Genomic DNA, 55,378 nt, shown 5'->3' on the forward strand with positions numbered 1-55,378 from the left:
CTTGTGGGGTGAGGAGCGGTCGGCCGCAGGCCGATTGATCGGCAACGATTTGTCGATCAAAGCGACGAACGGTGGCCGACAACGAGCCGTGAGCATGGCGAACGGCGAGGCAGGAGGTCGGATGAGGGGTCTGCGCCACCCAAAACCGCCCTCGTGGTTCGAGGCTGCGCCTCCGCTTCGCTGCGGCTTCGCACCTCACCATGAGGGCTACGGGTGCGGCCCGCTTCGGCTGTAGCTCCCCGAGCTGGCGTCTGAGCGAGCCCAAAGCCCGGCGCCCACGTCTCCGCCCTCATCCTGAGGTGCGCAACCTCTCAGCCCTCATCCTGAGGTGCAGAGCGCAGCGGAGCCTCGAAGGACGAGGGCAAGCCCCATTCGCCCCACAATTTTCTCCACCAATCTATCCACACCCCCAACCACCGCCCCCATACTCCCGGCGCCCAACCAACGGAGGCGGCGATGGACGGAACTGCGGCAATCGAGGCGAACCGGGCGGCACTCATCCGCATTGTCGCCATGCTGGTCGAGATGGCCGGGCTGGCCGCACCCTCCACCTCCCCCTTGATGGGGGAGGTCGCGACGCAGTCGCGGGAGGGGGTGACCTTGAGGTCGCAACCCCCACCCGACGCTTCGCGTCGACCTCCCCACAAGGGGGAGGTAGAGCTCAGTGCGACCCTCCCCCGCGTGCTCTGGCGCGCGATCCTGGCCCTGCTGCGCCCGGCCGAATCGGCCGCCCGCCGCCTCATCATCGCCGCCGCAAAGGGCCTGACCGTGCCCCCGCCACGCCCGCGCCAGCCCAAACCCCGGGCGAAGCCGATCGAACCGCTCCTTCGCCGCCTCGGCATCGCCGTGATGATGGCGCCAGCCAATGCCACCCGCGACGGCATATCCTCCCCTGCAAAGCGAATCCCCGCCTTCCCCCTCTTCGATCCTCCGCGCCGGCTCGCCCTTTACGGCGAGCGTCGCCGCACCGTGCCCCCGCACGCCGCCCCGCGCATTGTCGTGCCCGGCGTGACCGAACCCGCACCGCTTCCGCCGCCACCTTCCTCCGACGACCTCATCAGCGCCACGCGCTTGACCCAGCGCCTCGCAGCCCTTGCCGCGGCGCTTGACGATCTCCCCGGCCAGGCCAGGCGCTTCGCCCGCTGGCAAGCGCGCCGCGACGCCCGCCGCCTCTCGCCCATCCGCCGCGTGCCACCCGGCGGCAGGCTTTACCGCTACGATCCTTCGATCACCCATCCCCCCAACATCCGCGAGATCGACGAGATCCTGGCGCATGCCCATTCGCTGGCGCTCCACGCGCTGGAGACCCCCGACACGTCGTGAGGCATCGCAGCGTCATTCATCTCGCGCGCAAACCAGCCGGACGAAAAAAGGGCCGTGCTGGCTCCGCGCCCGCACGACCCTTGTTCATGTCGATGGCTTCGAGGAAAAAACCTACCTCAGATCGTCGTCTTCGTCCGCGTCGGGCGTGCTCGACTTCAACGAGGACAGTTTCGCGAAGACGGCATCCGCGTCGAGCTCGGCTTCCTCGCCGGCCGAAGACGGCGACTCGACCTGAAGGCCCTCGGTCTGGGACGCGGGAAGAAGCGTGTCGCCGGTGGGCTGCGCCGGCAGCCCGCGATCGGCCTTCTGGACTTCCATGTCGAGGTCGATCTGCGAGCACAGGCCGAGCGTCACCGGGTCCTGGGGCAGCAGGGCCGACATGTTCCAGTGGGTGCGGTTGCGGATCTGGTCGATGGTCGACTTGGTGGTGCCCACCAGGCGCGAGATCTGCGCGTCCTTGAGTTCCGGGTGATGGCGCACCAGCCACAGGATTGCGTTGGGGCGCTCCTGGCGCTTGGAAAGCGGCGTGTAGCGGGGACCCTTGCGCTTGGTCTCGGGAACGCGGACCTTCGGCTCGGAGAGCTTCAGCTTGTGGTTGGGGTTGGCCTCGGCGCGCGCGATCTCGTCCCGGGAGAGCTGGCCGGTCATGATCGGGTCCATGCCCTTGATGCCCTGGGCCGATTCGCCGTCGGCGATGGCGCTGACCTCGAGCGGGTGCAGCTTGCAGAACTCCGCGATCTGGTCGAAGGTCAGGGCGGTGTTGTCGACGAGCCAGACGGCGGTCGCCTTCGGCATCAGAAGCGTTTTCGACATTTCAAGCATATCCTCTTGCTCGCCCGCGTCCCTGGCGCAGGCGGTGGGCAGGGCCACCGGATTTTTGGGAATTCGTGGCCTCTATACCGTCATTCGCGCGGCTTCGCAACGCAAAGACAGCGACGCTCTGCTTGACGAGCGCATCAAAGTGCGGCGACGAAATCGTAGATCAGTTTCAGGGCCAGAAGGGACAGGAAGATGAGGATCGCCCTGTCGAAGGCGTCCTTGGAAAAGCGCTTGGCCAGCATGTTGCCGACCGGCATTGCCGCAATCAGCGGCACAAGAGCGGCCACGCTCAGCGCCATCTCGAACCAGGAGGCGATCCCCAGGAAAGCCAGCGTCGGGATCTGCAGCACGGTCATGGCGGCGAACAGGGTCGAGACCGTCGAGATGAAGGTGGCGCGCTCCAGCCGCATGGCGTTCAGGTAGGAGAGCGAGATCGGTGCCGAGACGCCCGAGGCACCCTGCAGCATGCCGGCCGAAAAACCGATCGGGATGCTCAGCTTGAGACCCTTCACGTAGGACAGGATCCAGTTCGGGTTGAGCAGACGGGTGCCGACATAGCCGAACACCGCAGCCGCGACGATCAGGCCCAGAAGATGCGTCGGCAGCGCCCACAGGACGAAGGTGCCGACCGAGGTTCCGATCGCGGCTGCGAGCGCGAACCGGACGAGGAATTCGGTGGGCAGCCGGGCACCGCGAAACTGCCAGGCCTGCCAGAGATTGGTCAAAAGGTTCGGCATCATCATCACGACGACTGCCAGCCGCACGTCGAAGATCATGGCCATGGCGGGGACGGCCAGGATCGGCGCGCCGGCCCCGGTCGCGCCCTTCAATATGCCGCCGCCTGCCAGGCAGGCGACGATGATTGCAAGCTGCCAGAATTCCATGAAGAGCGGTATTCCTGTGATCGGGAAGGGGCGATACGCGGATCGCACCCTATTCCCTTCACATATGAACTATTCTGCCGGCCAGTGCCAAGCCGCGATTTTTGTCGTTCCACACCGCAGGCATCATCCCACGTCGAGCACGATCTTGCCGATATGCTCGCCTTCCTCCATCCGCTCATGGGCACGCCAGGCTTCCTTGAGCGGAAAGATCATGTCCATGACGGGCGCGACCTTGCGCTCGGTCAGGAGAGGCCAGACCTTGGCTTCCAGCTCGGCGGCGAGCGCGGCCTTGAACTCGACCGATCGCGGCCGCAGGGTGGATCCGGTATGGGTCAGCCGCTTGACCATGAGCTTGGCGCAATTGGCCTCGGCGGTCGCCCCGCCCAGCGTCGCGATCTGGACGATGCGTCCGTCCACGGCTGCGGCGTCGTAGTTGCGGGCAACGTAGTCCCCGCCGACCATGTCGAGAATCACGTCGGCGCCCTTGCCGTCGGTGGCCGACTTCACGGCCGCCACGAAATCCTCCTCGCGATAATTGATCGCGCGGTGGGCGCCGAGCTCGACGCAGCGCTCGCACTTCTCGGCCGATCCGGCCGTGGTCAGGACCGTGGCGCCGAACTGGCTGGCCAGCTGGATGGCCGCCGTGCCGATGCCAGACGAGCCGCCATGAACCAGCAGCGTCTCGCCTTCCTGCAGGCCGCCGCGCTGGAAGACATTGTGCCACACGGTGAAGAAGGTCTCGGGGATCGCCGCGGCTTCGGTGAAGGTGAAGCCATGCGGCAACGGCAGCACGTTGGTTTCGTGAACGAGGCAGAACTCCGCGTAGCCGCCGCCGGGTGTGAGCGCCGTCACGCGATCGCCGACGCGCCAGCGCCTGACGCCCGCGCCCAGCGCAGCGACTTCGCCCGCGGCTTCCAGGCCCGGAAGATCAGAGGCGCCGGGCGGCGGCGGGTAGCTGCCCTTGCGCTGGGCCACGTCGGGCCGGTTCACCCCCGCGGCGCGCACGCGGATCAGGATCTCGCCAGGGCCGGGGGCGGGGAGCGGACGCCGTTCCGGCTTGAGGACGAGGGGCCCGCCCGGCTCCGTGATGGCTATCACCGTCATCTTGTCGGGAAGGGGGGGCGAATCGCTCATGCGCTAAAGCTCCTGGAGTTCTCGATCGGAAAGTCTGGGCGGTTTGCCACCCGTGCCCCATTCTATGTAACGTCGGGCGACGATCTGACAAAGCGAGGGACGCAATCATGGGCATTTTCGACGATGAACCCGTCAAGCCTTCGAATGTTCACACGGTCGGGCAGGACATTTCGCTTCTTTCGGTCGACGAGATTCGGCACCGTATCGAGCTGTTGAGGTCCGAAATCGGTCGTTTGGAGGCCGAACTCACCGCCAAAGGGGCGACGAAGGACGCCGCGGAGGCCTTCTTTCGTCGCATGTGAGCGCAAATGAATGCGCGAATGTCGCTCGGGCGCCTCCGATTTGCCTGAATCGGGCTATTGTCCGGCGCCTTTACGAACCCGATTCTAAAGAGCCATTTCATGCTGTCCTCCCTCCGTCCGATCTTCGCGCTCCTGTGCGGAACCGCCTTCCTGCTTGCGGCTTCCGGCCTGCATGGCTTGCTCCTGCCGTTGCGCGGTCAGGCGGAGGAATTTTCGACCACCTCGCTCGGCCTCCTGGGCACGGCGTGGGCGATGGGATTCGTGGTCGGCTGCTTCCTGTGTCCGCGTCTGGTGCGCCGGGCCGGGCACATCCGTTCGTTTGCGGCGCTGGCCGCCACGGCGGCCATCGTCGCGCTGGCGAGCGGGCTGTGGATCGGCGAAATTGGCTGGATCATCCTGCGCGCCTTCACGGGCTTTGCCATGGCCGGCGCCTTCATGATCATCGAGAGCTGGCTGAACGAGCGCGCGACCAACGAGAATCGCGGCACGGTCTTCGGCCTCTACATGATGGTCACCTACGCCGCGATCATGGCCGGGCAGATGTCGGTGGCCTTCGCCGATGTCACCACCGGGACGCTGTTCCTGCTCGCGGGCATACTGTTCTGCGCCTCGCTCATTCCAACCGCGGTGTCTTCGGCGATCTCGCCCCAGCCGCTGGCCGATGTGTCGCTGGATCTGAAGAAGCTCTTCGCCAATTCGCCGGTCGCCTTCCTGGGGTGCTTTCTCGTGGGTGCCGCAAACGGCGCCTGGGGAACGCTCGGCCCGGTTTATGGCTCGCGTATCGGCATCTCCAATTTCGAGATCGCGCTGATGATGAGCGTGGTCGTGCTGGCGGGCGCGGCGGCACAGCTTCCCGTCGGCCGTTTCTCCGACCGCATGGATCGGCGCATCGTGCTTGCGGCCGCCGCGCTCGGCTCGGCGTTTTTCGCCCTCATCATCTTCGCTGCCGCGCCGCGCGACGGCACGACCATCATCGTCCTGACGGGCATGTACGGCGCTCTTGCCTACACGCTCTATTCGATCGCGGTGGCGCACGCCAACGACCATGCCGATCCGACCGAATTCGTGAAGGTCTCGGGCGGCCTGCTTGTTCTATATGGCTTCGGCACGATGGTCGGCCCGGTCGTGGGTGCCTTTCTCATGGACCGGCTGCGGCCGGAGAGCATCTTCCTGGCCACCGCGCTGCCGCATGTCGCGCTTTGTGCCTACGCCGCCTGGCGTATGCAGCGTCGCGCCCCCGTTCCCATCGACGAGCGCGAGGATTTCAAGACCATTCCCGCCGAGCGCGCGCTGACGCCGCAGGGCAGCCTTCTCGATCCGCGCGCGGAGGCCGAACAGGAGAGTTGAGATTCGGTGCGCATTGCGCGAATAATGGCGTCATGAGCCAGCTCGACGCCTTCGCCGCGATCTCTGATCCGCACCGGCGCTACCTCCTCGAAGAGCTTCGCCGGGAGCCGCGCACCGTGGGCGAACTGGCTAGAGGACTTCCGGTGTCGCGGCCGGCCGTCTCGCAGCATCTCAAGGTGTTGCTGGATTGCGGTCTTGTCAGCGTGGAATCGAAAGGGACGAGGCGGATCTACGCGATCTCGAACGCGGGATTCCTGAAGCTCAATCTCTGGGTTGATCAGTTCTGGTCGGACTGACCCTGCGGGTCCTCGGCGGCGTTCGCGGAGGATACGATTCCAACCGTTCAGGGGGAGGGCCAGTGAGAAAGCCTCGGCAGGCTCACGTCCTGGAACGCGAGCCCTGCCGGACAGCCGGGCCGTCAGGCCCGGCCATGGGCTGAAGTGATCTGTCAGTGGCGCGTGGGGCTCGCCTGCAATCGCGATATCTCATCCTTGATCGCCAGCTTGCGCCGCTTGAGCCGGACCAGTTCGAGATCGTCGGTCGATGGATGGTTCAACGCCTCGTTGATCTCCCGTTCAAGATCGCCGTGCTTGCGCTGCAATTCCTCAAGGTGGGATGCAATTGACATCGTCGGGCTCTCCCTTCTTGCCTCGTAAATACCGTTTCCGCCACGGCCGATTCGCCGTCGCAGTGTGACGGTAGAATGACAGTGTGCCATCCTGATGGCATCGTGTCGAACAACGAGTGGTAGCATTTCCTGACAAGGTGAAATGTGGTACGAAGGACGCATAATTGCCGGGACTCCCGAGCCATGCGGCAGGCGGGTTTCGGCGCGTCGAATGCCTTCAGCAGATGGTGAGCATGTCTGATCAGGAACAGGCCGAAGTCCGGCTCGCCTATGCGCGCATAAAGCAGGAACATGCGGATTACGATGCCGCCATCGAGGCGATGAAGGCCGTGGGCTGCGATACCCTGCAGATCCAGCGGATGAAGAAGAAGAAGCTGGTTCTCAAGGACAAGCTCCGCCAGATCGAAGACAGCATGATCCCCGACATCATCGCCTGAGCCGTGCGCGCGCCGCCGGTCTTGCCGTCAGGCGCCATTTGCCTTAATCGCCGGGCACCTCAACCGAAGGCCGATCCATGACCGCGTCGCATCCCCCCGTCGCCATCATCATGGGCAGTCAGTCCGACTGGCCGACCATGCGCCATGCCGCCGAAACGCTCGACGCACTGGCGATAAGTTATGACGCGCGTATCGTGTCGGCCCACCGCACGCCCGACAGGCTGTTCGAATTCGCCAAGGGTGCCGAGGCTGCGGGCTTCAAAATCATCATCGCCGGGGCAGGGGGCGCGGCACATCTGCCGGGCATGGCCGCTTCCATGACGATATTGCCCGTCTTCGGCGTTCCCGTGGAATCCAAGGCTCTTTCGGGCCAGGATTCTCTGCTGTCGATCGTGCAGATGCCGGGTGGCGTGCCGGTCGGGACACTCGCGATCGGCAAGGCCGGCGCCATCAACGCCGCGCTTCTGGCCGCACAGGTGCTGGCACTCGGGGATGCCGGGCTCGCAGACCGCTTGAAGGACTGGCGCGCCAGGCAGACGGCCAGCGTCGCCGAACGCCCCGTGGACCAGCCATGAACTCGCCTCTCGCGTCTGGCGCGACCATCGGCATCGTGGGTGGCGGCCAGCTCGGCCGGATGCTGGCCATGGCTGCGGCGCGGCTGGGTTTCCGGACGATCGTGCTCGAGCCGCAAGCCGACTGCCCTGCTGCCCAGGTCGCCAATGCCCACATCGCCGCTGCCTATGACGATGTCGATGCGCTGGCCGAACTCGCCCGGCGCTGCGATGTCGTGACCTATGAGTTCGAGAACGTGCCGATCGATGCAGCCGCGAGCTTGGCCAACGGGCCTGTTCCGCTCCACCCGCCAGCGCGCGCGCTCGAGGTCTCTCAGGACAGACTCACGGAAAAGACCTTTCTTAATGGCATCGGCATCGCAACCGCGGGGTTTCGACCGGTCGATGGCGAAGCGGAGGCGCGCGCGGCGCTCCAGGCCCTTGGTGGCGCGGGCATTCTGAAGACGCGGCGCCTGGGCTATGACGGCAAGGGCCAGGCGCGTCTTTCACCGGACGAGGATGCCGCCGTGGCCTTCAGACAGCTTGGCGGTGTCCCGGCGATCCTGGAAGCGCTGGTCGATTTCCATTGCGAGATATCGGTTGTCGCCGCGCGCGACGGGAAGGGAAATCTCGCGGCCTTCGAGCCCGCTCGAAACGTCCATCGCGATGGAATCCTTCGCGTGTCCAGCCTGCCTTCCGGCGTCGCGCTCGCCACCGAGGACATGGCGCGTGCCGCCGCCTTCCGCATTCTGGAAGCGCTCGACTATGTCGGGGTGATGGGCGTGGAATTCTTCGTCATGCGCGATGGCGCAGTGCTGGTGAACGAGATCGCACCGCGCGTGCATAATTCCGGTCACTGGACGGAGGCGGCCTGTGCTGTGAACCAGTTCGAGCAGCATGTGCGGGCAATCTGTGGCCTGCCGCTCGGCTCGACGGCGCGCCATTCCGACTGCGTGATGGAGAACCTGATCGGCGACGACGTCGCCCGCTGCGCCGAACTTCTCGGCGAGCCGGGTGTCGTGCTGCATCTGTACGGCAAGGCTGAGGCGCGCCCGGGCCGCAAGATGGGCCATTTCACGCGGCTCGCTGTGCGCTGAGACCAGCCACCGGCCTGGCTCGCCGGGCCTGTGGAAACGCTGCCAGCGCCTGCTTGGCGGTTGACAGCATGGGCCCCTTCGACTATCTCCCCCGCAACCGGCGCGCTTGATGGCGTGTCATTGTGTTTGGCCCGGGTAGGGCGACAGGAACATTCGGGCAGGACCAATGAAGATCAAGAACTCGCTCAAGGCGCTGAAGGCCCGTCACCGCGAATGCCGCATGGTGCGTCGCAAGGGCCGCGTCTACATCATCAACAAGGCTGATCCGCGCTATAAGGCCCGTCAGGGCTGAAGCGCACTTCGCCTTCACGTCTATTTCACTTCCAGTACGGCATGGGCGGGACTAATCTCCCGCCCATGCGCTTTTTGTCGATTCTCTGGCTGTCATTCCTGATCGGCATCTCCGCCGCGGTTCCGGCTGCCCATGCGCAGCAGAGGCACTCGACGCCGGTCGCCATTCCCACAGACCGCGCTGAACGGGTCGAGGAACTTTTCTCCGAACTCAGGCGCGCCCGCAACGAAGCTTCGGCGCAGCGGATAGCCAACCGCATCTGGCGTGAGTGGTTTCGCTCCGGCAGCGCCTCGATCGACTTCCTGATGCAGCGGGCGGATGCCGCGATGAAGGCGCGCAACCACGATGCAGCCCTGGATCTCCTCGACCAGGTCGTGACGCTGGCGCCCGAATATGCCGAGGGCTGGAATCGTCGGGCGACGGTCCACTTCATGATGGAGGACTATGCGAAGTCGATGTCGGACATCGAGAGGACCTTGCGCCTTGAGCCCCGGCATTTCGGTGCGCTTGGCGGAATGGCTCGCATCCTGAAGCAGAGCGGCCGCAAGGAGCTCGCGCTTGAAGCCTATATGCGCGTGCTCGACGTCTACCCGATGCTGCGCAGCGCGCAGTCCGAGGTAGGGGAGTTATCGGAGGAACTTGCGGGGCAGGGCATCTAACTGCCGTCGAGACGCGTAATATCCTGATCGCGCCTCCACACTCCAGCACTCCGAACCCCCATGCATCTGCTACTTGCCGCTATCGGATTCATCGTTGCCCTTGCGGCCGCCCTCTTCGGCGTGAGCCGGGTCGGCGCCCATCTGATCGAAGCCCGCAACCCGCCTGTCGGACAGTTCGCAACGGTCGCCGACACCCGGCTTCACCATGTTCATGTACCCGCCAGCGGAGAGGCCGACCTGCCGCCCGTCGTCTTCATTCACGGCGCCAGCGGAAATCTGCTCGACCAGATGGTGCCCATCCGTCCGCTTCTCGAAGGAAGGTCCGAGATGCTTTTTGTCGACCGCCCCGGTCACGGATGGTCGGACCGCGGAGGACCGGCGAATGCCACGCCGTCCGGCCAGGCCGCGGCCATTGCCGCGCTCATGGAGGCGTATGGCATGGAGGACGCGATCGTGGTGGGCCACTCGTTCGGCGGAGCCATCGCGGCTGCCTTCGCCCTCGATCATCCCGAGAAGACGCGCGGGCTCGTGTTCCTTTCCGCCGCGACGCATCCATGGCCGGGCGCAGGCACGTCCTGGTACTATGAGGTCGCGGCCACGCCGATCCTCGGTCATCTGTTTGCCGAGACCCTGGCCTGGCCCGGGGGCGCGTTGCGCATGCGCCAGGCCTCGGCCTGCGTGTTCTCGCCCAACCCGCTTTCCGAAGGCTATCTCAAGGATGCCGCGATCGAACTGGTGCTGCGCCCGCGCAGCTTCCGCGCCAATGCCATCGACGTTGCGGGCCTCTATGACCATGTCGTGGAGATGGCCCCGCGCTACGGCGAGATCGCCGCGCCCACCGTGGTGATCACCGGCGATCACGATACGGTCGTCTTTGAAGAAATCCACTCAAGGGGGCTGGCCCGCGACATCCCGGGTGCCGAGTTGGTCTGGATCGAGAATATGGGACACAAGCCGGACTGGACCGCGCCCGACCTCGTGCTGGCCGCGATCGAGAAAGTCGCAGGCCGCGACAGGGATCTCCAGGCTGTAGCCGCCCAGATCGAGGCACGGGTTTCCACCGATGCGCATGGGCCCCTGGATGCCTGCCCCGTTGAACGCCCGACGGAAGGGGTTAGCTCCTGAAGCCGCGGCCGGCGGGCATCCAGCTGAATTCCAGACCGCTCAGATGCCGCCCTGGCCCTTCGTATCGACATAGGCGATGCGCAGCATGTTGGTCGCCCCCGGCGTGCGCAAAGGGACGCCCGCCGTCACGATGACCCGTTCTCCATCCTGCGCGAAGCCTTCTTCGACGGCGATGCGGCAGGCGCGATTGACGACGTCGTCGAGGTCCGTCGCGTCATCCGTCACCACGCAATGCGTTCCCCAAAGCAGCGACAGCCGCCGGGCCGTCGCGACGACGGGAGACAGCGCAATGATGGGAACTTGCGGCCGTTCGCGGGCGGCGCGTATGCCGGTCGTGCCGGAACCGGTGTAGCAAATGATGGCGGCCAGCTTGAGCGTCTCGGCGATCTGGCGCGCGGCCAGCGAAATCGCGTCGGCACCGGTCGGCTCGGGCTCGGAACGCTGGGCGTTGATGATCGAGGGATAATTCGGATCGCGCTCGACCTGACGGGCGATGCGATCCATCATCGCGACCGCCTCCACGGGATAGCTGCCGGCTGCCGATTCCGCCGACAGCATGACGGCGTCCGCGCCTTCGAAGACGGCGATCGAGACGTCGGATACCTCGGCGCGCGTCGGCACTGGCGCGCTGATCATGGATTCCAGCATCTGCGTGGCGATGACGACGGGCTTGCCGGCCTTGCGGGCGGCGCGCGTGATCTGCTTCTGGATACCGGGTACGGCTTCCAGCGGCATCTCCACGCCCAGGTCGCCTCTGGCGACCATCAGCGCGTCGGAGAGTTCGATGATCTCATCGAGGCGGTGGACAGCCTGGGGCTTTTCGATCTTGGACATGATGCCCGCGCGCCCGCGGGCGATCTTGCGTACTTCGGCCAGATCGTCCGGCCGCTGAACGAAGGACAGTGCGATCCAGTCGACATCGGCGGCAAGGGCAGCGTCGAGATCCTTGCGATCCTTGTCGGTAAGTGCGCCGACGGGCAAATCGGTGTCTGGAAGGCTGATGCCCTTGCGATCCGAGATCTTCGTTCCGGAGATGACCTTCGCGCGGATCGATTTGCCGTCGCAGGCGATCGCCTCCATTTGCAGGCGTCCGTCATCGATCAGCAACCGGTGACCGGGCTCCACCGATTTGAGGATCTCTGGATGCGGCAGCTGCACGCGGGTCGAGTCGCCCGGCGCCGGGTTGCTGTCGAAAGTGAATTCCTGGCCGGCCACCATCTCCTGCGCACCGTCGGCAAATGCGCCGACACGCAGCTTGGGCCCTTGCAGATCGGCCAGGATACCGATGGCTCGCCCCAGATCCTTCTCGACCGTTCGGATGCGTTCGATCAGCGTGCGCATCAAGTCATGGTTGGTGTGACTCATATTGATGCGAAAAACATCTGCGCCCGCTTCGAACAGGCGCCTGATCACTGCTTCATCTGATGATGCAGGCCCCAGCGTGGCCAGGATTTTTACCTTGCGGCTACGTCTCATCGAGTCCCCGTTCCCGTGATGGAGGCGCCGGGTGGGGGCCCCTCATCGGTCAATTGCACCATCCAGCTGGATTGGTCGCCGGTGTCGTATTCCTGGAAGCCCGCGCGCTGGAAGCCGCGCGCGAAGCAATCGCTCGTCCCGGCGATCTTGAACTCCCGGTCGGACACGCACATCGACACCGGGCCTTCCCAGCGGCCGCCCCGTTCCGCGTCTTCTGCATAGAGATAGTAATATCTTGATGACAGCGGCCCTTCGATGAGCGTCTTGCAGGAAGATGCCTCTACGTGCCACCAGCCTTCGCTCAGCCAGCCCGCCTGTGCCCGATAGCCGATCGCGACGCCGACAAGCGACTGCGTCGCGTTGCAGACGCGAAAATCGGCATGGACAATGCCGGTTGCCGCGAACGAAGCGACGGTGGCGATCCCGAGCGCTCCCAGTAGTGACGCAATGCGCGTACGCGGCGCCAAGGATGACATGGCGGGGCCTTTCGCCTGAAGACAAATCAGCATTCTCTTCCCCCCTTTTCAAAGAAGCGCGCACGCATGTCAACGCGAGCAGCAGCCGGATAAAGCGGCTGTCCGACCGGTCGGTTCGATTGACGCAAAGATTGACCAAATGGCGGCATTGCGCTGGCTATCGCTTCGTGGAAGACAGGAATCTCCGCCCTGCAATACAAATCGAGAGCTTTCCGGAATGACCCGTACGGCGCTGTTTTCACCGTTCCATATGATCGACGGGGACAGGACGCGCGGAATGATTCTCATTGCCGACCATGCGCGACGCGACCTGCCGGACGAATACGCTTCGCTGGGCCTTCCGGCCGCCGAATTCGATCGGCACATCGCCTACGACATCGGTGTGGAGCCGGTCACGACCGGGCTTGCCCAGATGCTCGGCGTGCCGGCCATTATGGCAACCTATTCGCGCCTCCTGATCGATCCCAACAGGGGTGAGGACGATCCCACACTCATTCGCCAGCTCTATGACGGCACGATCGTGCCGGGCAATTACCCCATGCCGCCGGCCGAGCGCGAGAAGCGGCTCGCAGCCTTTCATAGGCCCTATCACGACGCGGTTTCCTCGCTGGTGAAGTCTGTGGCGACGGCCAGCGGAAAGTCGCCCTTCATCGTATCCGTTCATTCCTTCACGCCCTCGATGCAGGGCATCGCGCGCCCATGGCACGCAGGGATCCTCTGGGACAGCGACGCCCGTGCCGCGCACTTGCTGATCGAGAGACTGTCCGCCGAAGTTGGGCTCGTGGTTGGTGACAACGAACCCTATGACGGTGCCCTGCGCGGGGATACGATGTTCCGTCATGCCATTGCCAATGGCTACGCTCATGCCTTGATCGAGATCCGTCAGGATCTCATTGCCGAGGAGAGGGGCGTTGCCGAATGGGTCGAGCGGCTGGGTCCGATCCTTGAAGAGATCGATGCCATGCCCGAGATACATGAGGTTCGCCGGTTCGGTTCGCGAACGGGCTCATTGGATTGACTGGAGGATGACATGACCGATCTTTCGCCCGACCAGCAGCGAGACCTGGAAGCCGCAGCCTTTCGTCGGCTCGTGGCGCATCTGCGAGAACGGGGCGACGTGCAGAACATCGACATGATGAATCTCGCTGGTTTCTGCCGCAACTGCCTGTCGAACTGGTACCGCGAAGCGGCCGAGGAAAAGGGGCTGGCGCTGTCCAAGGACGAATCGCGCGAGATCGTCTACGGCATGCCGTACGAGGAGTGGCGCGCGCAGAACCAGCGGGAAGCCAGTTCCGATCAACTCAAGGCATTTGAGGAAAACCGTCCGAAGGACCATTGACCGAGAGAGCCGGCTGGGGCAACGAAGCGGGCCAGCGGCCGCGTCCGCGCCGGCCCGCCCTTTCCTAATAATAATCGTTTCCGGAGTGCCCAGATGGCCGACGATATCACCCAGGAATCCTCACAGACCGTGGCCGCCGGCCAGCTTCGCGCCTTCATCGAGCGAATCGAGCGTCTCGAGGAAGAGAAGAAGACCATCTCCGATGACATCAAGGAGGTCTTTGCCGAGGCAAAGGGCAACGGCTTTGACGTGAAGGCGATGCGCACGATCATCCGTCTGCGCAAGAAGGAACAGGCCGAGCGCGAAGAAGAAGAAGCAATGCTCGACCTCTATATGGCCGCTCTCGGCATGGTCTGAGCGTCGCAACGGATGGGAACAGGCGGCATAAGCCGTTTGTCCCCGCTGCATTTTCCGCCGATTCCAGTCGCTGGGTGATCTCATGGAACTGTGGATTCCCATCACCCTCGCCGCGGCATTCCTACAGAATTTGCGTTCGACGGCGCAAAAGCATCTGAAGGGGGTGATGGGCACGACCGGCGCGACTTTCGTGCGATTCGGTTTCGGACTGCCTTTTGCCGCGCTCTTTCTCCTGTCGCTGCATCATGTCTGGGCGTTTCCTTATCCTCAGCCGGGCGCACCTTTTGTGTTTTGGGTCGTCGTCGGCGCGCTGACCCAGATCGCAGCGACCTTTCTGCTCATTCATCTCTTTTCCTTCCGCAATTTCGCGGTTGGCACCGCCTATTCGCGAACCGAGCCGGTGCAGGCGGCTGTTTTCGGCCTGCTGTTCCTGGGCGAGTTCGCGGGTGCTGGCGGCCTCGTGGCGATCGCCATCACGGTTGTCGGCGTCATGCTGATCTCGGTTTCCCAGATCTCGCTGAGCTGGCGCAATCTCGCGGTGTCGCTTGTCAGCCGCAACGCGCTGATCGGGCTTGCCTCGGGCACGCTCTTTGGCATCGCGGCGGTTGCCTATCGCGCGGCATCGCTCTCTCTGGGCGGGCCCAATTTCATGATGCAGGCAGCCACGACGCTCTTCTTCACGATTCTCCTGCAGAGCGTCGTCATGCTGGGCTGGATGTTGTGGCGCGATCCGTTGGAGCTTCGCCGCATCGGCGCCGCGTGGAAGCCGTCGCTCTTCACCGGCTTCGTCGGGGCGACGGCTTCGTTCGGATGGTTTGCAGCCATGACGCTTCAGCAGGCGGCGATCGTCAAGGCGCTGGCGCAGGTCGAGATGATCTTCGCCTTTGCTTCCTCGGTCTTCTTCTTTCGTGAACGGATCAATGCCACGGAGATCGCGGGCTGCCTGCTGATCGTGGCCGGCATCATCGCGCTCGTCCTCATCGGCTGATTAGCGGATGTATTGGGGGCGAAACCGGAAGCGCGATCGAGCTTCTTGCGGCAGGTGTCGGTTGAGCCGGCGGTTGGCGGCGCCGAATAGCCAGATGATGGCCAGCGTCAGGCCGATGAAATAGACCGCCACGATCGGGTAGCTGATGAAAGGATTGAAGGTCTGGTCGGCGAAATAGCGCGCGTAATAAAGGGCGTCGCCAGATTGCTGCCATGCCGGAAAGCCGGAAAAGAAGACCAGCGTCGTGGCATGGGTGAGAAAGATCGCCTCGTTGGTGTAGGAGGGCCAGGCTAGCCTCAGCATCGTTGGCCAAACGATCCGGCGAAAACGTGCCCAGCCACTCATGCCGTATGCGTCGGCCGCTTCTAGGTCGCCACGCGGAATCGCACGCAGCGCGCCGTAGAAAATCTCGGCCGTGTAGGCCGAAGTATTGAGCCAAAGGACCACGAGAGCGCCGGCCCAGGCGCGCGTCAGCCAGCGGGTCTCGGCGGTGATCTCTACGAAAAACAGGTTGATCACGAAGCCGGCGCGGGGCAGCAGCACGAAGGCCTCGTAGGCGAAAAAGAACTGGATGAAGAGCGGCGAACCGCGGAACAGGAAGATGAAAGCTGCGGCTGGTCTCTGCAAAACCGCCCTTTCCGAAAACTTTCCGAGTGCAAGCGCCGTGGCAAGAAAGAAACCCGCGACAAGCGACACAACCGCAAGATACACGTTCCACATCAGGCCAGAAGCAATCAGGGCAAACTGATCGCAGAGCGTGATGTCCAGCCCGCGTGGCAGAAGCGGCTGCCCGAATTCGCGCCCCAGCGCGCGAAGGAAGTACCCTTCGAAGGATTCCCAGCAGGTTCTCATAGACCTGCCTTTCGCATCCGTTCGCCGCCGGCTGTTGCCTGGCCAACGCTCAGCCGCCCCATCAATCGTTCGAAGCCGAACTGGCTGACCCACGTCAGCAGCAGGTAGAAGATGAGAACGACCAGGAAGTACCAGACGCGCCAGTCCGGATGGGGATAGGTATAGAGCGACGTCTTGGCGCCGCCCAATTCACGTGCCCAGAACACGATGTCCTGGATGCCGAGCAGGAAGAGCAGCGGCGTCGCCTTGATGAGAATCATCCAGAGATTGGAGAGGCCGGGCAGGGCATAAACCCACATCTGCGGCAGCAGTACACGCCGGAAGGCCTGTCCCCGCGTCATTCCGTAGGCCTCGGCCGTCTCAATTTGAGCCTTCGGCACCGCCTCCATCGCGCCACGCAGCGTGTTGGCGGCGAACGCTCCAAAGACGAGGGCAAAGGCCAAGAGTGCGAGACCGAAGGCATAGAAGTCATGCACCCACGACGGGGACGTCGATAGGGGTACCTTGGCGGCGGGGCAGACCAGGAAGTCGTTTCCGCGCCGGATCGGGAGGTCCCAGTCCGGGCATCGGATCTGGTGCATCAGAAATTCAAGGCTTTGGTCGACGGCGATGGGGACGAACAGGAAGAAGACGATGTCCGGCACACCCCGTACCATGGATGTGTATCCGGCACCGAACCACCTGAGCGGGGCGTAGCGGGATCGCTGAGCAAGTGCGCCGCCGAAGCCCAGCAGCAGGGAGGCTGGCGCCGCGAGCAAGATCAGGACGATGACGACGACAAAGGACCAGTAGAACGCGAGATGCGTCCCGCTCGTGAGGTAGCAGGCAAACCACTGCCACTGCGGCAGCGCGGAGGGATCGGCGCAAAAAGCGAACATGGCAGCTATCTAGAAGGGCGGCGCGTACGCGCCGCCCTATGTGGTCATCAATCGAAGAGCGGCATCTCTTCGCCGAACCACTTCACGATGAGTTCATTGAGCGAACCGTCCTCCTTCATCTCGGAGATGATGGAGTTGAACGTTTCACGCAACTCGTCGTCGGACTGACGGACGCCCATGCCGATACCGTCCCCGAGCAGCAGGGGATCGCCCAGGATTTCGAGTTCGCCACCGGATTCATCCACGATCGCCTGCAGGAACGCCCCGTCGGCGAGCACCGCGTCGGCCTCGCCCGACCTCACCGCTGCGATGGTCTCGTCAGGTGTCGGGAACTCGACCAGCGTCGCTTCTGTCTCTGCGACATGCGCGGCCTGGATCGTGTTGGATTGAGTGGTCACGATGCCGCTCTCGATCACCGAGGGATCGGTCCCTGCCAGCCCCACATACTGGGATGGTTCCGGCTGCAGATAGTTCTGCGTAAAGGCGATCACCTCCTGGCGGGCTTCCGTGATCGACATCCCAGCCATGATCGTGTCGTAGTTGCCGGCGACCAGATTGGGGATGATCGTATCCCAATCATTGATCACCCATTCGCAGTTAAGTTCGGCGCGCTCGCAAAGCATGTCGCCGAGCTCCCGCTCGAAGCCGTCCAACTCGTTATTGTCATTGATGAAATTATAGGGGGGATAGGCGCCCTCCGAGCCCATGCGCACGACGTCTTGCGCGATAGCCGACGTCGCCCCGAAAGCGAGTGCGGCAAGGGTAAGAGCCAGTTTTTTCATCGTGTTCTCCTCTTTGGTCTTTTCGTTTTCGTCACGCCACCGTGGCGCTGAGGAACCCCCTCAGACGTTCGGTCCTGGGATTGCCAAAAAGTGCCTCCGGCGGCCCCTCTTCGGCGATGCGCCCCTCATGCAGGAAGACCACATGATCCGAGAGATCGGCGGCAAGGCGCATGTCGTGGGTAACAAGGAGCATCGTGCGGCCTTCCTCGGCAAGAGCCCTGATGACCCGGACCACTTCCTGCTCCAGTTCCGGGTCGAGCGCGGAAGTCGGCTCGTCGAAGAGAAGCGCCCGGGGTTCCATGCAGAGCGCGCGGGCGATTGCGGCGCGCTGTTGCTGTCCGCCCGACATCTGGGCGGGATAGACGTCCGCCTTGTCGCCGATGCCCACCTTGTCGAGCAGCGTCCGGGCGCGGGCCTCAACTTCCTCGCGGTTCTGCTTCAGGACGGTGAGCGGCGCTTCCATCACGTTCTGAAGCACGGTCATGTGGGCCCAGAGATTGAATTGCTGGAACACCATGGCAAGGTTTGTGCGTATGCGCACGACCTGCTGACGATCGGCCGGGTGGCGATGCAATCCCGTGCCTCGCCAGATGACCGGTTCGCCTTCGAAAAGGATCTCTCCCTGCTGGCTGTCCTCCAGCAGGTTGCAGCATCGCAACAGTGTGGATTTGCCCGAACCGGAAGACCCGATGAGCGAGACCACATGGCCGCGCGGCGCGATCAGGTCGACTCCCTTCAACACCTCCAGCGTGCCGTAGCTCTTGTGGAGGTCACGAATCTCGATGACGGGGACGGACTCTGCTGCCACTGGGACCTTTCTGGCGGGCGTTCGTTTTTGACAATAGGGCCCAAAAAGGCGGCGGATGCAACGTCTTCGGGCTTTCCCCAAGGTTCGGGCAAAACTGCGGCAGGAAGGCTCGCACCGAAATGTCATGTGATTTCTGGAATACGCTTGCAAAAAAATGCAATCGACATTACTTGGCTGTGATCGGCGGAGCCACTTCCGCCAGAGACCTGGAGAACAAGCAATGCCTGGCAATGTCGGCACCACGGACCGGATCCTGCGCGTCGTGATAGGCGTCGCGCTCCTTTCGCTCTTCTTCCTCTTCGAGGGAGGATTGCGGCTGTTCGGCTTGATCGGCCTGATCCCGCTCATCACGGGCCTGCTCGGTTCCTGTCCGCTCTATTGTGCGGTCGGTGTCTCGACGCGGGCTCCGAAGGTCTCCGACCAGTAAACGAACGACGTCCCCACCTGCTCTCGGAGCGGGTTCGAGCGCTAGCGTTTTCAGGCCCCAGCCTGAGTCGCGAAATTTCTGAATCAGAGGAGTAACCCATGCCCCCCAAGCCTGAAGTCACCGGCTTTTTCGACAAGCGAACCTGGTCGGTCCAGTATGTGGTCGCCGATCCCGAAACGAAGAAGTGCGCCATAATCGACCCCGTGCTCGACTATGACGAGAAATCCGGACAGACGGCGACGATCCATGCCGACAACATCCTGAAATTCGTGAAGGAGAAGGGCTACGAGGTCGAGTGGATTCTGGACACCCACCCACATGCCGATCATTTCTCGGCAGCCGCCTATCTCAAGGAAAAGACCGGGGCGCCGACAGCGATCGGGGAGAAGGTGGTCGACGTCCAGAAGCTCTGGAAGGGCTTCTACAATTGGCCCGATTTTCCCGAAGACGGCTCGCAGTGGGACAAGCTCTTCGCGCACGGCGAGACCTTCAAGGTCGGCAGCATCCCCGCCCGCGTAATGTTCTCTCCTGGGCATACGCTTGCCTCGATCACCTATGTGATCGGCGACGCGGCCTTCGTTCACGATACGCTCTTCATGCCGGATTCCGGCACCGCGCGGGCCGATTTTCCCGGTGGCAGCGCGAAAGCGCTCTGGAAGTCAATTCAGGACATCCTGGCCCTGCCTGACGAGACCCGCATCTTCACGGGCCACGACTACCAGCCCGGCGGGCGTGAGCCGAAATGGGAATCGACCGTGGCTGAACAGAAGGCGGCCAACACCCACATGTCCAAATGCAGCACGGAAGAGGAATTCGTGAAGGTGCGCGAGGCCAGGGACAAGACGCTGCCGATGCCGAAACTGATCCTGCACGCCCTGCAGATCAACACCAATGCCGGCAGGCTTCCGGAGCCCGAGGCCAATGGCCGCCGCTATCTGAAGATTCCTCTCAATCTGCTCGAGGGAGCCGCCTGGGAAAAGGAATGAACGCGACCACACTCGGAAGACCTGCCGCTGAAATGAAGGAGAGGGTCGAAGAGGCCTCCTCCTTCATCAAGAAGCTGTCCAACCCGGATCGGCTCATGGTGGCGTGCGCGCTGGTCGATGGAGAGCGCTCGGTGCGGGAGTTGGAGGACTTGCTCAGCATCCGCCAACCGGGGCTTTCTCAACAACTCGCCGAACTGCGCCAAGCCGGCCTTATCGCCGGCCGAAAACAGGGGAAGCAGGTCTTCTACCGGCTGGCCGATCCGCGCGTGGAGGAGTTCATCTCCACAATGTATCGGCTCTTCTGCGAACCAAGCGACTAAAAACCAGGATATGACCATGACGGAATTCACTCCCCTCGCCTCTTTGATAGGCGGGGCAATGATCGGCCTTTCTTCCGTGCTGCTAATGGCTTGGGAAGGGCGTATCGCCGGTATCAGCGGCATCGCCGGTCGCCTCTTGCCACCCTATCGAGACAGCGCCTTTGCGTCCCGGTTCGGCTTTGTGATCGGTCTCGTGATTGCGCCTCTGATCTATCTTTCAACGCTCGGCGGGCCCGTGGAGCATACTGTATCGTCCAATGTCCCCCTGATGGTGGCGGCAGGCGCGATCGTCGGCTTCGGATCGGTGTGGGGCTACGGCTGCACCTCCGGGCACGGCGTTTGCGGACTCTCTCGCCTGTCAGCGCGCTCCATGGTTGCCACCGGTGTTTTCATGGCCGTCGCCTTCGTGACTGTCTTCTTCGTTCGCCATATCATCGGAGGCTGATGCCATGTCCTTTCTCGTCAATCTTGGCCTCGGCCTGCTCTTTGGTCTCGGTCTGGTGATCTCGGGCATGGCCAATCCGGCCAAGGTACTCAACTTCCTCGACCTCTTCGGGACCTGGGATCCATCGCTTGCCTTCGTGATGGGCGGTGCGGTCATCGTCGCGTTTTTCGGTTATCGACTGGTGCTAAGCCGTGGGTCTCCGGTCGTCGGCGAAACCTTCCACCTGCCCAACCGCAACGACATCGACCATCGGCTGATCGTCGGCCCCGCCCTGTTCGGCTTCGGCTGGGGTCTGGGCGGGTTCTGCCCTGGTCCTGCGCTCACGGCGCTGTCGTTCGGCGAGATCGGCACGCTGGTCTTCGTCCCTGCGATGATCGTCGGCATGTGGGCGGCACGCCTTCTGTCCGACGGCAATCTGTCACTGGCGGGCGTACGCGGCTGACCTGACACATCCGGAAAGAAAGACCGAGAAATGAACGGCTGGGCTCGTTACCTGCCTATCCTCGACTGGGGCCGCCGCTATGGCAGGGAGACGCTTTCGAGCGATCTTCTGGCGGCGGTCATTGTCACCATCATGCTGGTGCCCCAGTCACTGGCCTATGCCATGCTGGCTGGGCTTCCCCCGGAGGTCGGGCTTTACGCCTCGATCCTGCCTTTGGTCGCTTACGCGATTTTCGGCACGAGCCGCACGCTCGCCGTCGGTCCTGTCGCTGTCGTCTCGCTCATGACCGCCTCGGCGATCGGGGAAGTGGCGGCTCAGGGCACGACGGATTACCTGACGGCAGCCGTCATTCTCGCTCTTCTCTCAGGCGGGATGCTGGTGCTGATGGGGTTGTTCCGGCTGGGTTTCGTCGCGAACTTCCTTAGCCATCCGGTCATTTCCGGCTTCATCACCGCCGCCGGCCTGCTGATCGCGGCGGGTCAGTTGCGCCATGTCCTCGGGGTGAACGAGGGCAGCGGCCATCTTCACGAGATACTTGGTGGGCTCGCCGGCAGCATGGGGGCGGTCAATCCGTTCACGCTGGCCATCGGCGGCGGCGTTCTGGCTTTTCTCTATTTCGCGCGCATATGGCTGAAGCCGATGCTGCGTGCCATCGGTCTCGGCCCGCGCTTGGCCGACAGTTTCACCAAGGCTGGCCCGGTCTTTGCGGTCGCCGCCACCATCTGGATCGTCTCCAGTCTCGATCTGGGTGCCGAAGGAGTTTCCCTTGTGGGCGCCATTCCCTCCGGGCTCCCGCCGATCGGCCTGCCTTCGATCGATCTCGAGGTGGTGCGGGTTCTGATCGTCCCGGCCTTCCTCATCAGTCTGGTGGGCTTCGTGGAATCGGTTTCGGTTGCGCAAACACTTGCCTCGAAACGACGCCAGCGCATACAGCCTGACCAGGAACTGATCGGTCTCGGGGCAGCCAACATCGCGTCCGGCATCTCAGCCGGCTATCCGGTGACGGGTGGCTTCGCCCGATCGGTCGTGAACTTCGACGCGGGCGCTCAGACGCCAGCTGCCGGTGTCTTCACTGCCATCGGGATCGCGCTGGCCACACTCTTCCTGACCCCGTGGCTTGCCAATCTGCCGCAGGCGACACTTGCGGCGACGATCATCGTCGCGGTTCTGTCGCTGGTCGACCTGAAGGCCATCGGCCGCGTCTGGCGCTATTCCAAGGTCGACTTTTCGGCCATGGCAGTGACCATCGCCGGCACGCTCTTCATGGGCGTGGAAACCGGCATCGTGCTGGGGGTGGTGCTTTCGCTGTTGCTCCATCTCTACCGTTCCAGTCGGCCGCATGTCGCGGTCGTGGGACAGGTGCAGGGCACCGAGCATTTCCGAAACATCGACCGGCACGCGGTCGAAACCCGGCCGGACCTTGTTACCATCCGTATCGACGAGAGCCTCTATTTCGCCAATTCGCGCTTTCTGGAGGACAAGGTCGCAGCTCTCGTCGCCGAACGGCCCGAGGTCAGGCATGTCGTCCTGATGTGCTCGGCCATCAATGCGATCGACGCGAGCGCGCTGGCAAGCCTCGAGGAGATCAACCATCGCCTCTCCGACGCCGGCATCAAGCTGCATCTGAGCGAGGTCAAGGGCCCGGTCATGGACAGGCTGCAGCGGACGGATTTTCTCGACCATCTTTCAGGCCGGGTGTTCCTGTCGCAATACGAAGCCTTCTGCGAGGCCGCGAATGGCTGCACGGAGGACAGCGGGTCCGTCAGATGATCCCGGCGCCTCGTAGGCGGGAGCACTCAGCGTCGGTAAAACCCGCATCGGCCAGAATGGCATCAGTGTCGGCGCCGAGAGCCGGGGCCGGCCGTGCAGGCGCGTCGGTGCCCGCCACACGTACCGGATTGGAGACCAGGCGGAACGGTCCTGCCGTCGGGTGTTCGAGTGACTGGATCGAGGCCCGCTCTTCGAGGAACGGGTTGTCCAAGGCTTCCTGCAGATTGTTCACGGGTGCGGCAGGCACCTTGCCGCCAAAAAGCGCCAGCCATTCGGCGGTGGTCCTGGCCGATAGCGCCTCATCAAGGATTTCGAGCACCGTGTCGCGATTTTCCAGCCGCTCCCTGAAAGTCAGGAAGCGTGGATCATTTGCCAACTCCGGGCGACCGATCAGGTCGCACAGAATGGGCCAGAACTTCTCCTTGTTGCACATAAGGTAGATCCAGCCGTCGGCCGTCCTGTAGAGTTGGCAAGGAACCAGCGAAGGATGGCCCGACCGCGCGACGCGTTCCTGGACATGGCCCTTGTTGAGATACCAAGCCGAAAGATAGGACAGGTTGAAACAGGCGAGGTCAAAGAGCGAAATATCGATGTCGCAACCCTTGCCCGTCTCGCGCGCCTTCATGACCGCGCTGACGAGGGCGAAAGCCTGTCCGAGACCCGTCATCATGTCGACGATCGACAGACCCATGCGTGCGGGTGGCGTGTCGGCCTCCCCGGTCAGCGAGAAATACCCGGCCTCGGCCTGCATGAGGAAATCGTAGCCCGGCCAGTTGGCGCGCGAGCCCTCGCGGCCATAAGCCGACAGGAAGGCGCAGACGAGCTTCGGATTTGACTTCGAGAGCGTCTCGAAGGTGAGGCCGAGGCGCGCGGGCACGTCGCCGCGCAGATTGCAGGCGAGCGCATCGACCCTGGCCACGAGGCGCTCGAGCACCGCGCGCCCCTCCGGTTTGGTGATGTCCAGGGTTATGGAGCGTTTGTTGCGGTTGAAGGCCTGGAAGAAGAGGCTGGAATCGCTCGCGCCGTCCTCGGCCAGGAAATGCGGTCCCACCGAGCGGGCCATGTCGCCGCCATCATGGGGCGATTCGACCTTTATCACCTCAGCCCCGAGATCGGCCAGGAACTGCGTGCCGAACGGGCCGGCGCCGTATTGCTCGAAGGCGAGCACCTTCAGCCCGGAAAGCGGCAGTTGATCGGCTGCGTGTTCGGACATCGATTTACTATCCAAGTGCCTGGCAGAATGCCGTGACGTCTTCGTCCCGCGTGGCGAAGCTTGCTACGAGCCGGCACAGCATTTCATCCTCGGCGACCGAATCCGTCATTTGGGCAGGTATGCCCCACTCGTGGATAAACGCGCCCTGTTCCTTCAAGGCGTCGAACTTGGCGCGCTTCATCACCGGAAACACCTCGTTGGCCTGCGGTCTCCAGCCGAGGCGGGCATGGGGCGAAGCCTCAATGTGATCCGCCAGTCGGGAGGCCATCGCGTTGGCGTGCCCAGCCATTTCAAGCCACAACCCGTCGCGGAAATAGGTCTCGAACTGCGCCGCCACGAAACGTGACTTTGAAAACAGCTGTGCGGCGCGCTTGCGGAGGAAAGGAAACTCGGCAGCCAGATGAGGATCGAAGATGACCAGCGCCTCGGCGCACCAGCAGCCATTCTTCGTCCCCCCGAAGGAGGCCATGTCGACACCCGATTTCCAGGTCATCTCGGCCGGCGTGCAGCCCAGCGAGACAAGCGCATTGGCAAAACGCGCACCGTCCATGTGCAGCGGCAGCTTGTGGCGGCGGCATACGCCCGCGATGGTACCTATCTCGTCAAGGCTGTAGACGGTTCCGATTTCGGTTGCCTGCGTCAGTGTTACGCCGGCCGGACGGCCGGCATGCAGGAACTCGGCCGGATAGCGGCGAATCGCGGCTTCGAGCCCCTTGGGGTCCAGTCGTCCATGTGGCCCATCGACCGGGCATAGCCTTCCGCCATCCGACATGAACTCGGGCGCACCGCACTCGTCCACGATCATGTGTGCCTCGCGGTGCGCGAACATCACGCCGCCCGGTTTCGATATGGCGGAATAGGCCAACGCGTTGGCCGCAGTGCCGGTGCTGACGAAGAAGACGGAGACCTCGCGCTCAAAAACCTCCGAGAACACCGTTTCGACGTGGCGGTCTAGATCGCTGTTGCCATATGCGGGGGCATAGCCGGACGCGTGATCGACGAGGCTTTGTGCGATGGAAGGGTGGGCGCCGGCCCAATTGTCAGAGGCAAAGAACATGTGCTGGGGAAACCGGATGATAGGGGGTGGGAGGGGCCAATCTACATGTGTGGCGTAAATCCTCAATGACCCGAGGCGACAATCCTCCCTTCCGACTGCAGACTCGCAGACAGGATATTTCGTTCCATAGGCTGGCGCAGTAACAATGTTGCGGCAACCCGCCCGTTGATTTGCATTTCCGTCTTGTGCGCCCGCCGCTTTTCTGGCATATGGCGATTTAGGACAGCATTGCTGTCTTAATTGGCCGTTGCTGGCGCGCTTTCAGGCCCTATGATAGGCGGGATCCGCAAGCGAGCCTGGCGCGGTCGTGGGCGCGGGTGCAGCCGTGTCCGGACATTGACTATTCCGACGGGTCCGGACGTACCGGCAAAGTCGCCCCGGCCTTTCGAGAGATTAGCCGTGCAGAACCGGTCAGCTTCGCCTGAGGCAGTCCGGAGGACAGACTGACCGCCCCACAGGGGTGCGGTAATGGAGGATGAGACCATGAGGCATAAGACGCTACCCATGTCGCCCGCAACGCGCTCCGCGTCGGCGAAATCGGTTGTCGCGGCGCCCAAAGGTTCAACCTCCGTAGGGCTTTACGACCCACGCAATGAGCATGATGCGTGCGGCGTGGGCTTCATCGCCAACATGAAGAATGTCAGGTCGCACAAGATCGTCGAGGACGGGCTGGCGATGCTGGAAAACCTGACCCACCGCGGTGCGGTCGGTGCGGATCCGCTGATGGGCGATGGTGCTGGCCTGCTGGTGCAGATGCCCGACCGGTTCTTCCGCGAAGAGATGACTGCCTTGGGGGTCGAACTGCCGGCGGCCGGCGCATATGCGGTCGGGCATATCTTCATGCCGCAGGACGAGGCGCATCGCTCTCACATCGAGGAAATCGTCCGCGAAGTCGCGCAGGCCGAAGGCATACCCTTCCTGGCCTTCCGCGATGTGCCGGTCGACAATTCCTCGCTGTCGAAGGCGCCGCATATCGCGTCCGCGGAGCCTGTCCACCGCCAGGCCTTCTTCGGGCGTCCGGAAGGCCTCGAAAACGACGACGATTACGAACGCCGTCTCTATATACTGCGCAAGGTCATCTCCGGCCGCATCTTTGCGGAAGCCGGCGGCAAGGAGGACGGTGCCTACATCGTTTCCCTGTCGGCGCGCACCATCGTCTACAAGGGGATGTTCCTGGCCTATCAGGTTGGCGCCTACTACAAGGACCTGAAGGATCCCCGTTTCGAATCGGCGCTCGTGCTCGTGCATCAGCGCTTTTCGACCAACACCTTCCCCTCCTGGAAGCTTGCCCATCCGTATCGGATGGTGGCGCATAATGGCGAGATCAACACGTTGCGTGGCAACGTCAACTGGATGGCCGCACGCCAGGCTTCCGTGGATTCGGAACTCTTCGGCAACGACATCTCCAAGCTTTGGCCTATCTCCTACGAAGGGCAGTCGGACACGGCGTGCTTCGACAATGCGCTCGAGTTCCTGTTCCAGGGTGGCTATTCGTTGGCCCATGCCATGATGATGCTGATCCCGGAGGCCTGGGCGGGCAACAAGCTCATGAGCGAGGAACGTCGCGCGTTCTACGAATACCATGCCGCACTCATGGAGCCGTGGGACGGACCCGCAGCGGTCGCCTTCACTGACGGTCGGCAGATCGGCGCTACACTGGATCGGAACGGTCTGCGTCCTGCCCGCTACGTGGTGACGAGCGACGATCGTGTGATCATGGCGTCAGAGGCCGGCGTCCTCCCCGTCGAGGAAAGCAAGATCGTCAAGAAGTGGCGTCTCCAGCCCGGTCGCATGCTTCTGATCGACCTTGAGAAGGGCCGCATCGTCTCCGACGACGAGGTGAAGTCCGAGATCGCTTCCAAGCACCCCTACCGGAACTGGCTGGGCAACACCCAGTTGATCCTGGAGGAGCTGAAGCCCGTCGAACCGCGCGCCTTGCGCAAGGATGTCTCGCTTCTCGACCGCCAGCAGGCTTACGGATACACGCAGGAGGATCTCAGGCTCCTGATGGCGCCCATGGCCACGACAGGCCAGGAAGCCGTTGGTTCGATGGGAACCGACACACCGATCTCGGCGATGTCGGATAAGTCGAAGCTGCTCTACACCTATTTCAAGCAGAACTTCGCTCAGGTCACCAATCCGCCGATCGATCCGATCCGAGAAGAATTGGTGATGAGCCTCGTTTCGTTCATCGGTCCGCGGCCCAACATCTTCGACCTCGTGGGCTCGTCGCGGCGCAAGCGTCTCGAGGTTCGTCAGCCAATACTTACCAATGGCGACCTGGAGAAGATCCGTTCGATCGGTCACACCGAGGATCGATTCGACACCAAGACCATCGACATCACCTATTCCGCGGGCGAGGGCGAGGCAGGGCTGGCCGGTGCGCTCGAGCGCCTCTGCGAGCGTTCGGAAGCTGCGGTCGCGGGCGGTTACAACATCATCATCCTGTCCGATCGGCAGCTGGGGAGCGACCGGATCGCGATCCCGGCTCTCCTGGCGACGGCGGCCGTGCACCACCACCTCATCCGCAAGGGATTGCGGACGTCGGTCGGTTTGGTCGTGGAGTCGGGCGAGCCGCGCGAGGTTCATCATTTCTGTTGCCTCGCGGGCTTCGGCGCGGAGGCCATCAATCCCTACCTCGCCTTCGACACGCTTCTCGACATGCACCGGCGCAAGGAGTTCCCGCCTGAGGTTGAGGCGCATGAGGTGGTTGAGCGCTACATCAAGTCGATCGGCAAGGGCATCCTCAAGGTGATGTCCAAGATGGGCATCTCCACCTATCAGTCCTATTGCGGCGCGCAGATCTTCGACGCCGTCGGCCTGAGCTCGGAGTTCGTCGAGCAATACTTCACGGGCACGGCGACGACCATCGAGGGCGTTGGCCTCGACGAAGTGGCCCGTGAGACCGTCATGCGACACGCAGGAGCCTTCAGCACGGACCCCGTGCTGCGCAACTCGCTCGAAGTGGGCGGGGAATATGTGTACCGCATGCGGGGCGAGGCCCATATCTGGACACCGGATGCGGTTGCCACCTTGCAACATGCCGTGCGCAAGAACTCCTGGGACACCTATCGCGATTACGCCGCCCAGATTGATGACCAGGCTGCGGCCGCGCACACGATCCGTGGGCTGTTTGGGATCAAGAGCGCTGCGGAAGCGGGTCGTCAGGCGATTTCGCTCGACGAGGTCGAGCCGGCTTCCGAGATCGTGAAGCGTTTTTCAACCGGCGCCATCTCCTTTGGAGCGATCAGCCGCGAGGCCCATGTCACGCTGGCGCGGGCGATGAACGCCATCGGCGGCAAGTCGAACACGGGCGAGGGCGGCGAAGAGCCTGATCGCCTTCTGCCTCTGCTCGACGGTTCGCCCAATCCCGAGCGCTCCGCCATCAAGCAGGTGGCCTCCGGGCGGTTCGGCGTGACGACGGAATATCTGGTCAATGCCGACATGATCCAGATCAAGGTCGCTCAGGGCGCAAAGCCCGGCGAAGGCGGCCAATTGCCTGGTCACAAGGTCGATGCGACCATCGCCAAGACCCGGCATTCCACGCCGGGTGTCGGTCTCATATCACCGCCCCCGCATCACGACATCTATTCGATCGAGGATCTGGCGCAGCTGATCTACGATCTGAAGAACGTCAATCCTACGGCCGATATCTCCGTCAAGTTGGTGTCGGAAGTCGGTGTGGGAACGGTCGCTGCCGGCGTCGCCAAGGCGCGTGCGGACCACATCACGATTGCCGGCTACGATGGCGGCACCGGTGCTTCGCCGCTAACCTCGATCAAGCATGCGGGCAGCCCCTGGGAAATGGGCCTGGCCGAAACGCATCAGACGCTGGTCCTCAACGGCCTGCGCTCGCGCATCGCGCTGCAGGTCGATGGCGGCCTGCGCACCGGACGCGACGTGATCATCGGCGCGCTTCTGGGCGCCGATGAGTTCGGCTTCGCGACCGCCCCGCTGATCGCGGCTGGTTGTCTCATGATGCGCAAGTGCCACCTCAACACCTGCCCGGTCGGGATTGCGACCCAGGATCCGGTGCTGCGCAAGCGCTTCAAGGGCACGCCCGAAGACGTGATCAATTTCTTCTTCTTCGTTGCCGAGGAGGTCCGCGAGATCATGGCCTCCATGGGTGTGCGCAAGCTCGACGAGATCGTCGGGCACTCCGATCTTCTGATCAAGCAGGAGTTGATCGAGCACCATTGGAAGGCGCACGGACTCGACTTCTCGAAGGTGTTCTACCGGCCCGAGGCTGCAGCGGAGGACATCCGCTGGACGATGCGCCAAACGCATCCGATCGAAGACGTACTTGACCGTCGCCTCATCGAGGCGGCAAAGCCCGCCCTGGAGGCGCGACAGCCCGTCGAGATTGCCATGCCCATCCTCAATACGGATCGGTCGACGGGTGCCATGCTGTCAGGCGAGGTTGCCAAGCGTTTCGGACACAAGGGTCTGCGCGACGACACCATCAAGGTCCATTTGACGGGCACAGCTGGTCAATCCTTCGGCGCATTCCTGGCGCGCGGCGTGACATTCGAACTCGTCGGCGACGGTAATGACTATGTCGGCAAGGGTTTGTCCGGTGGCCGCATCATCATCCGCCCGCCGGAGGAATCGAAGATCGTACCGGAAGAATCGATCATCGTCGGCAACACCGTTCTCTACGGCGCGATCGAGGGCGAGTGCTACTTCCGTGGTGTTGCGGGCGAACGGTTTGCCGTGCGCAATTCGGGAGCCGTCGCGGTCGTCGAAGGTGTTGGCGACCATGGCTGCGAGTACATGACGGGTGGCGTCGTCGTTGTAATCGGTCAGACCGGCCGCAATTTCGCTGCCGGCATGTCGGGCGGCGTGGCCTATGTGCTCGACGAGGCGGGCGACTTCGCCGAGCGCTGCAACATGGCCATGGTCGAACTCGAGCCCGTCCCCGAGGAGGACGACATCCTCGAGAAGCTGCATCATCATGGCGGCGATATCGATCACAAGGGCCGCGTGGACGTTGAAGCCGACATGACGGCCCATGATGAGGAACGCCTCTATCAGTTGATCTCGAACCATCTCGCCTATACCGGCTCCGGGCGCGCCAAAGCCATCATCGACAACTGGGCGGATTATCGACCCAAGTTCCGCAAGGTGATGCCGGTCGAATATCGCCGGGCGCTCGAAGAGATGGAGCGGATGCGGATGGGTCTGGCGGCCGAATAGGTTCAGGACCGAGATTAAGGCTGTGGCACGCGCGAGCGTGCCGCCACCCCGGCTCGAATACTTGGGATGTTAGAATGGGCAAGGTGACTGGTTTTCTCGAAATCGACCGGCAGGTTCACAAGTACCAGCCGGCCTCCGATCGTATCCGCCATTTCAAGGAGTTCACGCTCCCTATGTCGGATGGCGAGGTCGAGAAACAGGCGGCCCGCTGCATGGACTGCGGAATTCCGTTCTGCCACGGGCCGACCGGGTGCCCGATTCACAACCAGATCCCAGACTGGAACGACCTCGTCTATCAAGGGGACTGGGACAACGCGATCCGCAACCTGCATTCGACGAACAACTTCCCCGAATGGACGGGCCGCATCTGTCCCGCACCTTGCGAAGAGGCGTGCACCCTCAACCTCGAGGACGTCCCGGTTGCGATCAAGACCATCGAACAGGCCATTGCCGATAAGGCCTACGAAAATGGCTTCATCCGCCCTTATCCGCCCGAGCAGAAGACCGGCAAGAAAGTGGCCATCATCGGCTCCGGTCCCGCCGGCATGGCTGCCGCACAGCAACTTGGACGGGCAGGGCATGATGTCCATGTCTACGAGCGCGAGAGCCGCCCCGGCGGGCTGATGCGCTTCGGCATTCCCGATTTCAAGATCGAGAAGCAATATATCGACCGGCGGGTCGAGCAGATGCAAGGCGAGGGCGTCACGTTCTTCTGCAATGTGAATGTCGGCGTCGACAAACCGATCGGCGAGTTGCTGGCAGAATACGAAGCCGTTCTTTATTGTGGCGGTTCGGAAATCCCTCGCCCCTCCGACATGCCGGGCCGAGACCTGAAGGGCGTTCACGATGCGATGCCCTACCTCGTCCAGCAGAACAAGCGCGTCGGGGGTGAAAACGTTCAATCCGTGGCCTGGCGCTCGGAGCCCATCCTGGCTGGCGGCAAGCGCGTGGTGGTGGTCGGCGGCGGCGACACGGCGTCCGACTGTGTCGGCACTGCATTTCGCCAGGGTGCTGTCCGCGTGACGCAGCTCGACATCCGGCCCCAGCCGCCGGCAAAGGAAGACAAGCTGACGGTCTGGCCCTATTGGGCGACGAAGATGCGTACCTCCTCTAGTCAGGCCGAAGGCGCGCAGCGTGAGTTCCAGGTCGCTACGCTGGAATTCGTCGGCGAGGATGGCGAATTGACCGGCGTGAAGTGCTGTGAAGTCGACGACAGGCGCAAGCCCATTGCGGGCACGGAGTTCATCATCAAGGCCGACCTCGCTTTCATCGCCATCGGCTTTGCGGGTGTCCTTGAGACCGGCGTGCTCTCGGAGCTTGGCGAACAACTCAAGACGGAGTTGGATTCGCGCCGCTCTCTTAACGTCGCCGCAAATGACCGGGACTACCGCACCAGCGTTGATCGTCTCTACGCCGCGGGCGATGTTCGGCGGGGGCAGTCACTGGTCGTTTGGGCGATCAGGGAAGGTCGACAGGCTGCCCGGGCGATCGATGAGGCGCTCATGGGCACGTCGCTGCTGCCGCGTTGACGGCAGGCCCGACGCTAGAGGTCTGCGGGACGCGAATTCGCCGGCGAAGCTTGGCGTCGAAGCGAGAAATTGTCCGCGCGCCCGGGAACGGCAGCGGCTGGCTGACGCTCCTCAAGCGAGCTATGGGTCCCAGCTGAGCCGGGAGCGCGTCGCACCGACCCGCCGAGCAGTTCACCTGTATCTTCCAGCGCAGACTCGCCCACGGCGATCGGCTGTGTGCGCTCCATCCGCGTGAGGTCCAGTTCCTCCGGGTCCAGATCGGTCGGTAATTGGGGTCCGAAGCTTGCGAGCGCGGGCGCGACCCCGTCGGCCAGCACGCGATTCAGCGGCTTTTCAAGGAAGAAGGCGAGCTTGCGTTTGCCGGCACGGGTGATGTTGATCCCGTCTTCCGCCCGCAGTTGTGCGGGCTGGCCGTTCATGTCCGGTCCGTGGCCGGCAAAATTTCCGTCCTCATCGACGAACCCACCCCACACATCGACATACTCCCCGCCAACTTCCTCGGCCACACGGCGATAGAGATCGTTGAAGGCGATCATGTCGGACGACATGGTTCGAAAACGGAACGGAATCATTCCCACCCAGATAAGGTGGGCTTCATGGACGCGGACGGCCGTGGCCAACTCGCGGACGCGGGACTCGTACTCGCTCATCCACGCATCCGAGCGGGGTTCTTCGCGGCGTCCATCGACCACCATTTGCTGGCGGTCATTGGCTCCGACCATCAGGATGACGATGTCGGGCTGCTCTTCCTCGAGAATGCCGGTGATCTGGCCCGGCCAGTCGTAATAATCGTCGCGTACTAGGCCGGACGAGCCGTTCGTGCGTGTCGCGACGACGACGTCGGCATTTTCGGAAAAGGCGACATCCAGACCTTCGCCGAGGCCGCCGGCCACGAAGTCCCCGAGCACGAGTATCTTTCGGGCGTCTTCGGACTTGTCGACAGACGCCACAGTAGGGGCGGTCGGTGCCGCCTGCCGTCGCGGCTGACTGGTGGCACGTTGCTGTTGTCGGCGCTGCTGCTGTGGCTGGGCCACAGGTGGGGATTCCTGCGTGGTCGGGCGGCTCCCGAACAGGAGGCGAAGGAGTCCGCCACCGGAAGACCGCTCCTGCTGTTGCGCCATGGCGGACGAACCTGGAGCCCAGGTCGCTGCTCCGCCGAGAGCGATGGCAAACGCCAGGCCTGCCATCGCGAAGATCCTGGCAATGGTCCGGAAGATGACCAAGTCTCGATCCCTTTACCTGCTGCGCAAGCGACTGAGCACTTCCTTGCTCGGATGGCCGTCTGCGTCGAGGCCTGCCCGTTCCTGGAAAGCCTGGATGGCCGCGCGCGACGCCGGTCCAATCCTACCGTCGATCGCGCCATCATAATACCCCATGCTCAACAGACGCTGCTGAAGTTCCTGGGCTTCGGCGAAGGACAGTCTGGTGAAGGGACGATTCCAATCGCGCGTATAGGCGCCTGTCCCGGCGATCTGGTCCGCCAGCATGCCGACCGACAGCGCGTACATGTCGGAATTGTTGTAGCGCTTGAGCATGTTGAAGTTGTGGAGCACGAGGAATGCGATGCCGTCGCGCCCCTGGGGAACCTTCAGTTCGGCCCGGTCGCCCGGTCGCGGGTAGGGCTGGCCGTTGGCCCGCACCACGCCGATACGTTCCCATTCGGCCAAGGTCATCGTGCCGCCCGGGAATCTGCGCCCTTCCGGCAGTCTAACTTCATAACCCCAGGCCTGTCCGGATCGCCAGCCGTTGGAGCGTAGCAGATTGGCCGCAGAACCGAGGGCATCGGGAATGGAATTCCAGATGTCGCGGCGGCCATTGCCATCCATGTCCACGGCCCATGCCTCGTAGCTGGTCGGGATGAACTGGGTATGACCCATGGCTCCGGCCCACGAACCCGTCATCTGGCTGACGTCGACATCGCCGTTCTGCAGGATCTTGAGAGCGGCGACGAGCTGCTGGCGCCCGAAGCGCTGGCGACGCTGATCGGCATAGGCAAGCGTGGCGAGCGAACGGATGGTGCTGCGGACCTGCCGGGGATTGTTGAGCGCCTCGCCATAGCGCGATTCGATCGACCAGATTGCCAGCACGATGAAGCGGCTGACTCCGAATCGCTGTTCGACGGCGTCGAGGAGGCGGGAGTGGCGCTGCGCCATGGTGCGGCCGTTGGCGATCGATTCCTCGTTCACCTGATTGTCGAAATATTGCCAGACAGGGGCGTTGAACTCAGGCTGGTTGTTGGCCAGCTGGAGCACCTCGGGATCGGGCGCGGTGATGCCCGAAAACGCGCGATCGAAAGTCGCGCCCGAAATGCCGTTCTGGCTGGCAACGCCCCGGAACTCCTGGACCCAGCGCTGGAACGCGGCATCCGCCAGGGCCGGTGTGGCGGAGAAAAGCAGTGCCGCCGAGACCATAAGGCCCGCGAGGCCGGCTGCCGCCCGTCCGGCGATCGTGCTAAAGGACATTCTCACCTCCTCGGAAAGTCATGAACCCCCTTATTCGCCCATCCGGGTTAGGAAAGAGTTTACCATAGGCCTCTTTGCTGGAGAATGGATCGACGGAACGGTGGAAACGACCGAGAGTTGATTAGATGTCAAAATCGGCACGATCATGTCCGTGCTACAGCTTGCGTCGCCGTCCGGATCGGGAAGTCCTGGCGGCGACCTCAGGCAACAAACCGGAGGGACTGAATGAAAAAAGTGAGGAAGGCCGTATTCCCGGTCGCGGGACTTGGCACGAGATTCCTTCCCGCCACCAAGGCAATTCCGAAGGAGATGCTGACCGTGGTGGACCGACCGATCATCCAATATGTCGTCGAGGAAGCAAGAGAGGCCGGCATCGAGCACTTCATCTTCGTGACGGGTCGCAACAAGGCGGCGATCGAGGACCATTTCGACGTCCAGTACGAGCTTTACGACACGCTCGCCAAGCGCGGCAAGGAAGAGGTCTTGTCCAAGCTGCGCTCCCAGCAGCCCGAGGCCGGCGAGATCAGCTTCACGCGCCAGCAGGAACCGTTGGGCCTGGGTCATGCCGTCTGGTGTGCCCGTGAACTCGTGGGTGACGAGCCTTTCGCCCTTCTCCTGCCCGACATGATCATGCGCGCCCAAAAGAGCTGCATGAAAGGCATGGTGGAACTCTACGAGCAGACCGGCGAAAACGTTATCGCGGTCGAGGAGTGCGATCCGGCCGAAACCGGCAAATATGGTATCGTCGAAGCTGGCGATACGACGGCCGGTGGCGGTTTCGAGATCGTGGGCATGGTCGAAAAACCCAAGCCCGCAGATGCTCCCTCGAACCTTTTCATCAACGGGCGCTACATCCTGCAGCCCGAAATCTTCGACATACTCGCCACTCAGGAACGGGGCGCGGGAAACGAAATACAGTTGACCGACGCCATGTTCAAAATGCGCGACACTCAGAAGCTTCACGGATATCGCTACAAGGGCGAGACCTATGATTGCGGCACTCCCGAAGGCTTCATCGAGGCGAACATCGCCTTTGCCCTGGAACGCCCAGATCTTGCCGACAAAGTGCGGGAAATGCTGAAAGCGCGGCTGACCTAGTCAGCCGCTACCTCTGCGCGCGCAGTCCCATATAGACGCTGGTCTGCCGCGATTCGCGGCCGGGCTGGTTGGAGCGGAACTGCTCGTGGCGGACCCGGCCAACGAGACCGGCATAGCGGTTGAGCCACCAGGTCAGGCTGGCTTCGCCGCGCAGTGTGAGATCATACTGATCGGATCCGGGATAGCGGCGGTAGTCGGCGCCCAAGAGGGCAGTTCCGGTCAGATTTGCGCGCAGGTCGCGCGAGACGGACAGGTTGGTAGAATAGAGAAGACTGCCGGTATCCCCGGGGCTGGTAGCGCCCTCCACCGCCGTCGCGCCGTTGAGCGCGACGATGGTGCCGCGGACGGGCGACCAGTTGACGTTACCCTGCAGAGAGAGGCCGGAAACGGGCCGCAACTCGCCGTCGTCAGGCCTCTCGGTGAGCCAGCCCGCGGCAATTTCGCCGGACAGTTTCTCGCCCATGTCCAGTTCGACGCCGCCACGGAGTGCGTAGCGGTTGGCCGAGCGCTGGTAGCCTGACGAATCGACGCGCACATCCTGGTAGCGGCGACCAATCTCGCCTTCCACGAACGGTCGCAGGACGGGCGAGATCGCGTAGCCCCCGCGCAGGGTGAAAGCGGCCAGTGTCGAATTCCGCTCGCGTTGCGAGACGCTCGTCCCGTCCGTCAAACGGGCGTCGTCGTAGATGGTTCTGGTCAGATCGGCCGTCGCGGCAAGGCGCGCAAGACCCATCTCCTTGGAGAGGCCCGCCGTACCCGTCAGCACATGCCGGTTCGGGCGGTCGGCCACGCCCGCAATGGCGCCTGGCGCGAAAGCAGATTCCGGACGAACGTCATAGCCGACACGCCCCAGCGCCGCGAAATCGTTCAGCAGATCAAGACGCAGCTGGCCGTCGACACTGCCTTCGATCTCCGCGATCCGTGCTCCGGCGATGGATCGCCTATAGGTGCCGGCGCCGGTTATGCTTGCAGTATGGCGGCCCCAATCAGAGCGGGCGTCAAGGCGAAGAGTTGTTTCCGAGAAGCTGGCGCTCTCGCCGTCCTGCGTGTTGGTGGCGTTCGAGGTCCAGCCGACGCCCTGCTCAAGCGAAGGCAATATGTCGAATGTGCCCAGGCGCAGGCCGACCGGCGCGAATGGAGACGGATCGGCGGGTCGCCCGAGCCCCTCGATCGCACCCTGGCGGCCGCTTTCCGGCAGGGTCCTGCGCAATTCCTCCATCTCGAGGCCTTCGAGGGGCTGGGCGCGAATCGTGCCGGTTGTGATCGCTTCGTCGCTTGGCGCCGCGGTCGGGCCCGCAACGTTGACCGGCGGTTCGGTGCCGGTGCCCATGCGTTGCGCCCGACGCTCGCGCGCAAGAGTCGTGGTGGTGCGTGGCTCGAGCGGGTCCTGGAACACGTCCTCATTGTTTGCGAACAGGTCGGAAGGGGTGGCGCGTGACGCCGGGGCGGATGCCGGAATCTCCGCCATTTGCGGCGCCGCCGCGCCCTGATTGCCTGAAAGCCAGTCGGGCAGGAGCTGGCGTTCAATGTCGACCTGCGAGACGGCACCGCGCAATCCGTCCGATTGCTGCGAGATCGCGGAGCCGGCGCCATAGGCAATCAGCGAGGCGCCAGCGGCCAGGATGGCTGCCGTCAGCCGACGCCTGCTGCCTTTTGTTTTTGATCTCGCCGCAGCCATTGCCGATCGATCGTCCGCACGGTTCAGAATGATTGCCGAATTCTAAACGGGCATAGTTAACGGAGCGTTGACGATGGCTGCCGCGGAGGCAGTCGACGTTGGACATCTCGGCGCTTTGGCGCTATCGGAACGCATGCTTTCGAAAACAGAAACGACACGCGTGATTCCCGAGGCAGCCACAGAGTCAGCTCTGAGAACCGTCCGCATCGAGACGGACGGCTTGAACGCGCTCGCTGAAGCTCTGAGCAATGGACTGGCGGCGCCCTTTGCCGAGGCGGTCAGTCTTCTTTCCGGCATCTCCGGTCGCGTCATCGTGACGGGTGTCGGCAAGAGCGGGCACATCGGGTCAAAGATTGCCGCGACATTCGCCTCGACCGGAACGCCGGCCAATTTCGTGCATCCCGTGGAAGCCAGTCATGGCGATCTCGGCATGATCACGAGCAATGATGCGGTGCTTGCCCTGTCCTGGTCCGGCGAAAGCGAGGAATTGAAGGGCATCGTTTCCTATTGCCGTCGCTTTGCCATCCCGCTGGTTGCCCTTACATCGGGCAAAAGTTCAGCGCTGGCGCGCCAGGCCGACATCGTTCTGGCCTTGCCGCGCACCGCCGAAGCCTGCCCGCATGGGTTGGCGCCTACCACCTCCACCCTGCAGCAACTGGCCATGGGCGATGCGCTGGCCGTGGCGCTTCTGGAGGCGCGCGGCTTCACGCCCGACAATTTCCGGACTTTTCATCCTGGCGGGCGGCTCGGTGCAAGCCTGACGAAGGTGCGCGAGTTCATGCATGTGGGCGAGGAGCTGCCCCTCGTGGCGATGGGCACGTTCCTGCCCGAGGCCGTCATGACCCTTTCGGCCAAGCGTTTCGGCTGCGTCTGCATTGTGGATGACGAGGAGAAGCTCGTCGGCATCATCACCGATGGCGATCTGGCGCGTCACCTCGACCGCAACCTCGCCGAACTCAAGGTCGAGGAGGTCATGACCGCCGATCCGAAGACCGCCCATCCCGACATGCTGTCAGGTGTGGCGACCGGGCTTATCAACGACCTCAACATCTCCGCCCTGGTGGTGGTCGACGAAACCAAAAGGCCGGTTGGCATCGTCCATTTCCACGACCTGCTCAGGATCGGGGCGGCCTGAGGTCCAAACGCTCAGGCAGGTTCCACCAGCAAGGTTCCGCCGTTAGCGCCCGTCACGCGAACACGTGTGCCCGACGGAAGATCGGGTCCTGAAACCTGCCACAGCGAATCGCCCATCCGGACGAAGCCCCGGCCGTCCTGAATGGCTTCCTCAAGCGTGGCAACAGTGCCGATCAGCTGCTGTTCGCGGCGGTTGAGAAGCGGCTGGTCCGTATCCTCACCGCCGCCGGAAAAGACCCGCCGGCCAATCAGCGCCGTGGCGATGGACAGCACCAGGAAGAAGACCGTCTGGGCCTGCCACGTCCACAGCGCGACATCGGCAAGCTGGAAGGAAAGCGTTCCCGTCAGCAGAGCGGCGACGCCGATCCACAGAAGGTAGAAGCCAGGGACCACGATCTCCAGCGCCAACAGGATGCAGCCCAGGATGATCCAGTTCCACGGGCCGATACTGGCCAGGAATTCGACAAGCATCGTCTCCCCCCTTGCTGATTGTTTCCCAGGTCAGGTTCTATCGGGACCGGAAATCGGCGTCGAGGCAGCACGTCGACGAGCGGTTCCGGCCGCAGCCTCGCCCTCGGTGCCGAAGACCTCCTTCGCAATGGCGCCGATACCGCCCAGCGATCCGATCAGCGAAGCGGCCTCGATCGGCATCAGCACGACCTTGCTGTTGGGCGCCGAGCCGATGGCCGACATCGCTTCGGTGTATTTCTGAGCGACGAAGTAGTTGATGGCCTGGACGTCGCCCTTGGCAATGGCTTCCGAAACAACCTGCGTGGCACGCGCCTCTGCCTCGGCCGAACGCTCGCGGGCCTCGGCATCCCGGAAGGCGGCTTCCTTGCGGCCCTCGGCCTCCAGGATCTGCGCCTGCTTGCGGCCTTCGGCTTCGAGGATCTCGGCGCGCTTGGTGCGCTCGGCCATCATCTGGCGGGCCATAGATTCCACTAGATTGGCCGGCGGGTTGATGTCCTTGATCTCGACGCGCGTCATCTTGATGCCCCAGGGCGTGGCCGCCTGGTCGACGATGTGGAGCAGGCGATCATTGATCGTGTCGCGATTGGACAGGAGTTCGTCGAGGTCCATCGAGCCCATCACCGAACGGATGTTGGTCATGGTCAGATTAAGGATGGCGTTCTCCAGTCCAGAAACCTGATAGGCGGCCTGCGGCGCGCTGAGCACCTGATAGAAGGCGACGCCATCAACCGCCACGATGGCGTTGTCGCGGGTGATGACCTCCTGCGTGGGGACGTCCAGCACCTGTTCCATCATGTTCATCTTGGCACCGATGCGGTCGATGAAGGGCACGATGATGTTGAGGCCCGGCGACAGGGTGCGGGTATAGCGCCCGAAGCGCTCGACCGTGTAGTTGGAGCCTTGTTCGACCGTCTTGATGCCCGCAAATATGAGCAACAGCACCAGGATGATGAGGACGGGTATGAGGATGTCGAATCCCGTGAACGGCATCGGAGACTCCCGGTTCGAATTGTCAGGACGCGCGACTGCCGGGACCGGCATTCAGCACCCGCCAGCCTTATGCCCGAACGCCCCAACTTACAATCGTTGTGGCCGCGGCCTGCCCGGTTAGCTGCTCTCGGCCCGCCTCAACCTGCCGAAGCGGAAGCCTTCCGGCACCGCCGAGCGCACCATCAGCATCTCGCCGACATTCTCGTGGGTTATCAGACCGACGAGGCGGCCGGCCCCATCAAGCGCGGCAACGGCCGGCGCGCTCGATTCCTGCATGAGCTTCAGCGCATCGGTCAGGCATTGCCGGTGATGGATGGTCGGAATGTCGGTGCGCATGGCAGTCTCAATCGGTGCGTGGGGCCCGACCTCCTTGAGCGCGCGGATCATGTCGTTGCGGGTGAGCACGCCCTCGAGGCGGCCATCGGCGGACAGAACAGGAAATTCGTGCTGGCTCGTATCCAGGAGCGCTTCGACGGCCTCGGCCAGGTTCGCTTGGCGCGGTAGCGTTGCATACTGACGCACCATAACATCCCCGACCAAGAGGCTCGCGGAGACCTCGCGGATCTGGGCGTTCTGGCTCTCGGCAGTGGCCGCCAGATAGACGAAGATGGCGATGAAGATGAGGATGGGGTTGTAAAGCAGGCCGATGAAGCCGAGAGCAAATGCCATGCCCTGGCCGATCGTTGCGGCGATCTGTGTGGCGCGCGGCCACGACATTCGCGAGGCGAGTGCGGCGCGCAGCACCCTGCCGCCATCCATGGGAAAGGCGGGGATCATGTTGAACACGACCAGGAATATGTTAACCCCGGCAAGCCGGACGAGGAAATTGACGCGGGGATCCTCGATCTGCGCCATATCGGCGAGTTGACCCGTGCCGCCGAGCGCCAGCAGGATCAACGCAGCGATGACGATGTTGACGGCCGGGCCGGCCACGGCGATGACGAATTCCTGACGCGGCTCTTCCGGCATGCGCTCCAGACGCGCCAGCCCGCCAATCGGCAGAAGTGTGATGTCGGGTGTCTTGATGCCGTAGCGGCGCGCGGCGAAGGCGTGGCCGAATTCATGCGCAACCACGCAGGCAAACACGGCCAGAATAAAGAGGACGCCCTCCCATGCCGCCGGCACGCCGCCGATCTGGTAGTGCATCCACCAGAACCACGCGAGAATCAGCGCGAAGGTGACGTGCACCCTCACCTGGGTCCCGGCAATGGTGGCGATTCTGAAAGACCAACTCATGGCGCGTGCTCCCGCATCCGCTGTTTCCAGCCGGACCTTATTGTAGGAGCGTTGAACCGGTTTGTCCTGGCGCAAGAGCGGCAGTCTTAAAAGAAGGGCCGGCCGCGAGAAGTCTCGCGACCGGCCGGTACATGTCCTTGGGAGGACGCGCCTTGATCAGGCGTTCTTGCGGGTACGCCAGCTGTCGACGTAGCTCTCGCGGGCATCGCTCGAGAAGGGCACCTTGGAGACACGCACGCGGATTTCCATCTGACGCGACGGCTCCACGGTGGTCTTTTCCGTGCCGGGCTCAGGCTCGCCCCAGACGAGCTTGAGCTCGTCGCCTTCCTTGACGTCGGCATCGACGGTGCCGAGCGACAGCGCGCGGCGCTCATTGTAGGAGTAGCCGGCGAACATGGAGAGGCCGACCATCTTGTCGCCATTCATGACCTTGTCGTAGCTCGACGAGGCATAGTTGAAGAGCGGGAAGTCCATTGCCTTCACGTTGGCGCCGTCCTCGAACAGGGTCGCGAAGGCGTTGATGCAGTCCTCGGGGTTCCACTCGAAGGTGACCTTGCGGCGGTGCTGCTTGTCGGCCATCTTTTCCAGCGCCTCGCGACCGATGAAGTCGTGGTCGAACTTGACGTAGAAGTCGTAGCCGAGATCCCAGGGCGACAGATAGTAGTCCTCGATGTTGTCGGACTCGTAGGAGCCGCCAATGGCGCCGGTAGCCTCGTAGGACTTGTCGGTCAGCCACTCGCGGTAGCCGCGCATGGATTCGCCGGTGTAGATGGCCGGCAGCGGGGAGGGGATCCAGCCTGATTCCAGCGTGTTGGTGGCATAGGCGCGCGAACCGACCGGCACCAGGCCATGGCCTTCGCCGGCTTCCAGGATGGCGTCGCGGACGCGATCGTAATCCTCATAGGGGCCGTAGAGCTCCAGACCCGGCACGCCGGCCATGCCATGGCGCAAGGCGCGGACCTTCTGACCGCCGACATTGATCCAGTCCATGTTGAAGAACTTGATCTCGGGAACCGCTGCGCCGTTCAGCTTCTCAAGGATCGCCGGGGCGTTCGGGCCCTGGACCTGGAAGCGGTAATGGCGGCGAAGCACCGGCTTGCCCTGCGGGCGCGACGGCGAACGCGGGTCTTCGGTCAGCTTGACGTCCCAGTTGCCGGTCTCGGCATGGTACTGAACCCAGCTCACGGTGGGGGCGCGGCCGACCAGGTTGAATTCGGTCTCGCTCTCGCGGAACATGATCACGTCGCCGATGACGTAGCCTTCCGGGGTGACCGGCACGAAGTGCTTGGCCTTGCCGGGGGTGAAGTTCTTGAAGGAGTTGATGGCGAGGTAGGAGAGGAACTTCTCGGCATCCGGGCCTTCGACGAGGAGCTCGGCCATGTGGTGCGACTGGTCGAAGAGGACCGCCGACTCGCGCCATGCGCGCTGCTCGTCGCGCCAGTTGTGGAATTCGGGGGCGACGACCGGGTAGACGTAAGCGCCGACCTTGGAGTTGCGCAGCATCTTGACGATGTTGCCCTCGGCGTCGAGTTTCTGTTGCAGGCTCTTGGACATGGGGTTCTCTCCCTGAAGGAACGATTCTGATGACCGGCCGGCGGCATCCGGCTGGCCGGTTGACGGTTGTGAAGGCGGCGATGGTCCTCCGTGCTCTCATCCACGATGCCCGTCGCGGTGAACCGCGCTGCGTGCAGTCGTCGAGATCCTCCAACCCGTCTGCGTTACAGCATGCAGACTGTATACATTCTGTATCGAAGGGTCCCATACGTCAATAGAGTGAGCCGCGCAAGCGATTCCACCGGCTGACGTGGCGTCGTGCCAGTTTGACGACGGCTGCCGGACAAAACCCAAGGGCCGCCACCCGCTGGCGAGCATGTATCCCGGTATAAGGAGCGCTTCCGGCAGACCCGGATGGTGACGGAACGGTATACAGCGCGTGGCAATCGACAAAGGCGCTTGCCGCCATGCCCGTCGAGGGCTATCAAGAGGCATGAACATGCAGATGCACATTTCCAAGCTTTGGTGGTGGGCCAGCTAACAGCGGCCGAGAGCGTATTTGCGTGGAGTTTTCGATGGCCGCAGCGGGAGAACCGGGCGGCCATTTCTTGTATCTGGTCCAAGGTTCCCGCCCAAACAGGAAAGGGAGCGCGCCGATGAGCATCATGGTAGCGGAAATGACAGCGGAGGCCTTCGTTACCGCCGGGGGCGTGACGATTACGCGGCAGCGTACCGAGACACCTTATGAAGGAGCTATCGACGCCTATGTCGAGGCACTGGATTCGCGGCGTGGCTGCCTGTTCTCGTCGAACTACGAATATCCAGGGCGCTATACGCGGTGGGACACGGCCATCGTCGATCCTCCCGTCGCCATAACATCGCGCGGCCGAGCCGTGCGCATCGAAGCGTTGAACGAACGGGGCGAAGCCTTGCTGCCTCCCATTCGCGCGGCGGTGAACACGCTGTCTGACGTGACGGTCGAACATGCAGACGCCCGATTGATCGCGGTGCAGGTTCACGAAGCCGACGGCGTGATCACGGAGGAAGAGCGTTCGCGCGCGCCGACCGTGTTCAGCGTGCTGCGGGCGATCATCGACCTCTTTCGCAGCGACGAGGACAGCAATCTCGGGCTCTACGGCGCGTTCGGCTATGATCTCGCCTTCCAGTTCGACGCCGTCGAACTAAAGCTCGAACGCGCGCAAGACCAGCGCGACCTCGTTCTCTATCTCCCCGACGAGATCCTGGTCGTCGACCACCATCAGGCGCTGGCCTGGCACGACCGCTACGACTACTCCGGAAAGGGGTTCTCAACCACGGGCCTGGCGCGAGGCGGCGAAGAGGCACCCTTTCAGAAATCGGAACGCATCCCCCCGCGCGGCGACCATGAGCCCGGCGAATATGCGAGACTGGTCGAGAAGGCAAAGGAGAGTTTCCGGCGCGGGGACCTTTTCGAGGTGGTGCCGGGACAGATGTTCTTCGAACGCTGCGAGTCGCGTCCCTCGGAAGTGACGCGCAGGCTGAAAACCATCAATCCTTCGCCCTACTCATTTTTCATCAATCTGGGCGAAGGCGAGTACCTGATCGGTGCGTCGCCGGAGATGTTCGTGCGCGTCAACGGTCGCCGTGTCGAGACCTGCCCGATTTCGGGCACCATCAAGCGCGGCGAGGATGCGATTTCGGATTCCGAACAGATCCTGAAGCTGCTCAATTCCAAGAAGGACGAGAGCGAACTGACGATGTGCTCCGACGTCGACCGAAACGACAAGAGCCGTGTCTGCGAGCCGGGGTCGGTCAGGGTTATCGGGCGGCGTCAGATCGAAATGTACTCACGGTTGATCCATACCGTCGACCACATAGAAGGCCGGCTTCGTGAAGACATGGACGCCTTCGACGCCTTCCTGTCGCATGCCTGGGCAGTCACGGTGACCGGCGCGCCGAAACTTTGGGCCATGCGTTTCATCGAGAACCACGAGAAAAGCCCGCGGGCCTGGTATGGCGGTGCGATCGGCATGGTTCATTTCAACGGCGACATGAACACCGGACTGACGCTGCGCACCATCCGCATCAAGGATGGGATCGCCGAGGTGAGGGCGGGCGCCACGCTGCTGTTCGATTCCGACGCCGCGGAGGAAGAGGCGGAGACGGAGCTCAAGGCTTCGGCCATGCTGGCTGCCATCCGCGAGGCCGGAAAGCCCAACGCAACGAATGCCGGCCGGGAGACGGCAAAGGTCGGTGAGGGAGTGTCGGTCCTGCTTGTCGACCACGAAGATTCCTTCGTCCATACGCTGGCGAACTATTTCCGCCAGACCGGCGCCACGGTTTCCACGGTGCGCGCACCGGTCGCCGAAGAGGTGTTCGATCGCCTCGATCCCGATCTGGTGGTGCTGTCACCCGGACCGGGGATGCCGTCGGATTTCGACTGCAAGGCGACCATCGCCAAGGCACGCGCCCGAAGCCTGCCGATCTTCGGTGTGTGCCTCGGGCTCCAGGCGCTGACCGAAGCCTATGGCGGCGAATTGCGTCAGCTGCGCGAACCCGTCCACGGCAAGCCGTCACGAATCCGCGTGAACATGGCGGGCACCGTGTTTTCAGGCCTTCCCAAGGAAGTCACCGTTGGACGTTACCACTCGATCTTTGCCGATCCCGTGCTGCTGCCTAAAGAGTTCACAGTTACAGCCGAGACGGAGGATGGCGTCGTCATGGCCATCGAGCACCGAAGCGAACCCGTGGCCGCCGTCCAGTTCCATCCCGAATCCATCATGACGCTCGGTCAGGATGCGGGCATGCGCATGATCGAGAACGTGGTCGCCCATCTGCCGCGCCGTGCGAAGGTGCAGGCGGCCTGAGGAAATGAGCATGAGCGCCAAAGACCGTGTGCGCCGGCTGGCGCTCATTTCCATCCTTGTGGCGCTCATTGTCGTCGCGTTGAAGTTCTGGGCCTGGCGGCTGACGGGTTCGGTCGCGCTCTATTCAGACGCGCTGGAATCGACCGTGAACGTGATCGCGGCTCTGGTCGCCTGGTATGCGATCCGCGTCAGCTTCACCCCGGCCGATGACGAACATCCCTTCGGGCATCACAAGGCGGAGTATCTTTCTGCCGTCCTGGAGGGCGTGCTGATCGTCATCGCGGCCTTGCTCATCCTGCGTGAAGCCGTCAGCGCCCTTATCGAACCTCTGCCCATAGTCCAGGCCGATCTTGGCCTGGCCGTCAGCGTGGTATCGACATTGATCAACGGCGGGTGGGCATGGATCCTGATCAAGGAGGGTCGCAAGGCGCGCTCGCCTGCGTTGATCGCCGATGCCAGGCATATCTTCTCCGACGTCGTCACTTCGGTCGGTGTCGTCGCGGGCCTGCTCCTGGCCTTAGCCACAGGCTGGATGGTGCTCGATCCGCTGCTGGCGCTGATTGTCGCCCTCAACATCCTCTGGCAGGGGTGGAAACTCGTCAACGAATCCATCCAGGGACTCATGGATCGGGCAGCTGAGCCGGAAGATCATGCGCGGATCGAGAGGACTATCCTGGCAAACGCAGACGGTGCGCTGGAAATTCACGATCTCAAGACACGTGTCGCGGCACGGGCGACATTCATCGAATTTCACATGGTTGTGAGCGCGGAAACCACCGTGGCAGCCTCACATGCCATTTGCGATCGGATCGAGCACGCATTGCAAGCCGAAATCCCCTCGGTACGCGTCATCATACACGTGGAACCGGATCACGAGGCCAAGAACGACGCTACTGCTGCCTCGCCGTCACTGTGACCGAGACGCAACACTCGCGCGTTCGCCACCTTTTCGCTCTTTTTTGTCCGTGCGTCGGACATTATTCGGCAGCACATGCTGGATCAAACGGCAGGCAACTGCGTTGTTAACCGTCCGTCCAGAAAATTCGTCGATGGAAGTCCCTATGTGTGTGTTCAAATCAGTAATCCCGTTTTTCTCGCGCCTTCTGGCGGCGGCACTGTTGCCACTGTTCCTGGCCGCATGCGTTTCCGGCTCTTCGCAGCCGACGGCCTATCAGCCGGTGCAGCCGGCCGGTCCTGATCCGTTCTATCGGGCCATGTACGGTGCGCAGCCGGATGAGCGCTTCCCGCTGCCGGCAACCGATATCCGCAATGTCGATGAGCGCTTCTTCCGCCAGCAGGTAGATTACCATCGCTCGGAGCCTGCCGGCACCATCGTGGTCGATACCAACAACCGCTTCCTCTATCTCGTGCAGGAAAACGGCAAGGCCATGCGCTACGGCATCGGCGTCGGCCGTGCCGGCCTTGCCTTCGAGGGACAGGCAGAGGTCGCCCGCAAGGCCGAGTGGCCGCGCTGGACGCCCACGGCGAACATGATCGAGCGGGACCCCGAGCGTAACGCTCAGTGGGCGGGCGGCATGGAGCCGGGTCTCGAGAATCCGCTCGGCCCGCGCGCGCTCTACCTCTATCAGAACGGCCGCGACACGCTTTACCGCATCCATGGTACCTCGGAGCCTTGGTCGATCGGCCTCGACGTCTCGTCCGGCTGCATTCGTCTGTTCAACCAGGACATCATCGATCTCTACAGCCGCGTGCCGCTGAATACTCAGGTCATCGTGCTGCATAACGAGCCGCTCATGTATCCCCAGCGCGAAATGCCCGAAGCGGTGCGTCGCCAGCTGGAAGGCCCAGTCGCCCAGGCGATCTGAACCGGCTTCGAAACGACAATGAAGGGCAGGGCGGGTCTTTGACCCGCCCTTTTCGTTTGCCTTACCCGCCGCTGATGGCGGTCAGCACCCAGACGGTCGCGCCAGGAGCCAGCGGCGAGGCGAGCTTAACCCGCTCGCCGTCGACGAAGACGTTGATGTGCTTGCGAATGGCGGGACGCGTGTCGCACAGGCGGTCGCGCATCCCGGGCCAGAGCCGGTCAAGCTCGTCCATGACCTCGCGCACCGAGGTCGCCTGAACCACCACATCGCGCCGTGCGCCCGGAAACAAGTCAAGGAGAAGTGCCGGCAGACGGACAGTGACGGTGGCAGTCGATCCAAGTGGCGCCCTTTCATATCGCGTCATCGGTCAATCCCGTACCACCATCGTCTCCACCGAGAGGATGCCCGGCAGGTGGCTCGCCAGCGGGCTCCACTGCTCGCCTTCATCGGCGCTGGCAAAAAGCGCGCCGCCCGACGTGCCGAAATAGACGCCGGCCGGTTCCAGGACGTCGGTCGCCAGGGCCTGGCGCAGAACGCCGAAATAAGCGCCTTCCTGCGGCAGGCCCTCACGCAGATCCTGCCAGCTGCGCCCGCCATCGCGCGTGCGCCAGACAGCGGCCTTGGCATCTGGCATATAGCGCCCGGCCTGATCGCCATTGAGCGGCAAAAGAAACAGCGTTTCCGGATCGCGCGGATGGACGGCGGCCGGAAAACCAAATGAGGAAGGAAGCCCCTCCTCGATGCTTTCCCACGTGCGTCCGCCATCGGCGCTGCGATACATGCCGCAATGGTTCTGCTGATAGAGGAGGTCCGTGGAGTTCGGGGCCTTGACGAGCGAGTGCACGCACTGGCCGAATTCTGGATAGCGCTGGTCTTCCGGCGCGAAATCGGCGCGGGTGCCCCTGTTGCGCGGCTCCCACGTCTCGCCGCCATCTGCTGAATGGAAGACGCCAGCCGAGGAGATGCCGATCCAGATGCGCTTCTCGTCCTCAGGGTCGGTGACAAGCGAATGCAGGATCAAGCCGGCCCCGCCAGGCTGCCATTCGGGTCGCGAGGGGTGTTCCTGAAGGCCGTGGAGATGGGTCCAGGTCGCGCCGTCATCATCACTGCGGAAGAGGCCAGCCGGCTGCACGCCGGCATAAAGCGTGCCATTGCGCTTATGCATGCTCCACACCGAACCAACGGGCTCCAGGCCCTCCTCGTAACAGAGGCCGGCACTGGAATGGGACCAGCTGTCGCCGAGGTCAGATGTCTTCCAGACCGAGGGTCCGAACCACGGATCGCCTCCGGCCGCATAGATCATCCCCGATTGGGGGTCCCCGATCACGTGGTTCATCGGGGCGGTCTGGCAAAAGGGACCCTTGAGCGTCCAGTCACGACGATCCGCACCACTTTCGAATATGAAGGCACCCTTGCGCGTGCCAACAAGCAGAAAAACCCTGGTCGCCATGGACGTCTCCTCCCGTGGCTGCGACATCATGCCCAGCAGCGAGGACTGGACATTTGCGTTGATATCAACATTTATAGGATCATGTCAAAGCAACAGACCGTCGATCTCGCCACCACGCTGCATGTGCGCGATACCTGCCTCTGTTTCGCCGTTCGGCGGGCGGCACGTGCCTTGTCGCGACGCTTCGATGAGGCGTTCCGGCCGCTTGGCATCACCAACGGCCAGTTTTCGCTGATGATGTCGCTCAACCGGCCCGACAGTCCCAGGATGTCGGACATCGCCGATTTTCTCGCGATGGACCGGACGACACTCACGGCCGCGCTGAAGCCGCTGGAGAAAAGCGGGTTCATTTCGGTGCGTCCGGACGAAAGGGACCGGCGCAACCGCCGCCTGTCATTGACCGATGCCGGCCGCGAAATTCTGGCCCGTGCGGTGCCTATCTGGCGTGAAACCCATGGCGAAGTCGACCGGTTGGTGAGGGCGAGCGATCCCCAGGGATTCCGGGCCGACTTGAAGGCGCTGGCCTGAGTCGCGGCTGGCTGGCCACTTCTCAGACCAGGGATTTTCGATAGCAGGCGGGGTCCATATCCCGGATATCGATGCTTATGCTCGCAATTTCGGGGTAATCGTTTCGGAAGGCGTCCCGCAGCATTTCGGCGATGGCGATCTTCTGCGCCTCCGTTCTGCCGGCAAGCATCGACAAGGTGATGTGGACGAACGATCGCCGACCATCGCCGAAGAGGATGGCGTCCGCCTCGATGCATCTGACCTTTATGTCGTCAGGCGCCATGATGCTGGATGCCGAACAGACGGACAGAGCGAGTTGCATGGCGTCGTCCAGCCGCGCGGCGGACGCAAAGGCGCCATGATGTTCGATCACGCAATGTGGCATATGAACCCCCGAGTTTCCTGCCGCGCGGCCTTCGGTCGTACCTGCATCCAATCTCGCCGTCGGTTGGGCGCGTCGGCTGCAGTCACATGGCTGACTAGACCCGGGCACGGGCTGGCGCAACCGGCGAAAGCGCGCCGCCGACTGATATAGCTGGAGGCGGTCAGCTGATCGACCGCGCACTTGCGCCCGATACCCTCATGCGGGCGATATCGTCACAACCCGCCGATCACCTTGTCGAGGGTCGCGGGGAGGTCGCGCACGCGCACGCCGGTCGCATTGTGGACCGCATTGACCACGGCGGCGGCGGCGCCGCAGATGCCCAGTTCGCCGATCCCCTTGGCCTGCAGAGGGTTGGCCCAGCGGTCGCGCTCCTCAAGCAGCACGATGTCGATCTGGGGGACGTCGGCGTTGACGGGAAGGTGGTACTCCGCAAAATCACGGTTGACGATGTGGCCGTCTCGCTTGTCGTGCAGCAATTCCTCGGTCAGGGCCATGCCGATGCCGAACGTCATGCCGCCCAGGCACTGCGAGCGTGCGGTCTTGGCATTGAGGATGCGCCCGGCCGCAAAGACACCCAGCATGCGCCGGACACGGGTCTCTCCCGTGACCGCATTGACCGCAACTTCGGCGAAGTAGCTGCCATAGGTGGCCTGCCGGACCTTGTCCTCCGCATCGCCGGGCTCTGTATGGCCTTCGGCTGAGAGTTCGGCCCCGTCGAGCATCTCGGCAAGCGGGACCCTGCGATTGCCGACAATGGCATGGCCGTCCTTCAGCGTCAGATCGTCGGGCTCACAGGTGAGCTTCTCGCAGATCTGGCGGCGGATTTCCTCACAGGCGAGGAAAACGGCCGTGCCGTTCGAGGCCGCGCCGAAGGAACCTCCCGAGCCGGAAGCCGGCGGTAGGCCGGTGTCGCCGAGCCGAGTCTCGACTTCGGTCATCGGCAGGCCGAGCATCTCGGCCGCGAGCTGGGAAAGCACCGCGTAGGTACCCGTACCGATGTCGGTCATGTCGGTTTCGACCACCGCCCGGCCTTCGGAAGTCAGCGTCACGCGTGCCTTGGATTCAATCAGCATGTTGACGCGGGCTGCCGAGGCCATGCCGAGGCCGATCATCCATTCGCCTTCGCGCACCGTGCCGGGCTTCGGGTCACGGCTTTCCCAACCGAACCGTTCCGCGCCGGTCGTCAGCGCCTCGGCCAGCGTGTGCGACGAAAAGGGAATGCCCTGGGAGGGGTCCTCCTCAGGGATGTTGCGCAGACGAAGCTCGACGGGATCGATGCCGGAGACCTCAGCCAGTTCGTCGAGCGCGATCTCCAAGGCGGTGAGGCCGACCGCCTCGCCCGGCGCTCGCACGGAGCCGGCTGGTGTGCGGTGGATGCGCGCGATGCGATGGCCGATGAGCCTGTTCTCGCCGCGATACAGGAACGGGGTGGCCTGCGTGACCGGCTCGGAAAACGACTCGTCGGGCAGGTTCGAAACCAGCGCTTCGTGGCCAATTCCGATCAGGCGTCCCTCCTTGTCCGCCGCGAGACGGATGCGCTGGCTGGTCTCGGAGCGGCGAAGCACCATCTCGAAAACGTTCTGGCGCGTCATGGCGACGGCCACCGGCACGCCGAGTTCCTTCGAGGCGATGGCTGCCGCGACCGCTTCGGGCGCGATGCCGAGCTTGGAGCCGAAGCCGCCGCCGACATAAGGCGCCAGAATACGCACCTTGTCTTCGTCGATGCCGAGCGCATCGGCCAGTTCGGCGCGGTTGAAGCGCAGCATCTGGTAGCTGCCATGCAAGGTGAGACTGTCGCCGTCCCAGGAGGCGAGCGAAGCGTGGGGCTCCATCGCGGCGCTCACGTGCCCAGGCGTTGTGTAATGCTGGTCGACGGTGAAGGCTGCCTCGCGCATGGCCTTGTCGAGATCGCCCGTCGACGCCTGCTTCTTCCGGGGCGTCTCGATCTCGGCCTCGGGATCGTCCGGATTGACGACGACCTTCGTGTCCGCCTGAAGCTGCTGCACAATCCGCTGTGCACCGTGCCGTGCCTGTTCGAAGGTCTCAGCCACCACCAGCGCGACAGGCTGGCCGAAGAAGTGAATGTTGTCGGTTTCCTGTACCGGCGCTTCGCCAGCCATGCCCTGGGCGGGATTACGCAGCAGACGCCGATCCGTCACGACCAGTCTGATACCCGGCAGAGCTTCGATGGTCGTCTTGTCGAGGTCCGCCAGCCGACCTTTGGAGATGGTGGAGCGGACGAGAACGCCGTGATGGCAGTTTTCAGGAAGCTGTTCCATGGCATAAGGCGCCCGACCGGTCACCTTGAGCTCACCTTCCGGCCGATCAATTGGCTCGCCGATCACTCCCTGGACCATGTCTTCAAGGCGGTCGCGATCGACCGGTTCATCCATCTTGAGGTGAAGGGTCATGCTTTGACTCCGCAAAGTTCGGACAAGACCGCCACGAGGGTACGCTTGAGGCGGGGGGCCTTGAAGGCGTTGCCTTCCTGCGGCGATGCGTCGGCAAGGAGCGCGTCGGCTGCGCGCTGGAACAGGGGCAAGGATGGCTCTTCGCCCTGGAGCAAGTGTTCGACCTCTTCGTCGCGCCATGGCTGGGGCGCGACCCCTCCGAACGCAAGCGATGCGTGCGCGATCCGGCCGTTTTTCAGCGCCATGACACCCGCCACCGAAACGAGCGCGAAGGCGTAGGACGCCCGGTCGCGAACCTTCCGATAGGTCTGCCGGTCGCCGCCGGGTGGCGGAAGGACAACCGCCGTGATCAGGTCGCCGGGCTCCAGCACCGTCTCGATGTGCGGCGTGTCACCTGGCAATCTGTAAAAGGCCCCCAGATCGATCCGTCGCGTCCGGCCTTCGGCGTTCTCGATCTCGACCTCGGCATCGAGGGAGCGCATCGCGACGGCCATGTCACTCGGATGCGTGGCGATGCAGTGCTCGCTGGTGCCGAAGATGGCATGCAACCTGTTGACGCCGCCGATCGCCCGGCAGCCGCTTCCCGGCTCGCGCTTGTTGCAGGGCATGGCCGTGTCGTAGAAATAGTAGCAGCGGGTGCGCTGCAGCAGATTGCCGCCGGTCGTCGCCTTGTTGCGCAACTGCCCGCTGGCGCCCGCAAGAAGCGCGCGCGACAGGACGGGGTAGTTCCGCCGCACACCCTCATCCGCCGCCAGGTCGCTGTTGCGCACCATCGCGCCGATCCGAATTCCGCCCGCGTCCGTCGCTTCGATTTCTGCGAGGTCCAACCGACTGACGTCGACGAGCCGCGAGGGCGTCATCACTTCCAGCTTCATGAGGTCAAGAAGGTTGGTGCCCCCGGCAATGAATGTAGCGCCTTCACGTGCGAGGCGCGCTGCGTCCGCCGACGAAGCGGCGCGTGCGTAGTCAAACGGCCTCATGCGCGCTTGCCTCCAGCGGCTTCGAGTATGGCGTCGACGATGTTCGGATAGGCGGCGCAGCGACAAAGGTTGCCGCTCATGCGTTCCGATATTTCCTCGACGGTGAGTTGGGGCTTGCCCGTTCCATCGTCGGTGACATGGCTCGGCCAGCCGGCTGCGATCTCCTCGATCATGGCGGTCGCCGAACAGATCTGGCCCGGCGTGCAATACCCGCATTGAAAGCCGTCATGGCGCACGAAGGCTTCCTGAAGGGGCGAAAGCTGCCCGGGTTTGCCGAGACCCTCAATGGTGACGATCTCATCGCCGTCATGCATGCACGCCAGCGTCAGACAGGAATTGACCCGCCGGCCGTTGACCAGAACCGTACACGCGCCGCACTGGCCGTGGTCGCAACCCTTCTTGGAACCCGTCAGGCCGAGATGGGTGCGCAACGCATCGAGCAGCGTGGTGCGGGTGTCGGCGTCGAGTCGGTAGTCCCGGCCATTGATGGCGAGTTGTGTCTGGGCGGTGGGGTTTCCTGCCGCATTCATGCGCAGCGCCTCATATGGGAGAGTGGTTTCAAATCGGGTTCTCCCCTACAAGCCCCGAGCCGTCCCGCAGGTTCCTGACAAAGCCGGCCGGCATGCAAAACATCCACCCACTTGCATCGCCGTTGTCGCTTAGGTATCTAACTTCCCATGTTTTCGCGCGCCGACATCACTGTCGTTTCCCTTTCGGCTCTGCCGGTCGCACCCGCGCGCGCGCTCTCCTCGCTTCTGCTCGGCCTTAGCGGCGATCGCCGGGTCCGCTGAAGGAGCGCCCGGCGGTCGGTTTGCCGCCCACGGCGCCTGCTCCTGACGAAGCACCGATTTCAGAAATCTGTTGGAAGCGCCTGGCGGCTCGTGGCATGGAACCACGCGACCGGCGCGGGAGATAAAGACCATGAACGACCACGCAAGAACCATCGCGGGCAGTCCGAACAAGGGCATGCCGGATGCAAGCCGCAAATATCAGCCTTATCCCTTCGTCGACCTGCCCGACCGCACCTGGCCCGCCAAGCGCATCGAAGTGGCACCGATCTGGTGCTCGGTCGATCTGCGCGACGGCAACCAGGCGCTGATCGACCCGATGGGTCACGATCGCAAGGCGCGCATGTTCCAGCTCCTGCTGGACATGGGCTTCAAGGAGATCGAGATCGGTTTCCCGGCCGCCTCGCAGACCGATTTCGACTTCGCGCGCTGGGCCATCGAGGAGGGCAACGTTCCAGATGACGTATCGCTGCAGGTCCTCGTGCAGTGCAGGCCCGAACTGATCAGCCGTACGTTCGAGGCTCTCCAGGGCGCCCGCCATCCAATCGTGCACTTCTACAATTCGACATCGGAATTGCAGCGCCGGGTGGTCTTCGAAAAGGACGTGGCCGGCATCAAGCGGATCGCCACCGATGCGGCAAAGATGATCACCGACATGGCCGCAAAGGCCGGCGGTGGCTATCGTTTTCAGTATTCGCCGGAGAGCTTCACCGGCACCGAGCTCGAAGTGGCGCTGGAGATCTGCAACGCGGTGACCGAGATCGTGGATCCGACGCCTGAAAACAAGCTGATCCTCAATCTGCCCGCAACTGTGGAAATGTCGACGCCCAACATCCATGCCGACCAGATCGAATGGATGCACCGTCACCTGGACCGGCGCGATTCCATCATACTGTCGCTGCATCCGCACAACGACCGCGGAACCGGGATCGCGGCGACCGAACTCGGCCTGATGGCCGGCGCCGATCGTGTCGAGGGCACGCTCTTCGGCAATGGCGAGCGGACCGGCAATGTCGACATCGTGACGCTGGCGCTCAACATGTACACGCAAGGCGTAGACCCGATGCTGGACTGCTCCGACATCAACAGGATGAAGGATGTCTACGAGTACTCGAACCAGATGAAGATCCCAGAGCGTCACCCCTATGTGGGCGAACTGGTCTATACGGCGTTTTCCGGCTCGCATCAGGACGCCATCAACAAGGGCATGAAGGCCAAGACCAAGGCGAACAAGCCGCATTGGGAAGTGCCATATCTGCCGATCGATCCGCAGGATGTCGGGCGCACCTACGAGGCGATCATCCGCATCAATTCGCAATCGGGCAAAGGCGGCATCGCCTATGTGCTGCAGGCCGATTACGGGCTGAACCTGCCGCGCGGGCTGCAGGTGGAGTTCAGCCAGGACATCCAGAACATCACCGACCGCGAAGGCAAGGAGGTGCCGGTAAAGCGCATCCACGAGCGGTTCATGGAGGTGTATGTCGACCAGCCGGACGCCCGGCTGAAATTCATCGATCACCACACCTATCCCGACACCGAGGTGAAAGGGCGGCGCGTGCTGGAGGCGGTGATACTCGACAAGGGCCAGGAGGTCACCATCACGGGCACGGGAACGGGACCGGTGGACGGGTTCGTCGACGCGCTCTCGCGCCATCTCGGCCTTGAGATGAGTGTCAACGACTA

At 63.3% G+C, this 55,378-nt stretch carries 54 protein-coding genes (1 of these 54 cut by a window edge); 29 read left to right on the plus strand and 25 right to left on the minus strand.

The genetic code is table 11. The features are described 5' to 3' along the window. Positions 1-456 precede the first annotated feature (456 nt). Positions 457-1,323: a hypothetical protein gene (locus tag GRZ55_RS12795; RefSeq protein ID WP_169287330.1), complete on the plus strand. Its 867-nt coding sequence runs from the start codon at positions 457-459 to the stop codon at positions 1,321-1,323. Positions 1,324-1,434: 111 nt separating this feature from the next. Here the strand turns inward: GRZ55_RS12795 and GRZ55_RS12800 are convergent, their stop codons facing one another. The 3 genes from GRZ55_RS12800 to GRZ55_RS12810 all read right to left on the minus strand — a co-directional run bounded on the left by GRZ55_RS12800 (position 1,435) and on the right by GRZ55_RS12810 (position 4,160). Then, positions 1,435-2,136, minus strand: a complete 702-nt coding sequence (locus GRZ55_RS12800) for a DUF1013 domain-containing protein (RefSeq protein WP_169287331.1) — start codon at positions 2,134-2,136, stop codon at positions 1,435-1,437. A 143-nt stretch (positions 2,137-2,279) separates the two neighbouring features. Next, positions 2,280-3,026: a sulfite exporter TauE/SafE family protein gene (locus tag GRZ55_RS12805; protein WP_169287332.1), complete on the minus strand. Its 747-nt coding sequence runs from the start codon at positions 3,024-3,026 to the stop codon at positions 2,280-2,282. Positions 3,027-3,149: 123 nt separating this feature from the next. Then, entirely contained in the window at positions 3,150-4,160 is a 1,011-nt protein-coding gene (locus GRZ55_RS12810; protein ID WP_169287333.1) for an NAD(P)H-quinone oxidoreductase, read from the minus strand. A gap of 107 nt (positions 4,161-4,267) precedes the next feature. On the opposite strand from GRZ55_RS12810, the gene GRZ55_RS12815 reads away from it, so the two are divergent. The 3 genes from GRZ55_RS12815 (at position 4,268) to GRZ55_RS12825 (ending at position 6,105) form a co-directional block, all read left to right on the plus strand. Beyond that, entirely contained in the window at positions 4,268-4,462 is a 195-nt protein-coding gene (locus GRZ55_RS12815; protein WP_169287334.1) for a DUF1192 domain-containing protein, read from the plus strand. A 99-nt stretch (positions 4,463-4,561) separates the two neighbouring features. Then, positions 4,562-5,809 (plus strand): MFS transporter, encoded by a 1,248-nt coding sequence (locus tag GRZ55_RS12820; RefSeq protein ID WP_169287335.1) that lies wholly within the window; start codon positions 4,562-4,564, stop codon positions 5,807-5,809. 32 nt (positions 5,810-5,841) lie between these two features. Continuing rightward, complete coding sequence (locus GRZ55_RS12825; protein WP_169287336.1) at positions 5,842-6,105, plus strand: metalloregulator ArsR/SmtB family transcription factor; 264 nt, start codon at positions 5,842-5,844, stop codon at positions 6,103-6,105. Positions 6,106-6,257: 152 nt separating this feature from the next. On the opposite strand, the gene GRZ55_RS12830 is transcribed toward GRZ55_RS12825, so the two are convergent. Next, positions 6,258-6,437 carry a YdcH family protein gene (locus GRZ55_RS12830; RefSeq protein ID WP_169287337.1) on the minus strand — a complete coding sequence of 60 codons (180 nt, stop codon included), beginning with the start codon at positions 6,435-6,437 and terminating at the stop codon, positions 6,258-6,260. A 233-nt stretch (positions 6,438-6,670) separates the two neighbouring features. Here GRZ55_RS12830 and GRZ55_RS12835 point away from each other — a divergent pair, with 233 nt between their 5' ends. The 6 genes from GRZ55_RS12835 (at position 6,671) to GRZ55_RS12860 (ending at position 10,598) form a co-directional block, all read left to right on the plus strand. Next, on the plus strand, positions 6,671-6,874 hold the full coding sequence (locus GRZ55_RS12835; RefSeq protein WP_169287338.1) for a YdcH family protein: 204 nt from the start codon (positions 6,671-6,673) through the stop codon (positions 6,872-6,874). 77 nt (positions 6,875-6,951) lie between these two features. Continuing rightward, positions 6,952-7,449 (plus strand): 5-(carboxyamino)imidazole ribonucleotide mutase, encoded by a 498-nt coding sequence (purE, locus tag GRZ55_RS12840; protein ID WP_169287339.1) that lies wholly within the window; start codon positions 6,952-6,954, stop codon positions 7,447-7,449. After that, the gene (locus tag GRZ55_RS12845; protein ID WP_169287340.1) at positions 7,446-8,522 is read left to right on the plus strand and encodes a 5-(carboxyamino)imidazole ribonucleotide synthase; all 1,077 of its coding nucleotides are present in this window, start codon (positions 7,446-7,448) and stop codon (positions 8,520-8,522) included. Before purE ends, GRZ55_RS12845 begins: the two co-directional genes overlap by 4 nt. A gap of 166 nt (positions 8,523-8,688) precedes the next feature. Continuing rightward, positions 8,689-8,814 carry a type B 50S ribosomal protein L36 gene (ykgO, locus tag GRZ55_RS12850; RefSeq protein ID WP_169287341.1) on the plus strand — a complete coding sequence of 42 codons (126 nt, stop codon included), beginning with the start codon at positions 8,689-8,691 and terminating at the stop codon, positions 8,812-8,814. 65 nt (positions 8,815-8,879) lie between these two features. After that, positions 8,880-9,473, plus strand: coding sequence for a tetratricopeptide repeat protein (locus GRZ55_RS12855; protein WP_169287342.1), 594 nt, complete (start codon positions 8,880-8,882; stop codon positions 9,471-9,473). Between the two features lie 60 nt (positions 9,474-9,533). Next, complete coding sequence (locus GRZ55_RS12860; protein WP_169287343.1) at positions 9,534-10,598, plus strand: alpha/beta fold hydrolase; 1,065 nt, start codon at positions 9,534-9,536, stop codon at positions 10,596-10,598. A 39-nt stretch (positions 10,599-10,637) separates the two neighbouring features. On the opposite strand, the gene pyk is transcribed toward GRZ55_RS12860, so the two are convergent. Beyond that, positions 10,638-12,074 (minus strand): pyruvate kinase, encoded by a 1,437-nt coding sequence (pyk, locus tag GRZ55_RS12865; protein WP_169287344.1) that lies wholly within the window; start codon positions 12,072-12,074, stop codon positions 10,638-10,640. After that, entirely contained in the window at positions 12,071-12,550 is a 480-nt protein-coding gene (locus GRZ55_RS12870; RefSeq protein ID WP_169287345.1) for a DUF1036 domain-containing protein, read from the minus strand. Before GRZ55_RS12870 ends, pyk begins: the two co-directional genes overlap by 4 nt. 217 nt (positions 12,551-12,767) lie before the next feature. On the opposite strand from GRZ55_RS12870, the gene GRZ55_RS12875 reads away from it, so the two are divergent. From GRZ55_RS12875 to GRZ55_RS12890, 4 genes are all read left to right on the plus strand, one after another. Further along, the gene (locus GRZ55_RS12875; protein WP_169287346.1) at positions 12,768-13,568 is read left to right on the plus strand and encodes an N-formylglutamate amidohydrolase; all 801 of its coding nucleotides are present in this window, start codon (positions 12,768-12,770) and stop codon (positions 13,566-13,568) included. Positions 13,569-13,580: 12 nt separating this feature from the next. Continuing rightward, positions 13,581-13,889 carry a DUF1244 domain-containing protein gene (locus GRZ55_RS12880; RefSeq protein ID WP_169287347.1) on the plus strand — a complete coding sequence of 103 codons (309 nt, stop codon included), beginning with the start codon at positions 13,581-13,583 and terminating at the stop codon, positions 13,887-13,889. A gap of 93 nt (positions 13,890-13,982) precedes the next feature. Then, positions 13,983-14,246, plus strand: a complete 264-nt coding sequence (locus GRZ55_RS12885) for a DUF2312 domain-containing protein (RefSeq protein WP_169287348.1) — start codon at positions 13,983-13,985, stop codon at positions 14,244-14,246. 82 nt (positions 14,247-14,328) lie between these two features. Then, a complete protein-coding gene (locus GRZ55_RS12890; RefSeq protein WP_169287349.1) occupies positions 14,329-15,234 on the plus strand; it encodes a DMT family transporter in 906 nt (301 codons plus the stop codon). On the opposite strand, the gene GRZ55_RS12895 is transcribed toward GRZ55_RS12890, so the two are convergent. Genes GRZ55_RS12895 through GRZ55_RS12910 form a run of 4 tightly spaced genes read right to left on the minus strand, consistent with a single transcriptional unit; the run spans position 15,235 to position 18,554 of the window. Next, positions 15,235-16,086 carry an ABC transporter permease gene (locus GRZ55_RS12895; protein WP_169287350.1) on the minus strand — a complete coding sequence of 284 codons (852 nt, stop codon included), beginning with the start codon at positions 16,084-16,086 and terminating at the stop codon, positions 15,235-15,237. It lies immediately after the preceding gene. Further along, the gene (locus tag GRZ55_RS12900) at positions 16,083-16,964 is read right to left on the minus strand and encodes an ABC transporter permease (RefSeq protein WP_169287351.1); all 882 of its coding nucleotides are present in this window, start codon (positions 16,962-16,964) and stop codon (positions 16,083-16,085) included. The genes GRZ55_RS12895 and GRZ55_RS12900 overlap by 4 nt, the downstream gene beginning before the upstream one ends. A gap of 47 nt (positions 16,965-17,011) precedes the next feature. Beyond that, complete coding sequence (locus tag GRZ55_RS12905) at positions 17,012-17,746, minus strand: transporter substrate-binding domain-containing protein (protein ID WP_169287352.1); 735 nt, start codon at positions 17,744-17,746, stop codon at positions 17,012-17,014. A 31-nt stretch (positions 17,747-17,777) separates the two neighbouring features. After that, positions 17,778-18,554, minus strand: coding sequence for an ABC transporter ATP-binding protein (locus tag GRZ55_RS12910; RefSeq protein ID WP_368856614.1), 777 nt, complete (start codon positions 18,552-18,554; stop codon positions 17,778-17,780). Between the two features lie 220 nt (positions 18,555-18,774). Between GRZ55_RS12910 and GRZ55_RS12915 the strand changes: the two genes are divergently transcribed. The 6 genes from GRZ55_RS12915 to GRZ55_RS12940 all read left to right on the plus strand — a co-directional run bounded on the left by GRZ55_RS12915 (position 18,775) and on the right by GRZ55_RS12940 (position 22,944). Continuing rightward, positions 18,775-18,981 carry a DUF2892 domain-containing protein gene (locus tag GRZ55_RS12915; protein WP_169287353.1) on the plus strand — a complete coding sequence of 69 codons (207 nt, stop codon included), beginning with the start codon at positions 18,775-18,777 and terminating at the stop codon, positions 18,979-18,981. A gap of 98 nt (positions 18,982-19,079) precedes the next feature. Beyond that, positions 19,080-19,967 (plus strand): MBL fold metallo-hydrolase, encoded by an 888-nt coding sequence (locus GRZ55_RS12920; protein WP_169287354.1) that lies wholly within the window; start codon positions 19,080-19,082, stop codon positions 19,965-19,967. Next, positions 19,964-20,287 carry a helix-turn-helix transcriptional regulator gene (locus GRZ55_RS12925; protein ID WP_169287355.1) on the plus strand — a complete coding sequence of 108 codons (324 nt, stop codon included), beginning with the start codon at positions 19,964-19,966 and terminating at the stop codon, positions 20,285-20,287. The genes GRZ55_RS12920 and GRZ55_RS12925 overlap by 4 nt, the downstream gene beginning before the upstream one ends. A 16-nt stretch (positions 20,288-20,303) precedes the next feature. Next, on the plus strand, positions 20,304-20,732 hold the full coding sequence (locus GRZ55_RS12930) for a YeeE/YedE family protein (RefSeq protein WP_169287533.1): 429 nt from the start codon (positions 20,304-20,306) through the stop codon (positions 20,730-20,732). A gap of 4 nt (positions 20,733-20,736) precedes the next feature. Further along, positions 20,737-21,174: a DUF6691 family protein gene (locus tag GRZ55_RS12935; protein ID WP_169287356.1), complete on the plus strand. Its 438-nt coding sequence runs from the start codon at positions 20,737-20,739 to the stop codon at positions 21,172-21,174. Positions 21,175-21,204: 30 nt separating this feature from the next. After that, the gene (locus GRZ55_RS12940) at positions 21,205-22,944 is read left to right on the plus strand and encodes a SulP family inorganic anion transporter (RefSeq protein WP_169287357.1); all 1,740 of its coding nucleotides are present in this window, start codon (positions 21,205-21,207) and stop codon (positions 22,942-22,944) included. Here GRZ55_RS12940 and GRZ55_RS12945 read toward each other — a convergent pair. After that, positions 22,937-24,157 carry a CaiB/BaiF CoA-transferase family protein gene (locus GRZ55_RS12945; RefSeq protein WP_169287358.1) on the minus strand — a complete coding sequence of 407 codons (1,221 nt, stop codon included), beginning with the start codon at positions 24,155-24,157 and terminating at the stop codon, positions 22,937-22,939. The two genes, GRZ55_RS12940 and GRZ55_RS12945, sit on opposite strands and share 8 nt — an antisense overlap. Positions 24,158-24,164: 7 nt before the next feature. Next, complete coding sequence (locus GRZ55_RS12950; protein ID WP_169287359.1) at positions 24,165-25,214, minus strand: low specificity L-threonine aldolase; 1,050 nt, start codon at positions 25,212-25,214, stop codon at positions 24,165-24,167. 483 nt (positions 25,215-25,697) lie between these two features. On the opposite strand from GRZ55_RS12950, the gene gltB reads away from it, so the two are divergent. Continuing rightward, complete coding sequence (gene gltB / locus GRZ55_RS12955; RefSeq protein WP_246734721.1) at positions 25,698-30,410, plus strand: glutamate synthase large subunit; 4,713 nt, start codon at positions 25,698-25,700, stop codon at positions 30,408-30,410. Between the two features lie 74 nt (positions 30,411-30,484). After that, on the plus strand, positions 30,485-31,939 hold the full coding sequence (locus tag GRZ55_RS12960; protein WP_169287361.1) for a glutamate synthase subunit beta: 1,455 nt from the start codon (positions 30,485-30,487) through the stop codon (positions 31,937-31,939). Between the two features lie 14 nt (positions 31,940-31,953). Here GRZ55_RS12960 and GRZ55_RS12965 read toward each other — a convergent pair whose 3' ends face one another. Together GRZ55_RS12965 and GRZ55_RS12970 are read right to left on the minus strand one after the other, a co-directional pair. Next, complete coding sequence (locus GRZ55_RS12965) at positions 31,954-32,973, minus strand: DUF459 domain-containing protein (RefSeq protein ID WP_368856615.1); 1,020 nt, start codon at positions 32,971-32,973, stop codon at positions 31,954-31,956. Positions 32,974-33,174: 201 nt separating this feature from the next. Further along, positions 33,175-34,401, minus strand: coding sequence for a lytic murein transglycosylase (locus GRZ55_RS12970; RefSeq protein ID WP_169287363.1), 1,227 nt, complete (start codon positions 34,399-34,401; stop codon positions 33,175-33,177). A 225-nt stretch (positions 34,402-34,626) separates the two neighbouring features. Between GRZ55_RS12970 and galU the strand changes: the two genes are divergently transcribed. Continuing rightward, positions 34,627-35,499 (plus strand): UTP--glucose-1-phosphate uridylyltransferase GalU, encoded by an 873-nt coding sequence (galU, locus tag GRZ55_RS12975; RefSeq protein WP_169287364.1) that lies wholly within the window; start codon positions 34,627-34,629, stop codon positions 35,497-35,499. Positions 35,500-35,506: 7 nt separating this feature from the next. Here the strand turns inward: galU and GRZ55_RS12980 are convergent, their stop codons facing one another. Then, entirely contained in the window at positions 35,507-37,177 is a 1,671-nt protein-coding gene (locus GRZ55_RS12980; RefSeq protein ID WP_169287365.1) for an outer membrane beta-barrel protein, read from the minus strand. A gap of 133 nt (positions 37,178-37,310) precedes the next feature. Between GRZ55_RS12980 and GRZ55_RS12985 the strand changes: the two genes are divergently transcribed. Then, a complete protein-coding gene (locus tag GRZ55_RS12985) occupies positions 37,311-38,312 on the plus strand; it encodes an SIS domain-containing protein (RefSeq protein WP_169287534.1) in 1,002 nt (333 codons plus the stop codon). Positions 38,313-38,323: 11 nt separating this feature from the next. Here GRZ55_RS12985 and GRZ55_RS12990 read toward each other — a convergent pair whose 3' ends face one another. The 4 genes from GRZ55_RS12990 to GRZ55_RS13005 form a co-directional block, all read right to left on the minus strand. Then, positions 38,324-38,782: an NfeD family protein gene (locus GRZ55_RS12990; protein ID WP_169287366.1), complete on the minus strand. Its 459-nt coding sequence runs from the start codon at positions 38,780-38,782 to the stop codon at positions 38,324-38,326. 30 nt (positions 38,783-38,812) lie between these two features. Then, a complete protein-coding gene (locus GRZ55_RS12995) occupies positions 38,813-39,772 on the minus strand; it encodes an SPFH domain-containing protein (RefSeq protein WP_169287367.1) in 960 nt (319 codons plus the stop codon). 117 nt (positions 39,773-39,889) lie between these two features. After that, on the minus strand, positions 39,890-41,008 hold the full coding sequence (locus tag GRZ55_RS13000; protein ID WP_169287368.1) for a site-2 protease family protein: 1,119 nt from the start codon (positions 41,006-41,008) through the stop codon (positions 39,890-39,892). 156 nt (positions 41,009-41,164) lie between these two features. After that, positions 41,165-42,562: an aminomethyltransferase family protein gene (locus tag GRZ55_RS13005; RefSeq protein WP_169287369.1), complete on the minus strand. Its 1,398-nt coding sequence runs from the start codon at positions 42,560-42,562 to the stop codon at positions 41,165-41,167. 596 nt (positions 42,563-43,158) lie between these two features. Here GRZ55_RS13005 and GRZ55_RS13010 point away from each other — a divergent pair. The 3 genes from GRZ55_RS13010 (at position 43,159) to GRZ55_RS13020 (ending at position 47,174) form a co-directional block, all read left to right on the plus strand. Further along, positions 43,159-45,348, plus strand: coding sequence for an anthranilate synthase (locus GRZ55_RS13010; RefSeq protein ID WP_169287370.1), 2,190 nt, complete (start codon positions 43,159-43,161; stop codon positions 45,346-45,348). 10 nt (positions 45,349-45,358) lie between these two features. Next, positions 45,359-46,264 carry a cation diffusion facilitator family transporter gene (locus GRZ55_RS13015; protein ID WP_169287371.1) on the plus strand — a complete coding sequence of 302 codons (906 nt, stop codon included), beginning with the start codon at positions 45,359-45,361 and terminating at the stop codon, positions 46,262-46,264. 145 nt (positions 46,265-46,409) lie between these two features. Beyond that, a complete protein-coding gene (locus tag GRZ55_RS13020) occupies positions 46,410-47,174 on the plus strand; it encodes a L,D-transpeptidase (protein ID WP_169287372.1) in 765 nt (254 codons plus the stop codon). A 61-nt stretch (positions 47,175-47,235) separates the two neighbouring features. Here GRZ55_RS13020 and GRZ55_RS13025 read toward each other — a convergent pair whose 3' ends face one another. Both GRZ55_RS13025 and GRZ55_RS13030 read right to left on the minus strand, forming a co-directional pair. After that, on the minus strand, positions 47,236-47,538 hold the full coding sequence (locus GRZ55_RS13025) for a MoaD/ThiS family protein (protein WP_169287373.1): 303 nt from the start codon (positions 47,536-47,538) through the stop codon (positions 47,236-47,238). Between the two features lie 3 nt (positions 47,539-47,541). Beyond that, complete coding sequence (locus tag GRZ55_RS13030; protein ID WP_169287374.1) at positions 47,542-48,624, minus strand: exo-alpha-sialidase; 1,083 nt, start codon at positions 48,622-48,624, stop codon at positions 47,542-47,544. A gap of 81 nt (positions 48,625-48,705) precedes the next feature. On the opposite strand from GRZ55_RS13030, the gene GRZ55_RS13035 reads away from it, so the two are divergent. After that, a complete protein-coding gene (locus tag GRZ55_RS13035; protein ID WP_169287375.1) occupies positions 48,706-49,152 on the plus strand; it encodes a MarR family transcriptional regulator in 447 nt (148 codons plus the stop codon). A 22-nt stretch (positions 49,153-49,174) separates the two neighbouring features. Here GRZ55_RS13035 and GRZ55_RS13040 read toward each other — a convergent pair whose 3' ends face one another. From GRZ55_RS13040 to GRZ55_RS13055, 4 genes are all read right to left on the minus strand, one after another. Next, a complete protein-coding gene (locus GRZ55_RS13040) occupies positions 49,175-49,636 on the minus strand; it encodes a 5-carboxymethyl-2-hydroxymuconate Delta-isomerase (RefSeq protein WP_169287376.1) in 462 nt (153 codons plus the stop codon). Positions 49,637-49,728: 92 nt separating this feature from the next. Further along, positions 49,729-51,927, minus strand: a complete 2,199-nt coding sequence (locus tag GRZ55_RS13045; protein WP_169287377.1) for a xanthine dehydrogenase family protein molybdopterin-binding subunit — start codon at positions 51,925-51,927, stop codon at positions 49,729-49,731. Then, on the minus strand, positions 51,924-52,907 hold the full coding sequence (locus GRZ55_RS13050; protein WP_169287378.1) for a xanthine dehydrogenase family protein subunit M: 984 nt from the start codon (positions 52,905-52,907) through the stop codon (positions 51,924-51,926). The genes GRZ55_RS13045 and GRZ55_RS13050 overlap by 4 nt, the downstream gene beginning before the upstream one ends. Beyond that, positions 52,904-53,437 carry a 2Fe-2S iron-sulfur cluster-binding protein gene (locus tag GRZ55_RS13055; RefSeq protein ID WP_169287379.1) on the minus strand — a complete coding sequence of 178 codons (534 nt, stop codon included), beginning with the start codon at positions 53,435-53,437 and terminating at the stop codon, positions 52,904-52,906. Before GRZ55_RS13055 ends, GRZ55_RS13050 begins: the two co-directional genes overlap by 4 nt. Positions 53,438-53,873: 436 nt before the next feature. Between GRZ55_RS13055 and leuA the strand changes: the two genes are divergently transcribed. Continuing rightward, positions 53,874-55,378, plus strand: the 5' portion of a protein-coding gene (gene leuA / locus GRZ55_RS13060) for a 2-isopropylmalate synthase (RefSeq protein WP_210257348.1). The gene runs 163 nt beyond the window's last position; the window shows 1,505 of its 1,668 coding nt (coding positions 1-1,505); it begins with the start codon at positions 53,874-53,876; the stop codon falls past the right edge of the window.

The organism is Chelativorans sp. ZYF759, assembly GCF_012911015.1.
Classification (GTDB): domain Bacteria; phylum Pseudomonadota; class Alphaproteobacteria; order Rhizobiales; family Rhizobiaceae; genus ZYF759.

Bases quoted from the DNA above. Each gene is read 5' to 3' on its own strand.
- GRZ55_RS12870 (WP_169287345.1), bottom strand. From the start codon at position 12,550: ATGTCATCCTTGGCGCCGCGTACGCGCATTGCGTCACTACTGGGAGCG.
- GRZ55_RS12800 (WP_169287331.1), bottom strand. From the start codon at position 2,136: ATGTCGAAAACGCTTCTGATGCCGAAGGCGACCGCCGTCTGGCTCGTC.
- GRZ55_RS12880 (WP_169287347.1), top strand. From the start codon at position 13,581: ATGACCGATCTTTCGCCCGACCAGCAGCGAGACCTGGAAGCCGCAGCC.
- GRZ55_RS13050 (WP_169287378.1), bottom strand. From the start codon at position 52,907: ATGAGGCCGTTTGACTACGCACGCGCCGCTTCGTCGGCGGACGCAGCG.
- GRZ55_RS12995 (WP_169287367.1), bottom strand. From the start codon at position 39,772: ATGCCGTTCACGGGATTCGACATCCTCATACCCGTCCTCATCATCCTG.
- GRZ55_RS12875 (WP_169287346.1), top strand. From the start codon at position 12,768: ATGACCCGTACGGCGCTGTTTTCACCGTTCCATATGATCGACGGGGAC.
- GRZ55_RS13045 (WP_169287377.1), bottom strand. From the start codon at position 51,927: ATGACCCTTCACCTCAAGATGGATGAACCGGTCGATCGCGACCGCCTT.
- GRZ55_RS12915 (WP_169287353.1), top strand. From the start codon at position 18,775: ATGCCTGGCAATGTCGGCACCACGGACCGGATCCTGCGCGTCGTGATA.
- GRZ55_RS12835 (WP_169287338.1), top strand. From the start codon at position 6,671: ATGTCTGATCAGGAACAGGCCGAAGTCCGGCTCGCCTATGCGCGCATA.
- GRZ55_RS12900 (WP_169287351.1), bottom strand. From the start codon at position 16,964: ATGTTCGCTTTTTGCGCCGATCCCTCCGCGCTGCCGCAGTGGCAGTGG.
- GRZ55_RS12905 (WP_169287352.1), bottom strand. From the start codon at position 17,746: ATGAAAAAACTGGCTCTTACCCTTGCCGCACTCGCTTTCGGGGCGACG.
- GRZ55_RS12920 (WP_169287354.1), top strand. From the start codon at position 19,080: ATGCCCCCCAAGCCTGAAGTCACCGGCTTTTTCGACAAGCGAACCTGG.
- GRZ55_RS13005 (WP_169287369.1), bottom strand. From the start codon at position 42,562: ATGTCCAAGAGCCTGCAACAGAAACTCGACGCCGAGGGCAACATCGTC.
- purE (WP_169287339.1), top strand. From the start codon at position 6,952: ATGACCGCGTCGCATCCCCCCGTCGCCATCATCATGGGCAGTCAGTCC.
- GRZ55_RS12985 (WP_169287534.1), top strand. From the start codon at position 37,311: ATGCTTTCGAAAACAGAAACGACACGCGTGATTCCCGAGGCAGCCACA.
- GRZ55_RS12795 (WP_169287330.1), top strand. From the start codon at position 457: ATGGACGGAACTGCGGCAATCGAGGCGAACCGGGCGGCACTCATCCGC.
- GRZ55_RS12940 (WP_169287357.1), top strand. From the start codon at position 21,205: ATGAACGGCTGGGCTCGTTACCTGCCTATCCTCGACTGGGGCCGCCGC.
- GRZ55_RS12970 (WP_169287363.1), bottom strand. From the start codon at position 34,401: ATGTCCTTTAGCACGATCGCCGGACGGGCGGCAGCCGGCCTCGCGGGC.
- GRZ55_RS12825 (WP_169287336.1), top strand. From the start codon at position 5,842: ATGAGCCAGCTCGACGCCTTCGCCGCGATCTCTGATCCGCACCGGCGC.
- GRZ55_RS13030 (WP_169287374.1), bottom strand. From the start codon at position 48,624: ATGGCGACCAGGGTTTTTCTGCTTGTTGGCACGCGCAAGGGTGCCTTC.
- GRZ55_RS12845 (WP_169287340.1), top strand. From the start codon at position 7,446: ATGAACTCGCCTCTCGCGTCTGGCGCGACCATCGGCATCGTGGGTGGC.
- GRZ55_RS12810 (WP_169287333.1), bottom strand. From the start codon at position 4,160: ATGAGCGATTCGCCCCCCCTTCCCGACAAGATGACGGTGATAGCCATC.
- GRZ55_RS12815 (WP_169287334.1), top strand. From the start codon at position 4,268: ATGGGCATTTTCGACGATGAACCCGTCAAGCCTTCGAATGTTCACACG.
- GRZ55_RS13000 (WP_169287368.1), bottom strand. From the start codon at position 41,008: ATGAGTTGGTCTTTCAGAATCGCCACCATTGCCGGGACCCAGGTGAGG.
- GRZ55_RS12860 (WP_169287343.1), top strand. From the start codon at position 9,534: ATGCATCTGCTACTTGCCGCTATCGGATTCATCGTTGCCCTTGCGGCC.
- GRZ55_RS13025 (WP_169287373.1), bottom strand. From the start codon at position 47,538: ATGACGCGATATGAAAGGGCGCCACTTGGATCGACTGCCACCGTCACT.
- GRZ55_RS13055 (WP_169287379.1), bottom strand. From the start codon at position 53,437: ATGAATGCGGCAGGAAACCCCACCGCCCAGACACAACTCGCCATCAAT.
- GRZ55_RS12805 (WP_169287332.1), bottom strand. From the start codon at position 3,026: ATGGAATTCTGGCAGCTTGCAATCATCGTCGCCTGCCTGGCAGGCGGC.
- GRZ55_RS13010 (WP_169287370.1), top strand. From the start codon at position 43,159: ATGAGCATCATGGTAGCGGAAATGACAGCGGAGGCCTTCGTTACCGCC.
- GRZ55_RS12945 (WP_169287358.1), bottom strand. From the start codon at position 24,157: ATGTCCGAACACGCAGCCGATCAACTGCCGCTTTCCGGGCTGAAGGTG.
- GRZ55_RS12980 (WP_169287365.1), bottom strand. From the start codon at position 37,177: ATGGCTGCGGCGAGATCAAAAACAAAAGGCAGCAGGCGTCGGCTGACG.
- GRZ55_RS13015 (WP_169287371.1), top strand. From the start codon at position 45,359: ATGAGCGCCAAAGACCGTGTGCGCCGGCTGGCGCTCATTTCCATCCTT.
- GRZ55_RS13035 (WP_169287375.1), top strand. From the start codon at position 48,706: ATGTCAAAGCAACAGACCGTCGATCTCGCCACCACGCTGCATGTGCGC.
- GRZ55_RS12895 (WP_169287350.1), bottom strand. From the start codon at position 16,086: ATGAGAACCTGCTGGGAATCCTTCGAAGGGTACTTCCTTCGCGCGCTG.
- gltB (WP_246734721.1), top strand. From the start codon at position 25,698: ATGAGGCATAAGACGCTACCCATGTCGCCCGCAACGCGCTCCGCGTCG.
- pyk (WP_169287344.1), bottom strand. From the start codon at position 12,074: ATGAGACGTAGCCGCAAGGTAAAAATCCTGGCCACGCTGGGGCCTGCA.
- GRZ55_RS12960 (WP_169287361.1), top strand. From the start codon at position 30,485: ATGGGCAAGGTGACTGGTTTTCTCGAAATCGACCGGCAGGTTCACAAG.
- GRZ55_RS12820 (WP_169287335.1), top strand. From the start codon at position 4,562: ATGCTGTCCTCCCTCCGTCCGATCTTCGCGCTCCTGTGCGGAACCGCC.
- ykgO (WP_169287341.1), top strand. From the start codon at position 8,689: ATGAAGATCAAGAACTCGCTCAAGGCGCTGAAGGCCCGTCACCGCGAA.
- galU (WP_169287364.1), top strand. From the start codon at position 34,627: ATGAAAAAAGTGAGGAAGGCCGTATTCCCGGTCGCGGGACTTGGCACG.
- GRZ55_RS13020 (WP_169287372.1), top strand. From the start codon at position 46,410: ATGTGTGTGTTCAAATCAGTAATCCCGTTTTTCTCGCGCCTTCTGGCG.
- GRZ55_RS12885 (WP_169287348.1), top strand. From the start codon at position 13,983: ATGGCCGACGATATCACCCAGGAATCCTCACAGACCGTGGCCGCCGGC.
- GRZ55_RS12890 (WP_169287349.1), top strand. From the start codon at position 14,329: ATGGAACTGTGGATTCCCATCACCCTCGCCGCGGCATTCCTACAGAAT.
- GRZ55_RS12930 (WP_169287533.1), top strand. From the start codon at position 20,304: ATGACGGAATTCACTCCCCTCGCCTCTTTGATAGGCGGGGCAATGATC.
- GRZ55_RS12950 (WP_169287359.1), bottom strand. From the start codon at position 25,214: ATGTTCTTTGCCTCTGACAATTGGGCCGGCGCCCACCCTTCCATCGCA.
- GRZ55_RS12855 (WP_169287342.1), top strand. From the start codon at position 8,880: ATGCGCTTTTTGTCGATTCTCTGGCTGTCATTCCTGATCGGCATCTCC.
- GRZ55_RS12925 (WP_169287355.1), top strand. From the start codon at position 19,964: ATGAACGCGACCACACTCGGAAGACCTGCCGCTGAAATGAAGGAGAGG.
- GRZ55_RS12935 (WP_169287356.1), top strand. From the start codon at position 20,737: ATGTCCTTTCTCGTCAATCTTGGCCTCGGCCTGCTCTTTGGTCTCGGT.
- GRZ55_RS12830 (WP_169287337.1), bottom strand. From the start codon at position 6,437: ATGTCAATTGCATCCCACCTTGAGGAATTGCAGCGCAAGCACGGCGAT.
- GRZ55_RS12990 (WP_169287366.1), bottom strand. From the start codon at position 38,782: ATGCTTGTCGAATTCCTGGCCAGTATCGGCCCGTGGAACTGGATCATC.